Source organism: Agarivorans sp. Alg241-V36 (genome assembly GCF_900537085.1).
GTDB lineage: Bacteria > Pseudomonadota > Gammaproteobacteria > Enterobacterales > Celerinatantimonadaceae > Agarivorans.
The window spans coordinates 1-53,250 of the sequence record NZ_UNRE01000013.1; the positions used below are offsets into that span (position 1 = coordinate 1).

50 protein-coding genes, 1 tRNA gene and 1 pseudogene are annotated in these 53,250 nt (G+C 44.4%); 43 read left to right on the plus strand and 9 right to left on the minus strand.

All coding sequences use genetic code 11. The features are described 5' to 3' along the window. From tuf (G6R11_RS21275) to tuf (G6R11_RS21360), 18 genes and pseudogenes are all read left to right on the plus strand, one after another. Positions 1-356: pseudogene (gene tuf, locus G6R11_RS21275) on the plus strand (elongation factor Tu); the annotation flags it as partial. Between the two features lie 187 nt (positions 357-543). Then, positions 544-619 (plus strand) — tRNA-Trp (locus tag G6R11_RS21280). Between the two features lie 53 nt (positions 620-672). Then, positions 673-1,050 (plus strand): preprotein translocase subunit SecE, encoded by a 378-nt coding sequence (secE, locus tag G6R11_RS21285; protein ID WP_016404044.1) that lies wholly within the window; start codon positions 673-675, stop codon positions 1,048-1,050. Next, positions 1,050-1,595: a transcription termination/antitermination protein NusG gene (gene nusG / locus G6R11_RS21290; protein WP_016404043.1), complete on the plus strand. Its 546-nt coding sequence runs from the start codon at positions 1,050-1,052 to the stop codon at positions 1,593-1,595. Before secE ends, nusG begins: the two co-directional genes overlap by 1 nt. A gap of 124 nt (positions 1,596-1,719) precedes the next feature. Then, a complete protein-coding gene (rplK, locus tag G6R11_RS21295) occupies positions 1,720-2,148 on the plus strand; it encodes a 50S ribosomal protein L11 (protein ID WP_163135236.1) in 429 nt (142 codons plus the stop codon). A 4-nt stretch (positions 2,149-2,152) separates the two neighbouring features. After that, positions 2,153-2,854 carry a 50S ribosomal protein L1 gene (gene rplA, locus G6R11_RS21300; protein ID WP_016404041.1) on the plus strand — a complete coding sequence of 234 codons (702 nt, stop codon included), beginning with the start codon at positions 2,153-2,155 and terminating at the stop codon, positions 2,852-2,854. A gap of 241 nt (positions 2,855-3,095) precedes the next feature. Further along, positions 3,096-3,590: a 50S ribosomal protein L10 gene (rplJ, locus tag G6R11_RS21305; RefSeq protein WP_163135238.1), complete on the plus strand. Its 495-nt coding sequence runs from the start codon at positions 3,096-3,098 to the stop codon at positions 3,588-3,590. Between the two features lie 54 nt (positions 3,591-3,644). After that, entirely contained in the window at positions 3,645-4,010 is a 366-nt protein-coding gene (rplL, locus tag G6R11_RS21310; RefSeq protein ID WP_163135239.1) for a 50S ribosomal protein L7/L12, read from the plus strand. Positions 4,011-4,235: 225 nt separating this feature from the next. Next, positions 4,236-8,270 carry a DNA-directed RNA polymerase subunit beta gene (gene rpoB / locus G6R11_RS21315; RefSeq protein ID WP_163135241.1) on the plus strand — a complete coding sequence of 1,345 codons (4,035 nt, stop codon included), beginning with the start codon at positions 4,236-4,238 and terminating at the stop codon, positions 8,268-8,270. A gap of 82 nt (positions 8,271-8,352) precedes the next feature. After that, positions 8,353-12,558 carry a DNA-directed RNA polymerase subunit beta' gene (rpoC, locus tag G6R11_RS21320; protein ID WP_163135243.1) on the plus strand — a complete coding sequence of 1,402 codons (4,206 nt, stop codon included), beginning with the start codon at positions 8,353-8,355 and terminating at the stop codon, positions 12,556-12,558. 144 nt (positions 12,559-12,702) lie between these two features. Next, positions 12,703-13,086, plus strand: a complete 384-nt coding sequence (locus G6R11_RS21325) for a RidA family protein (protein ID WP_163135245.1) — start codon at positions 12,703-12,705, stop codon at positions 13,084-13,086. 3 nt (positions 13,087-13,089) lie between these two features. Beyond that, the gene (tusD, locus tag G6R11_RS21330) at positions 13,090-13,479 is read left to right on the plus strand and encodes a sulfurtransferase complex subunit TusD (protein ID WP_163135247.1); all 390 of its coding nucleotides are present in this window, start codon (positions 13,090-13,092) and stop codon (positions 13,477-13,479) included. Next, entirely contained in the window at positions 13,476-13,835 is a 360-nt protein-coding gene (gene tusC / locus G6R11_RS21335; protein ID WP_163135249.1) for a sulfurtransferase complex subunit TusC, read from the plus strand. The genes tusD and tusC overlap by 4 nt, the downstream gene beginning before the upstream one ends. A 1-nt stretch (position 13,836) precedes the next feature. Then, entirely contained in the window at positions 13,837-14,112 is a 276-nt protein-coding gene (gene tusB, locus G6R11_RS21340) for a sulfurtransferase complex subunit TusB (RefSeq protein WP_163135251.1), read from the plus strand. Positions 14,113-14,255: 143 nt separating this feature from the next. Further along, entirely contained in the window at positions 14,256-14,630 is a 375-nt protein-coding gene (gene rpsL, locus G6R11_RS21345; protein WP_016404065.1) for a 30S ribosomal protein S12, read from the plus strand. A 95-nt stretch (positions 14,631-14,725) separates the two neighbouring features. After that, on the plus strand, positions 14,726-15,196 hold the full coding sequence (rpsG, locus tag G6R11_RS21350; protein WP_163135253.1) for a 30S ribosomal protein S7: 471 nt from the start codon (positions 14,726-14,728) through the stop codon (positions 15,194-15,196). A 76-nt stretch (positions 15,197-15,272) separates the two neighbouring features. Beyond that, positions 15,273-17,366 (plus strand): elongation factor G, encoded by a 2,094-nt coding sequence (gene fusA / locus G6R11_RS21355; RefSeq protein ID WP_163135255.1) that lies wholly within the window; start codon positions 15,273-15,275, stop codon positions 17,364-17,366. 66 nt (positions 17,367-17,432) lie between these two features. Continuing rightward, positions 17,433-18,617: an elongation factor Tu gene (tuf, locus tag G6R11_RS21360; protein ID WP_163135314.1), complete on the plus strand. Its 1,185-nt coding sequence runs from the start codon at positions 17,433-17,435 to the stop codon at positions 18,615-18,617. A gap of 314 nt (positions 18,618-18,931) precedes the next feature. Here the strand turns inward: tuf (G6R11_RS21360) and G6R11_RS21365 are convergent, their stop codons facing one another. Further along, on the minus strand, positions 18,932-21,022 hold the full coding sequence (locus tag G6R11_RS21365; RefSeq protein ID WP_163135257.1) for a hypothetical protein: 2,091 nt from the start codon (positions 21,020-21,022) through the stop codon (positions 18,932-18,934). A gap of 256 nt (positions 21,023-21,278) precedes the next feature. Between G6R11_RS21365 and oxyR the strand changes: the two genes are divergently transcribed. Further along, a complete protein-coding gene (gene oxyR, locus G6R11_RS21370) occupies positions 21,279-22,169 on the plus strand; it encodes a DNA-binding transcriptional regulator OxyR (RefSeq protein ID WP_163135259.1) in 891 nt (296 codons plus the stop codon). On the opposite strand, the gene G6R11_RS21375 is transcribed toward oxyR, so the two are convergent. Beyond that, positions 22,166-24,742, minus strand: a complete 2,577-nt coding sequence (locus G6R11_RS21375; RefSeq protein WP_163135261.1) for a penicillin-binding protein 1A — start codon at positions 24,740-24,742, stop codon at positions 22,166-22,168. The two genes, oxyR and G6R11_RS21375, sit on opposite strands and share 4 nt — an antisense overlap. Positions 24,743-24,902: 160 nt before the next feature. Here G6R11_RS21375 and pilM point away from each other — a divergent pair, with 160 nt between their 5' ends. From pilM to G6R11_RS21420, 9 genes are all read left to right on the plus strand, one after another. Then, entirely contained in the window at positions 24,903-25,979 is a 1,077-nt protein-coding gene (pilM, locus tag G6R11_RS21380; protein ID WP_163135263.1) for a type IV pilus assembly protein PilM, read from the plus strand. Next, entirely contained in the window at positions 25,972-26,547 is a 576-nt protein-coding gene (locus tag G6R11_RS21385) for a PilN domain-containing protein (RefSeq protein ID WP_163135265.1), read from the plus strand. The genes pilM and G6R11_RS21385 overlap by 8 nt, the downstream gene beginning before the upstream one ends. Then, positions 26,547-27,143 (plus strand): type 4a pilus biogenesis protein PilO, encoded by a 597-nt coding sequence (locus G6R11_RS21390; RefSeq protein ID WP_163135266.1) that lies wholly within the window; start codon positions 26,547-26,549, stop codon positions 27,141-27,143. The genes G6R11_RS21385 and G6R11_RS21390 overlap by 1 nt, the downstream gene beginning before the upstream one ends. Further along, positions 27,143-27,667, plus strand: coding sequence for a pilus assembly protein PilP (locus G6R11_RS21395; RefSeq protein ID WP_163135268.1), 525 nt, complete (start codon positions 27,143-27,145; stop codon positions 27,665-27,667). The genes G6R11_RS21390 and G6R11_RS21395 overlap by 1 nt, the downstream gene beginning before the upstream one ends. Positions 27,668-27,677: 10 nt before the next feature. Continuing rightward, positions 27,678-29,750 (plus strand): type IV pilus secretin PilQ family protein, encoded by a 2,073-nt coding sequence (pilQ, locus tag G6R11_RS21400; protein WP_163135270.1) that lies wholly within the window; start codon positions 27,678-27,680, stop codon positions 29,748-29,750. A 170-nt stretch (positions 29,751-29,920) separates the two neighbouring features. Then, positions 29,921-30,436, plus strand: a complete 516-nt coding sequence (aroK, locus tag G6R11_RS21405; protein ID WP_040307650.1) for a shikimate kinase AroK — start codon at positions 29,921-29,923, stop codon at positions 30,434-30,436. A 7-nt stretch (positions 30,437-30,443) separates the two neighbouring features. Beyond that, on the plus strand, positions 30,444-31,520 hold the full coding sequence (aroB, locus tag G6R11_RS21410; RefSeq protein ID WP_163135272.1) for a 3-dehydroquinate synthase: 1,077 nt from the start codon (positions 30,444-30,446) through the stop codon (positions 31,518-31,520). A gap of 11 nt (positions 31,521-31,531) precedes the next feature. Continuing rightward, a complete protein-coding gene (locus tag G6R11_RS21415) occupies positions 31,532-33,010 on the plus strand; it encodes an AAA family ATPase (RefSeq protein WP_163135274.1) in 1,479 nt (492 codons plus the stop codon). Positions 33,011-33,012: 2 nt separating this feature from the next. Beyond that, positions 33,013-33,828, plus strand: a complete 816-nt coding sequence (locus G6R11_RS21420; protein ID WP_163135276.1) for a Dam family site-specific DNA-(adenine-N6)-methyltransferase — start codon at positions 33,013-33,015, stop codon at positions 33,826-33,828. 6 nt (positions 33,829-33,834) lie between these two features. On the opposite strand, the gene G6R11_RS21425 is transcribed toward G6R11_RS21420, so the two are convergent. Beyond that, a complete protein-coding gene (locus G6R11_RS21425; protein ID WP_163135278.1) occupies positions 33,835-34,002 on the minus strand; it encodes a DUF2970 domain-containing protein in 168 nt (55 codons plus the stop codon). Positions 34,003-34,134: 132 nt separating this feature from the next. Between G6R11_RS21425 and rpe the strand changes: the two genes are divergently transcribed. The 9 genes from rpe (at position 34,135) to G6R11_RS21470 (ending at position 43,239) form a co-directional block, all read left to right on the plus strand. Next, positions 34,135-34,812, plus strand: a complete 678-nt coding sequence (rpe, locus tag G6R11_RS21430; protein WP_163135279.1) for a ribulose-phosphate 3-epimerase — start codon at positions 34,135-34,137, stop codon at positions 34,810-34,812. Between the two features lie 10 nt (positions 34,813-34,822). Further along, positions 34,823-35,518: a phosphoglycolate phosphatase gene (locus G6R11_RS21435; protein ID WP_163135281.1), complete on the plus strand. Its 696-nt coding sequence runs from the start codon at positions 34,823-34,825 to the stop codon at positions 35,516-35,518. 30 nt (positions 35,519-35,548) lie between these two features. Then, on the plus strand, positions 35,549-36,553 hold the full coding sequence (gene trpS / locus G6R11_RS21440) for a tryptophan--tRNA ligase (RefSeq protein ID WP_163135283.1): 1,005 nt from the start codon (positions 35,549-35,551) through the stop codon (positions 36,551-36,553). A 126-nt stretch (positions 36,554-36,679) separates the two neighbouring features. Then, the gene (locus G6R11_RS21445; RefSeq protein WP_163135285.1) at positions 36,680-37,588 is read left to right on the plus strand and encodes a cation transporter; all 909 of its coding nucleotides are present in this window, start codon (positions 36,680-36,682) and stop codon (positions 37,586-37,588) included. Between the two features lie 101 nt (positions 37,589-37,689). Next, positions 37,690-38,274 (plus strand): aminodeoxychorismate/anthranilate synthase component II, encoded by a 585-nt coding sequence (locus tag G6R11_RS21450; RefSeq protein WP_163135316.1) that lies wholly within the window; start codon positions 37,690-37,692, stop codon positions 38,272-38,274. 290 nt (positions 38,275-38,564) lie between these two features. Beyond that, positions 38,565-39,776, plus strand: coding sequence for an aspartate aminotransferase family protein (locus tag G6R11_RS21455; protein ID WP_163135287.1), 1,212 nt, complete (start codon positions 38,565-38,567; stop codon positions 39,774-39,776). Positions 39,777-39,891: 115 nt separating this feature from the next. Next, entirely contained in the window at positions 39,892-40,923 is a 1,032-nt protein-coding gene (astA, locus tag G6R11_RS21460; RefSeq protein ID WP_163135289.1) for an arginine N-succinyltransferase, read from the plus strand. A gap of 41 nt (positions 40,924-40,964) precedes the next feature. Further along, complete coding sequence (gene astD / locus G6R11_RS21465; protein WP_163135292.1) at positions 40,965-42,434, plus strand: succinylglutamate-semialdehyde dehydrogenase; 1,470 nt, start codon at positions 40,965-40,967, stop codon at positions 42,432-42,434. A gap of 10 nt (positions 42,435-42,444) precedes the next feature. Then, positions 42,445-43,239 (plus strand): DUF1338 domain-containing protein, encoded by a 795-nt coding sequence (locus tag G6R11_RS21470; RefSeq protein WP_163135294.1) that lies wholly within the window; start codon positions 42,445-42,447, stop codon positions 43,237-43,239. Positions 43,240-43,285: 46 nt separating this feature from the next. Here G6R11_RS21470 and crp read toward each other — a convergent pair whose 3' ends face one another. Further along, the gene (gene crp, locus G6R11_RS21475) at positions 43,286-43,924 is read right to left on the minus strand and encodes a cAMP-activated global transcriptional regulator CRP (RefSeq protein ID WP_016403770.1); all 639 of its coding nucleotides are present in this window, start codon (positions 43,922-43,924) and stop codon (positions 43,286-43,288) included. A gap of 211 nt (positions 43,925-44,135) precedes the next feature. Between crp and G6R11_RS21480 the strand changes: the two genes are divergently transcribed. Next, a complete protein-coding gene (locus G6R11_RS21480; RefSeq protein ID WP_163135296.1) occupies positions 44,136-44,540 on the plus strand; it encodes an OsmC family protein in 405 nt (134 codons plus the stop codon). Position 44,541: 1 nt separating this feature from the next. Here G6R11_RS21480 and G6R11_RS21485 read toward each other — a convergent pair whose 3' ends face one another. From G6R11_RS21485 to G6R11_RS21495, 3 genes are read right to left on the minus strand one after another with little or no spacing between them, the layout of a single operon-like run. Further along, positions 44,542-45,411: a phosphoribulokinase gene (locus G6R11_RS21485; RefSeq protein ID WP_163135298.1), complete on the minus strand. Its 870-nt coding sequence runs from the start codon at positions 45,409-45,411 to the stop codon at positions 44,542-44,544. Between the two features lie 37 nt (positions 45,412-45,448). Then, positions 45,449-45,697, minus strand: coding sequence for a YheU family protein (locus tag G6R11_RS21490; RefSeq protein ID WP_163135300.1), 249 nt, complete (start codon positions 45,695-45,697; stop codon positions 45,449-45,451). Beyond that, the gene (locus G6R11_RS21495) at positions 45,694-46,740 is read right to left on the minus strand and encodes a hydrolase (RefSeq protein WP_370525681.1); all 1,047 of its coding nucleotides are present in this window, start codon (positions 46,738-46,740) and stop codon (positions 45,694-45,696) included. Before G6R11_RS21495 ends, G6R11_RS21490 begins: the two co-directional genes overlap by 4 nt. A 62-nt stretch (positions 46,741-46,802) precedes the next feature. On the opposite strand from G6R11_RS21495, the gene G6R11_RS21500 reads away from it, so the two are divergent. Together G6R11_RS21500 and G6R11_RS21505 are read left to right on the plus strand one after the other, a co-directional pair. Further along, positions 46,803-48,209 (plus strand): coniferyl aldehyde dehydrogenase, encoded by a 1,407-nt coding sequence (locus tag G6R11_RS21500; RefSeq protein ID WP_163135321.1) that lies wholly within the window; start codon positions 46,803-46,805, stop codon positions 48,207-48,209. 32 nt (positions 48,210-48,241) lie between these two features. Next, on the plus strand, positions 48,242-48,487 hold the full coding sequence (locus G6R11_RS21505) for a DUF3624 family protein (protein ID WP_163135302.1): 246 nt from the start codon (positions 48,242-48,244) through the stop codon (positions 48,485-48,487). A gap of 5 nt (positions 48,488-48,492) precedes the next feature. Here G6R11_RS21505 and miaA read toward each other — a convergent pair whose 3' ends face one another. Then, positions 48,493-49,431, minus strand: a complete 939-nt coding sequence (miaA, locus tag G6R11_RS21510; protein ID WP_163135304.1) for a tRNA (adenosine(37)-N6)-dimethylallyltransferase MiaA — start codon at positions 49,429-49,431, stop codon at positions 48,493-48,495. Between the two features lie 124 nt (positions 49,432-49,555). After that, positions 49,556-49,765 (minus strand): DUF1127 domain-containing protein, encoded by a 210-nt coding sequence (locus tag G6R11_RS21515; RefSeq protein WP_163135306.1) that lies wholly within the window; start codon positions 49,763-49,765, stop codon positions 49,556-49,558. A 751-nt stretch (positions 49,766-50,516) separates the two neighbouring features. Here G6R11_RS21515 and G6R11_RS21520 point away from each other — a divergent pair. From G6R11_RS21520 to G6R11_RS21530, 3 genes are all read left to right on the plus strand, one after another. Beyond that, positions 50,517-51,641 (plus strand): alanine--glyoxylate aminotransferase family protein, encoded by a 1,125-nt coding sequence (locus tag G6R11_RS21520; RefSeq protein WP_163135308.1) that lies wholly within the window; start codon positions 50,517-50,519, stop codon positions 51,639-51,641. Positions 51,642-51,777: 136 nt separating this feature from the next. After that, a complete protein-coding gene (locus tag G6R11_RS21525; protein ID WP_370525680.1) occupies positions 51,778-52,344 on the plus strand; it encodes a flavin reductase family protein in 567 nt (188 codons plus the stop codon). A 55-nt stretch (positions 52,345-52,399) separates the two neighbouring features. Then, positions 52,400-52,849 (plus strand): C40 family peptidase, encoded by a 450-nt coding sequence (locus tag G6R11_RS21530; RefSeq protein ID WP_163135313.1) that lies wholly within the window; start codon positions 52,400-52,402, stop codon positions 52,847-52,849. The last annotated feature ends 401 nt before the right edge of the window (positions 52,850-53,250 follow it).

The window sequence follows — 53,250 nt, forward strand, 5'->3', positions numbered from 1 at the left end:
TACTACTACGGGGTACTAAAGGTGAAGACGTACAACGTAGTCAAGTATTGGCAGCTCCAGGTTCAATTACTCCACACACCAAGTTCGAAGCTGAAGTATACGTACTAAGCAAAGACGAAGGTGGCCGTCACACGCCATTCTTCAAAGGCTACCGTCCACAGTTCTACTTCCGTACAACTGACGTAACAGGCGCAGTAGAGCTTCCTGAAGGCGTAGAAATGGTAATGCCAGGCGACAACTTGAAATTTGTTGTAGAGCTAATCTGCCCAATCGCGATGGACGAAGGTTTACGCTTCGCAATCCGTGAAGGTGGCCGTACAGTAGGTGCGGGTGTTGTAGCTAAAATCTTCGAATAAGAAGAATAGCACAGCAAGAAAAAAGGTCGCGTAAGCGGCCTTTTTTGTTTTTTAAGGTAAGATCTTTAAGTTTAGCTTTGCGGTTATAAATGTACCGATAACTTAATACTTGCCTAGTCGCGTTTTTTCGACATTGAAGGGTTACAATCTTGATACAAAGTGCCTATAATGTCGGGCTTCGTGCTATAGGGGTGTAGTTCCAATGGCAGAACGTCGGATTCCAAATCCGAATGTTGGGAGTTCGAATCTCTCCACCCCTGCCACTATCCCTATGTAAGGGATTTATGATTTTGTGGGATTATTTGTAGGTTGTTTGATGAGTACCAGTACTGAAAACCAAAGTGGGTCGTTAGATGGCCTAAAATGGGCATTAGCTGCTCTAATTTTAATTGCCGCTGTTGTAGGTAACTACCTATATACAGATATGTCGATTTTGGTTCGCGTAATCGGTGTAGTGATTGCCGTGATTGCCGCTTTAGGCATTGCCTCGCAAACCAATAAAGGTAAGCAAGCCTTCGAATTTGCTAAAGAGTCGCGTATGGAAGTGCGTAAGGTGATCTGGCCTACTCGTCAAGAAGCCATTCAAACTACCATGATTGTATTAGCTGCTACTGCATTCATGTCACTAATTTTGTGGGGCCTAGATGCGATATTGGTTCGCCTAGTTGCCTTTGTAACAGGGGTAGGTATCTAATGACTGAAGAGCGCAAATTGCGTTGGTACGTGGTTCAGGCTTTTTCTGGCTATGAAGCTCGCGTATCTAAATCATTAAAAGAGTACATTCAAATCCATTCTATGGAAGATTCTTTTGGTGAGATTCTAGTACCGACTGAAGAAGTAGTTGAAATGCGCGCCGGTCAAAAACGTAAGAGTGAGCGCAAGTTCTTCCCTGGTTACGTTTTGGTTCAAATGGATCTAAACGACGAAAGCTGGCACTTGGTTAAAAGTGTGCCGCGGGTACTAGGCTTTATTGGTGGAACGGCCGAGCGCCCAGCACCAATCTCAGATAAAGAAGCCAAAGCTATCTTGGATCGCTTGGATGAAACCAGTGATAAGCCAAGACCAAAAACTCTATTCGAACCAGGCGAAGTGGTTCGTGTTACCGATGGCCCATTCGCCGACTTCAACGGTACTATCGAAGAAGTGGATTACGAAAAAAGCCGCGTAAAAGTATCAGTATTGATTTTCGGACGAGCTACACCAGTAGAGCTAGAATTCGGACAAATCGAGAAAGGCTGATAAAAAATAAACAATCAGTTGTTTTTAGGGCAGGGGATCGACTATAATCCGCTGCCCTTTGTTCTATCGGGAAGCTAATCGCATGTGCGAAAGGCGTTTGAACCCAAAATAAGGTAAATTTAAAATGGCTAAAAAAGTCCAAGCTTATATTAAGCTTCAAGTTGCTGCGGGTGCCGCAAACCCGTCACCACCAGTTGGTCCTGCTCTAGGTCAACATGGTGTAAACATCATGGAATTCTGTAAAGCATTCAACGCGAAAACAGATTCAATTGAAAAAGGCGCGCCAGTACCAGTAGTAATTACTGTATATGCTGACCGTTCTTTCACTTTTGAAACCAAAACTCCACCTGCTTCTTACTTATTGAAGAAAGCGGCTGGCATCAAGTCTGGTTCTGGTGTTCCAAACAAAGATAAAGTTGGCAAAGTAACACGCGCTCAACTAGAAGAGATTGTTAATACTAAAGCAGTAGATATGACTGGTGCTGACGTAGACGCAATGGTACGTTCAATTGAAGGTTCTGCCCGTTCTATGGGCTTGGTTGTAGAGGGCTAATACGATGGCAAAACTTTCTAAGCGCATGCGTGCGATCAACGAAAAAGTTGATTCAACAAAAGAATACTCAGTAAACGAAGCTGTTGCTCTTCTTAAAGAACTAGCGTCAGCTAAGTTCCTAGAAAGCGTAGATGCAGCGGTTAACCTAGGCGTTGACCCACGTAAATCTGACCAAAACGTTCGTGGTGCAACTGTACTACCACACGGTACTGGTCGTAACGTTCGTGTTGCTGTATTTACTCAAGGTGCTAACGCCGAAGCCGCTACTGAAGCTGGTGCTGACGTAGTTGGTATGGACGATTTAGCTGCACAAGTTAAAGCCGGTGAGATGGACTTCGACGTAGTAATTGCTTCTCCAGATGCAATGCGCGTTGTTGGTCAACTAGGTCAAATCCTAGGTCCACGTGGTTTAATGCCAAACCCTAAAGTGGGTACAGTTACTCCTAACGTAGCTGATGCAGTTAAACTAGCTAAAGCGGGTCAGATTCGTTACCGCAACGACAAAAACGGTATTATCCATACTACTATTGGTAAAGCCGATTTTGATGCTGACAAGCTTAAAGAGAACCTTGAAGCATTGGTTGTTGCTCTTAAAAAAGCAAAACCTGCTCAATCTAAAGGTCAATTCATCAAGAAAGTTAGCCTATCAACCACTATGGGTGCTGGTCTAACTGTTGATGTAGCTACTTTAGATACTCAAGCTTAATCATTTACAAAGCGCAAAATTTATACTATCATTTTGCGCTTTGTATTTATGGGTCAGGGCTTATGCCCTCATCCAAGACCGTAGGTGCTAGTTTCTAGCTTAATCTCCTACGTAGATGGTGAGGAAACCCAAGAATAATTTTTTATTCTGGACAACCAAACCGTAAAGGCCTCTAAATCTAATGACTTAGAGGGAAGTAAACACCAGATTTATCTGGTATTGGAATCCAGGAGTAAAGCCAATGGCCTTAAGACTCGAAGACAAGAAGCAAATTGTTGCTGGCGTCAACGAAGCTGCCAAAGGTGCACTTTCTGCAGTAGTTGCTGATTCACGTGGCGTAACTGTAGATGCGATGACTTCACTTCGTGCTAAAGCACGTGAAGCTGGCGTATCTATGCAAGTGGTACGTAATACCCTTGCTCGCCGTGCAGTAGCTGGCACAGACCTAGAATGTCTTACAGATTCATTCTCTGGTCCTACTTTAATTGCCTTCTCTAACGAGCACCCAGGTGCTGCAGCGCGTCTATTTACAGACTTCGCTAAAGAGCAAGACAACTTTGAAGTACGTGCAGCAGCATTTGAAGGTGCATTAGCAGACGTAAACGTTCTTGCAAAACTACCAACTTACGACGAAGCAATTGCCAAGTTAATGGCAACTATGAAAGAAGCTTCTGCCGGCAAGCTGGTTCGCACTCTGGCCGCACTACGCGATCAAAAAGAGTCAGAAGCAGCATAATTTGCTTGTTGCTACATTATTTTATAAATTTAATTGAATTTAGGAATTTGAGTCATGTCTATCACTAAAGACCAAATTATCGAAGCTGTTGCTGAAATGTCAGTAATGGACGTTGTTGAACTAATCGAAGCTATGGAAGAGAAGTTCGGCGTATCTGCTGCTGCAGCTGTTGCTGTTGCTGGTGACGCTGGTGCTGCTGCTGAAGAGCAATCAGAATTCGACGTAATCTTAACTGCTCCAGGCGCTAACAAAGTTGCTGCTATTAAAGCGGTACGTGCGGCTACAGGTCTAGGCCTGAAAGAAGCTAAAGGTCTTGTTGATTCAGCTCCTGCTGCAATCAAAGAAGGCGTTGAGAAAGACGAAGCTGAAGCTCTTAAAGCTGCTCTTGAAGAAGCTGGTGCTTCTGTTGAGCTTAAGTAATCTACCTATAAGTAGATTGCAGCCTTTATAGGCTATGGCTGGTGGTTATTTAACCACCGGCCTTTTTGCGCTGTAGGACGCCGTCTTTTTTATCACCGTTTTAGGTGGTGCGCCTAGCAAAAAACTTAGAGAAGAAATTCTCTTCGACAATGACAAACGGTATGTAAGAACTGTCCCAGATTTTGCGGACAGAGTGGGTCACTTATCAGCGAGCTGAGGAACCATATGGTTTACTCTTATACAGAGAAAAAACGCATTCGTAAGGACTTTGGAAAACGTCCTCAAGTAGTGGACACGCCTTACCTGCTTTCAATACAGCTTGACTCTTTTGAGAAATTCATAGAGATCGATCCTGAAGGCGAGTATGGGCTGGAAGCTGCATTCCGCAGTGTATTCCCGATTGCCAGTTATTCAGGATATTCAGAGCTACAATATGTTAGCTATCGTCTTGGCGAGCCGGTTTTTGACGTTAAAGAATGTCAAATTCGTGGAGTCACCTACTCTGCTCCCTTGCGCGTTAAATTGCGTTTAGTGTTGTTTGATCGTGAAGCTCCGGCTGGCACGGTTAAAGACATCAAAGAGCAAGAAGTATACATGGGTGAAATCCCATTGATGACAGGTAACGGTACCTTTGTAATTAACGGTACCGAGCGTGTTATCGTATCTCAGTTACACCGTAGTCCTGGTGTATTCTACGATCACGACCGTGGTAAAACACACTCATCAGGTAAAGTGTTATATAACGCTCGCGTTATTCCTTACCGTGGTTCATGGTTAGACTTCGAATTCGATCCTAAGGACAACTTGTTTGTTCGTATCGACCGTCGTCGTAAACTTCCAGCATCTATTATCCTGCGCGCGTTAGAAATGACTACGCAAGAGATTCTAGAGACCTTCTTCGATACCACCGCTTTTGAGTTAAAAGACGGCAAGGTAATGATGGAGTTGGTTCCTGCGCGTTTGCGCGGTGATACTGTTTCTTTCGACGTTATGCTAAACGGCGAAGTATTAATTGAAACAGGCCGTCGTGTAACTGCCCGCCACATTCGTCAATTGGAAAAATCAGGCGTCGAGCAAATCGAAGTGCCGGTTGAGTACCTAGCGGATAAAGTTTTGGCTGAAGAGTATATTGATGAAACTACTGGTGAAGTTGTTGCTGAAGCTAACAGTGAATTAACCCTAGAGTTAATTGCTGCATTGTCTGAAGCGGGCCACAAGGTTCTAAAAACCATTTACACAAATGATTTAGACCACGGTTCATTTATTTCAGATACTTTACGTGTAGATTCTTCAACTAATCGCCTTGAAGCGCTAGTTGAAATTTACCGTATGATGCGCCCTGGCGAGCCACCAACAAAAGACGCAGCCGAAGCCTTGTTTGAGAACTTATTCTTTAACGGCGACCGCTACGACTTATCAACGGTTGGCCGCATGAAGTTCAACAGCCGCGTAGGCCGTGAAGACGGTTCGGTAGCTGGTGTGCTTGATAAGCAAGACATCGTTAAAGTTATGCAAACGCTAATCGAAATTCGTAACGGCCGTGGTGAGGTTGATGATATCGACCACCTAGGTAACCGTCGTATTCGTAGCGTAGGCGAAATGGCTGAAAACCAATTCCGCGTTGGTTTAGTGCGTGTAGAACGTGCTGTTAAAGAGCGTTTAAGCTTAGGTGACCTTGATGCATTGATGCCACAAGACTTAATTAACGCTAAGCCGATTTCGGCAGCAGTTAAAGAGTTCTTTGGTTCAAGCCAATTGTCTCAGTTCATGGACCAAAACAACCCGCTTTCTGAAGTAACACACAAGCGTCGTGTTTCTGCATTAGGCCCTGGTGGTTTGACTCGTGAACGTGCCGGCTTTGAAGTGCGAGATGTACACCCAACGCACTACGGTCGTTTATGTCCGATTGAAACTCCGGAAGGTCCAAACATTGGTTTGATTAACTCATTAGCGGTTTACTCTCGCACCAATGAGTTTGGTTTCCTAGAAACCCCTTACCGTAAAGTAATTGAAGGCCAAATCACTGACGAAGTAGATTACTTATCAGCGATAGATGAAGGCACTTACGTGATCGCTCAGGCGAATGCTGAAGCCGATGCCAACGGTAAGTTACTTGAGACTGATTTAGTACCTTGTCGCCATAAGGGCGAGTCAACTTACATGCCTACTGAACAAATTCAGTACATGGACGTAAGTCCACAACAGATTATTTCTGTTGCTGCATCGTTGATTCCGTTCCTAGAACACGATGATGCAAACCGTGCATTGATGGGTTCTAACATGCAACGTCAAGCAGTACCAACACTACGCGCTGATAAGCCATTAGTAGGTACTGGTATTGAACGTGCTGTAGCCGTTGACTCTGGTGTAACTGTTGTATCTAAACGTGGCGGTACGGTTGACTACGCAGATGCTAGCCGCATCGTAGTTAAAGTAAATGAAGAAGAGATGCTTCCTGGTGAAGCGGGTATCGACATTTACACCCTAACTAAGTACACCCGTTCTAACCAAAACACCTGTATCAACCAACGCCCGGTAGTTAAATCTGGCGAGCGTGTTGCAAAAGGCGACGTACTAGCAGATGGTCCTTCAACTGACTTAGGTGAGTTGGCATTGGGTCAAAACATGCGCGTAGCGTTTATGCCTTGGAATGGTTACAACTTTGAGGATTCAATCGGTATTTCTGAGAACGTAGTAAAAGAAGATCGCTTTACTACTATTCACATTCAAGAGTTAAGCTGTATCGCTCGTGATACTAAGCTTGGTAGTGAAGAAATCTCAGCCGATATTCCAAATGTTGGTGAATCAGCACTAAGCAAACTTGATGAATCAGGCATTGTTTACGTAGGTGCTGAAGTTAAGCCAGGTGACATCTTAGTTGGTAAAGTTACTCCTAAAGGTGAAACACAATTAACCCCTGAAGAGAAGCTATTGCGAGCTATCTTCGGTGAAAAAGCGTCTGATGTTAAAGATACATCACTACGTGTACCTAACTCTGTATTCGGTACCGTAATCGACGTTCAAGTCTTTACTCGCGATGGCGTAGAAAAAGACAAGCGTGCTCAAGAAATTGAGTCTATGCAGCTTAAAGAAGCGAAGAAAGATTTAACCGAAGAATTCAAGATTCTTGAAGAAGGTATCTTTGCTCGTGCTAAATCTGTATTGATTGCAGCGGGTAAGTCAGAAGCTGACTTAGATCGCCAGCAACCTGCAGAATGGCTAGAAGCCGCATTAAGCGATGAAGACGCGCAAACGCAGCTAGAGCAAATTGCTGCGCAATACGACGAAATTAAAGCTGAATTCGACAAGCAGTTCGACATTAAGCGCCGTAAGATCACCCAAGGTGATGACTTGGCGCCTGGCGTACTGAAGATTGTTAAAGTTTACTTAGCAGTTAAACGTCGCATTCAACCTGGTGACAAGATGGCCGGTCGTCACGGTAACAAAGGTGTAATTTCTACCATTGTTCCTCGTGAAGATATGCCTTATGACGAAACTGGTCGCCCAGTAGACATCTGCTTGAACCCACTAGGTGTACCGTCGCGGATGAACATCGGTCAGATCCTAGAAACCCACTTAGGCTTAGCGGCTAAAGGTGTAGGTGAGAAAATTGATGAAATGCTGAAAGTTCAGCGTGAAATCGAAATGGATAAACTGCGTGATTTCATCCAGAAAGTGTACAACGTAGGTGATGACGCGCTTAAAGTTGACGTTGCTAGCTTCACTGATGAAGAAGTAATGACACTGGCGAAAAACCTACGTGGTGGTGTGCCAATGGCAACACCGGCATTTGATGGTGCTAAAGAAGCTGAAATTAAAGAGCTATTACGTTTAGCCGACTTACCTGATTCAGGTCAAATCGTGTTACGTGACGGCCGTACCGGTCAAGAATTTGAGCGCCCTGTAACTGTTGGTTACATGTACATGTTGAAACTTAACCACTTGGTTGATGACAAGATGCACGCTCGTTCTACTGGTTCTTACAGCTTGGTTACTCAGCAGCCTCTAGGTGGTAAAGCACAGTTTGGTGGTCAGCGCTTCGGTGAGATGGAAGTATGGGCACTAGAAGCATATGGTGCCGCTTACACCCTACAGGAAATGCTAACGGTTAAATCTGATGACGTTAACGGTCGTACTAAAATGTACAAGAACATCGTTGACGGTAACCACCAGATGGAGCCAGGCATGCCTGAGTCGTTCAACGTGTTGCTCAAAGAGATCCGCTCTCTTGGTATCAACATTGAGTTGGATGAGCTGTAAGCACAGGACTTCACCTGAATTAAAAGCAAGGCGGGCGTTTCATTAGAAACGCCCCAGGTTTAACTCCAACCTGGAGAGAAACGTGAAAGATTTACTTAAGTTTCTTAAGCAACAAAGCAAGACCGAAGAGTTTGAAGGCATTAAAATTGGCCTAGCTTCACCAGACCAGATCCGCAGTTGGTCGTTTGGTGAGGTGAAGAAACCAGAGACGATTAACTATCGTACCTTTAAGCCTGAGCGTGACGGTTTATTCTGTGCCCGTATTTTCGGCCCAGTTAAAGATTACGAATGTTTGTGTGGTAAATACAAGCGTTTGAAACACCGTGGTGTTATCTGTGAGAAGTGTGGCGTAGAAGTTACGCAGTCTAAAGTTCGTCGTGACCGTATGGGCCACATTGAACTAGCTTCTCCTGTAGCTCACATCTGGTTCTTAAAATCACTACCATCGCGTATTGGTTTATTACTAGATATGACGTTACGTGATATTGAGCGTGTACTTTACTTCGAATCATTTGTAGTGACTGAACCTGGCATGACCAGCTTAGAGCGCGGTCAAATGCTTACCGAAGAAACCTACCTTGATTCACTTGAAGAGTACGGTGATGAGTTTGAAGCTAAAATGGGTGCAGAGGCTGTATTAGCTTTATTGCGTCATTTAGAGCTTGACCAAGAAATCGAAGTAATGCGCGAAGAGTTACAAACAACTAACTCTGAAACTAAGCGTAAGAAGACCACTAAGCGTCTTAAGCTTATGGAAGCGTTTCGCGATTCAGGTAATAAACCTGAGTGGATGATTATGACCGTATTGCCGGTTCTTCCACCAGATTTGCGTCCACTAGTACCACTAGATGGCGGCCGTTTTGCTACTTCTGATTTGAACGATTTATACCGTCGTGTAATCAACCGTAACAACCGTTTGAAGCGTCTACTAGACCTAGCTGCTCCAGACATCATTGTGCGTAACGAAAAACGTATGCTGCAAGAAGCAGTAGATGCCTTGTTAGACAATGGTCGTCGTGGTCGTGCAATTACCGGTTCTAACAAACGTCCGCTTAAATCTTTGGCCGATATGATCAAAGGTAAGCAAGGTCGTTTCCGTCAGAACTTGCTAGGTAAGCGTGTAGATTACTCAGGTCGTTCGGTAATTACCGTTGGTCCTACACTGCGTCTACACCAGTGTGGTCTACCTAAGAAAATGGCACTTGAGCTGTTCAAACCATTCATCTACGGCAAGTTAGAGCTTCGTGGTCTTGCTACTACGATTAAAGCTGCTAAGAAGATGGTTGAGCGTGAAGGCGGCGAAGTTTGGGATATTCTTGAAGAAGTTATCCGTGAACACCCAGTATTGCTTAACCGTGCACCAACCTTGCACCGTTTGGGTATTCAAGCCTTTGAGCCTGTGCTAATTGAAGGTAAAGCAATTCAATTACACCCGCTAGTGTGTGCGGCTTATAACGCCGACTTCGATGGGGACCAAATGGCGGTACACGTACCGTTGACCCTAGAAGCACAGTTAGAAGCACGTTCGTTGATGATGTCGACTAACAACGTACTTTCACCAGCTAACGGTGAGCCTATTATCGTTCCTTCGCAAGACGTTGTATTGGGTCTGTACTACATGACTCGTGAACGTGTTAACGCAGAAGGCGAAGGTATGTACCTTTCTGGCCCTAAAGAGGCAGAAAAGTTATACCGTGCTAAGCAAGCCAGTATTCACGCACGTGTAAACGTACGTATCACTGAGGTTGTAGTAGCAGAAGACGGCTCTAGAATCGAAAAAACTGAAATTAAGCAAACTACCATTGGTCGAGCCATTTTATGGTTAATCGTACCTAAAGGTTTGCCGTTTGATTTAGTTAACCAGTCAATGGGTAAGAAGCAAATCTCAGGATTGCTAAACACCTGTTACCGTAAACTAGGTCTTAAGCACTCAGTTATTTTTGCTGACCAATTAATGTACACCGGTTTCCATTATGCAACCTTGTCTGGTGCCTCTGTAGGTATTAACGACATGGTAATTCCTGATGCTAAGAAAGACATCGTGGAAGAAGCCAGTGACGAAGTAAGCGAAATTCAAGAGCAGTTCCTAGCTGGTTTGGTAACAGCAGGCGAGCGTTACAACAAAGTAATCGATATTTGGGCTTCGGCTAACGAAAAAGTATCGAAAGCGATGATGGACAACTTGTCTACCGAAACTGTTATCAACAAAGATGGCGAAGAAGAGAATCAAGACTCATTCAACAGTATCTTTATGATGGCCGATTCCGGCGCACGTGGTAGTGCTGCTCAGATTCGTCAGCTAGCTGGTATGCGTGGCTTGATGGCTAAACCGGATGGTTCGATTATCGAAACACCGATTGTGGCTAACTTCCGTGAAGGTTTGAACGTACTTCAGTACTTCATCTCAACTCACGGTGCGCGTAAAGGTTTGGCCGATACCGCATTGAAGACCGCTAACTCGGGTTACTTAACACGTCGTCTAGTAGACGTAGCTCAGGATTTGGTTGTTACCGAAACTGACTGTGGTACTCAAGAAGGCATTATCATGACTCCTCACATTGAGGGTGGTGACGTTGTTGAACCATTGCGTGAGCGTGTTCTTGGTCGTGTTCTAGTGGGCGATGTTATTAAGCCTGGTACTGAGAACGAAGTACTGCTTAAAGACAAGACTCTACTTGACGAAAAACTGTGTGACCTTCTTGAAGAAAACTCAGTGGATACCGTTAAGGTACGCTCAGTAATTAGCTGTGCTAATGACTTTGGTGTATGTGCCCTTTGTTATGGTCGTGACCTTGCTCGAGGCCACTTGGTTGGTCGCGGCGAAGCGGTTGGTGTTGTTGCAGCACAATCGATTGGTGAGCCGGGTACTCAGCTTACCATGCGTACTTTCCACATTGGTGGTGCGGCATCGCGTGCGGCAGCAGAGAACAGCATTCAAGTTAAGAACGCAGGTACTATTAAGCTACACAACGCTAAAGTAGTAACTAACAGCGAAGGCAAGTTAGTTGTAACCTCTCGTTCTACTGAATTGACCATCATTGACGAAATGGGTCAAACCAAAGAAAGCCACAAACTACAATACGGTGCAGTACTTGAAGTAGTAGACGGTGGTGCGGTTACCTCTGGCGACACAGTTGCTAACTGGGACCCACATACACACCCAATTATTACTGAAGTACCGGGTCGCGTTAAGTTCATCGACATGGTTGAAGGCGTAACTGTTAGCCGTCAAACTGATGAATTAACTGGTCTTTCTAGCATTAACGTTATGGACCCTAACGAGCGCCCTGGCGCTGGTAAAGAAATGCGTCCAATGGTTAAATTGGTAGATGGTTCTGGTAACGACGTTCTTATTGCTGGTACCGATATTCCAGCTCAGTACTTCTTGTCTGCAAAAGCGATTGTAAACTTAGAAGATAATGCTGAAGTAGGCGTTGGTGATGCAATTGCTCGTATCCCACAAGAATCAAGCGGTACTAAAGATATTACCGGTGGTCTACCTCGCGTAGCCGACTTGTTCGAAGCTCGTCAGCCTAAAGAGCCAGCTATTTTGGCAGAAATTACCGGTACTATTAGTTACGGTAAAGAAACCAAAGGTAAGCGCCGCTTGGTGATTACTCCAGCTGAAGGTGACGCTTACGAAGAAATGATTCCTAAGTGGCGTAACCTAAACGTGTTTGAAGGTGAGAAAGTAGCTAAAGGTGAAGTAATTGCCGATGGCCCAGAATCACCACATGACATTTTGCGCTTGCGTGGCATTAGCCCTGTAGCTAACTACATCGTAAACGAAGTACAAGACGTATACCGTTTACAAGGTGTGAAGATTAACGATAAGCACATCGAAACTATCGTGCGTCAAATGCTTCGTAAGTGTTTGATTCTAGATGCTGGTGATTCTAGCTTCTTGCTAGGTGAGCAAGCTGAAGTTGCCCGAGTGAATATTGAGAATCGTCAATTAGAAGCTGAAGGCAAACGCCCTGCGCTATACCGTCGTGAGTTATTAGGTATTACTAAGGCATCGCTATCAACAGAATCGTTTATTTCTGCGGCATCGTTCCAAGAAACTACTCGCGTGCTTACTGAAGCAGCTGTGGGTGGTAAACAGGACGAACTACGCGGTCTTAAAGAGAACGTTATTGTTGGTCGCTTGATTCCTGCAGGTACTGGTTATTCTTACCATGAGAATCGTCGCAATCAGTCTGAAGCTCCAGCACCAATTACTGCAGATGAAGCCGCTGATAACTTAGCTGCGTTACTAAATGCAGCACCTGGTGGCGAAGCAGAGTAATTACTTACTCTCGTTAGTTAAAAAGGCAGCCATTGGCTGCCTTTTTTAATGCCTGAGATTAACTATCTCACCGCAAAATATTTGACAAGTGTTGGCGTTCGTCACAGACTCCGTTTTTAAAAACAATAAAACGCAGAGCATTTTATGAGCAAACAAATCGTATCAACCGAAGCAGCCCCAGCCGCTATTGGCCCATATTCTCAAGCGACCAAAATTGATGAGCTAGTATTCACTTCCGGGCAAATCCCACTAGATCCTGAGTCAATGGAAATTGTATCCGGTGGTATAAGCGAGCAAACCAAACAAGTAATGGAAAACCTTATGGCTGTATTAGCCGCTGCAGGTGCAGACTCGTCGACAGTATTTAAAACTACCTGCTTTTTGAGTGATATGGCCAACTTTGTTGCCTTTAACGAAGTATACGCCAGCTACTTCCCAGAGAGCGCTCCGGCGCGCTCGTGCGTAGAAGTGGCACGTTTACCCAAAGATGTATTAGTAGAAGTAGAAGCTATCGCCCATATTAAATAGTTTATGAGCCTTACTTATACCTTAGTGGTTACTAGCCCGTTATACGGCAAGCAGGGTAGCGCCTCTGCGCTTAACTTCGCCCAAGCACTGCTAAATGCCGGCCACCAACTTAAAACGGTGTTTTTCTATTTGGATGGGGTTAGCAACGGCTTATCAACCTCCTTGCCGGCAAGTGATGAGCTTAATATTCATCAGCAGTGGCTTGATTTAAAAGCAGCGTCGACTTGTTCTTTATTGGTATGCAGCGCTGCTGCCTATCGCAGAGGGGTAATTGGCGAAGACGAAGCCGCTGCCAATCAATTACTGGCTAACATGGATAGTCAGTTTGAAATGTCCGGCTTAGCCGAAATGGCCACTGCTATGCTAACTAGCGATAGAGTGGTGCACTTATGAGTAAACCATTGGTTTTCATATTTAGTAGCGCCCCTCATGGCAGCTCTGCTGCTCGCGAGTCACTAGATGCTGCTTTGGCTGCTTCAGCGGTGTCGGAAGATATCGTGGTGTTTTTTGAAGGCGATGGAGTTTATCAACTAGTCTGTGGCCAAAACCCTAATGAGATTAAGCAGCGAGATGCATTACCTACTTATGGTCTGTTAGATCTTTATGACGTGGAAGAGATCTACGTTGATCAGCAATCCTTGCATGAACGAGGCCTTTCTTTAGAACAACTTGCTATTAGCGTTAGAGTTAAACAAGCAAAACAGTTCTATTTAGAAAGCTGTCACGCTCATGCAATATTGAGGTTTTAGCATGCTACATATTATGCGACATCCTTATGCAAGTGATAGTTATGAACGCTGCATTAGCCAGCTAGAAAACGATGGCCACCTAGTGCTCATCGAAGATGCTGTATATGCTTGGCAGCGTGATGACAGGCGTTTACAGGAGCTAGCTCAATCTGGCAGAGTCTCAGTGTTACGCGCTGATGTGAATGCTAGAGGTATCGAGGTTTGCGATAGCGTGCTAATAGATTACCAAGGTTTAGTAAAACTTACCGAGCAATATACGCCTTCATTAACTTGGTAGCCTAGCTCCCAATCATCAAAAATATCAAACTTGTGATCATTGCAAGCCTTGACTCTTCAGCTACAAGCGCATAAAATTTCGCCTCCCCAAAATTGGGGTAGATTTTTTCACATGTTTAAATGTAATTTCAGGAGCTATTTCGAATGGCAACGATTAACCAGTTGGTTCGCAAGCCACGTGCAAGTAAGGTTGCTAAAAGCAACGTACCAGCACTAGCTGCGTGTCCACAACGTCGTGGTGTATGTACTCGTGTATATACCACCACACCAAAGAAACCAAACTCAGCACTACGTAAAGTAGCTCGTGTTCGTTTAACTAACGGATTCGAAGTAACTTCTTACATCGGTGGTGAAGGTCACAACCTACAAGAGCACAGCGTAATTCTTATTCGCGGTGGTCGTGTTAAAGATTTACCAGGTGTGCGTTATCACACCGTACGCGGCGCGTTAGACTGTGCTGGCGTAAGTGATCGTCGTCAAGGACGTTCAAAGTACGGCGCTAAACGTCCTAAGTCATAACGGCTCTCCGTTAAGTAAGGCCAAACATTTAGTTATAGCGAAATTTTTTTTAAAATTCGTTTTGGGGAAACCTGAAGCAAACCGGAGATATTAAAATGCCAAGACGTCGAGTGATCGGTCAACGCAAAATCTTGCCAGATCCTAAGTTCGGATCAGAACTACTGGCTAAGTTCATCAACGTAGTAATGGTTGATGGTAAAAAATCAATTTCAGAAAAAATTGTATACGGTGCATTAGACGCTGCTGCTGAGAAATCAGGCAAGTCTCACCAAGAAGTTTTTGAAATTGCTCTTGAAAACGTGCGCCCATCGGTAGAGGTTAAATCTCGCCGTGTAGGTGGTTCTACTTACCAAGTACCTGTTGAAGTACGTCCAGTACGTCGCAACACTCTAGGTATGCGTTGGATGGTAGATGCAGCACGTAAACGTGGTGAAAAATCTATGGCTTTACGTCTAGCGGGTGAAATCCTAGACGCAGCCGAAAACAAAGGTTCTGCGGTTAAGAAACGTGAAGACGTTCACCGTATGGCCGACGCAAACAAAGCGTTTGCACATTACCGCTGGTAATTGGTTGCGCAGCTGCTTAGCAGCTGCGCTACTTTCTATGTGAGACTAAGGAAGTTTCCTTAGCAAGAGGATAACAATGGCTCGTACAACTCCAATTGAGCGCTACCGTAACATTGGTATTGTTGCTCATGTTGACGCTGGCAAAACAACAACTACAGAACGTGTCCTTTTCTACACCGGTCTATCTCACAAAATTGGTGAGGTGCATGATGGCGCAGCCACCATGGACTGGATGGAGCAAGAGCAAGAACGCGGTATTACCATCACCTCTGCGGCTACTACCACCTTTTGGCGTGGTATGAACGCCCAGTACGACGAACACCGTATTAATATCATCGATACCCCTGGACACGTTGACTTCACTATTGAAGTTGAACGTTCATTGCGCGTATTAGATGGAGCAGTTGTTGTATTTTGTGGTTCATCTGGTGTTGAACCTCAATCAGAAACAGTGTGGCGCCAAGCTGATAAATATTCTGTTCCACGAATGGTATTCGTGAACAAAATGGATAGAGCTGGTGCAGACTTTGAACGAGTAATTGATCAAATCCGTGATCGCTTAGGTGCTAACTGTGTACCTATTCAGTTGAACATAGGCGCTGAGGACGAATTTGTTGGTGTTATTGACCTGATTAAAATGAAGGCCATTAACTGGAACGAAGCCGACCAAGGTACCACCTTCAGCTACGAAGATATTCCGGCTCATCTTGTAGAACGTGCAGAAGCCTTACACGAAGAACTCGTGGAAGCAGCGGCAGAAGCTACCGATGAGTTAATGGATAAGTATCTTGAAGAAGGCGAGTTAACTGAAACCGAAATCAAGTTTGGTTTGCGTAAGCGCACGCTAAATAATGAGATCGTGCTAGCGACTTGTGGTAGCGCATTTAAAAACAAAGGTGTTCAGGCAGTGCTTGATGCCGTTGTTGAATATTTGCCTGCTCCAAACCACGTTGAAGCAATTAAAGGAACAGACGAAAAGGACAATGAAGTTGCTTGTCCGGCAGAAGACGACGCGCCGTTTGCGGCATTAGCGTTTAAAATTGCCACCGACCCTTTTGTGGGGACGCTAACCTTTATGCGTGTTTATTCGGGGACGGTAGAAACCGGCACTGCGGTGTATAACTCGGTTAAACAAAAACGTGAACGTCTAGGTCGTATGGTGCAAATGCATTCAAACGATCGTAAAGAGATCAAAGAAGTTCGTGCTGGCGATATCGCCGCGGCTATTGGTCTTAAAGACGTAACCACGGGTGACACTTTATGTGATATGAACCGTAAAGTGATTCTTGAACGTATGGAATTCCCTGAACCGGTAATTCAAATTGCCGTAGAGCCTCGTACTAAAGCTGACCAAGAAAAAATGGGTGTAGCCTTAGGCAAATTGGCCGCAGAGGATCCGTCGTTCCGCGTAGAAACTAACGAAGAATCTGGACAAACCCTTATCTCTGGTATGGGTGAGTTACACTTAGATATCATCGTAGATCGCATGAAACGCGAATTTAGCGTGGATTGTAATGTAGGTAAACCTCAAGTTGCTTATCGCGAAGCAATTCGCAAGCAAGTTGAAGTAGAAGGAAAGTTCGTTCGTCAATCAGGTGGTCGTGGTCAATACGGTCACGTTTGGTTACGTATGGAACCTCTAGAGCCAGGTGCTGGTTACGAATTTGTCAACGAAATCGTTGGTGGTGCTGTTCCTAAAGAATACATCCCAGCTGTTGATAAAGGCTGTAAAGAGCAGATGGATCAGGGTGTATTGGCAGGTTATCCGCTACTTGATGTTAAAGTTACTTTATTCGATGGTTCATTCCACGATGTTGACTCTAACGAAATGGCGTTTAAAATTGCCGGTGCAATGGGCTTTAAGAAAGGTGCATTGGACGCTGATCCAGTATTGCTCGAGCCGATGATGAAAGTAGAAGTTACAACCCCTGAAGATTGGATGGGTGATGTAGTGGGTGACTTGAATCGTCGTCGTGGCATAATTGAAGGCATGGACGATGGGGCTGCGGGCTTAAAGATTGTTAAGTCTAAAGTGCCGCTGTCTGCAATGTTCGGCTATGCTACAGATCTACGTTCGGCAACTCAGGGGCGAGCCTCTTACTCTATGGAATTCCTAGAGTACAACGAAGCGCCGAAAAATGTTGCTGATGCTATTGTTGACGCAAAGTAAACTAATTCAACTATGATTGGTCTGTCTCGGGTGAGGCAGATTGGAATGGAAAAGAAGGTACATATCGTGTCTAAAGAAAAATTTGAACGTTCAAAACCGCACGTAAACGTTGGTACAATTGGCCACGTTGACCACGGTAAAACAACTCTAACAGCGGCTATCACAAACGTACTTGCAAAAGTATACGGTGGTGAAGCTAAAGATTTCGCAGCAATCGATAACGCTCCAGAAGAGCGCGAGCGCGGTATCACAATTTCTACTTCACACGTAGAGTACGACACTCCAACTCGTCACTACGCACACGTAGATTGTCCTGGACACGCTGATTACGTTAAAAACATGATCACTGGTGCTGCTCAAATGGACGGCGCTATCTTAGTAGTAGCTTCAACTGACGGCCCAATGCCTCAGACTCGTGAGCACATCCTACTTTCTCGTCAGGTTGGTGTACCTTACATCATCGTATTCATGAACAAATGTGACATGGTAGACGACGAAGAGCTTCTAGAATTAGTAGAAATGGAAGTACGTGAACTTCTATCAGAATACGAATTCCCAGGTGATGACCTTCCAGTAATTCAAGGTTCAGCACTTAAAGCGCTAGAAGGCGAAGAAGAGTGGGAAGCTAAGATTGTAGAGCTTGCAGAAGCACTAGATTCTTACATTCCAGAGCCAGAGCGTGACATCGACAAGCCATTCCTACTACCAATTGAAGACGTATTCTCAATTTCAGGTCGTGGTACAGTAGTAACAGGTCGTGTAGAGCGCGGTATCATCAAGGTTTCAGAAGAAATTGAAATCGTAGGTGTTAAAGAGACTACTAAGACAACCTGTACAGGTGTTGAAATGTTCCGCAAGCTTCTAGACGAAGGTCGTGCTGGTGAGAACTGTGGTGTACTACTACGTGGTACTAAGCGTGAAGACGTACAACGTGGTCAAGTATTGGCAGCTCCAGGTTCAATTACTCCACACACCAAGTTCGAAGCTGAAGTATACGTACTAAGCAAAGACGAAGGTGGCCGTCACACGCCATTCTTCAAAGGCTACCGTCCACAGTTCTACTTCCGTACAACTGACGTAACAGGCGCAGTAGAGCTTCCTGAAGGCGTAGAAATGGTAATGCCAGGCGACAACTTGAAATTTGTTGTAGAGCTAATCTGCCCAATCGCGATGGACGAAGGTTTACGCTTCGCAATCCGTGAAGGTGGCCGTACAGTAGGTGCGGGTGTTGTAGCTAAAATCTTCGAATAAGAAGAATAGCACAGCAAGAAAAAAGGTCGCGTAAGCGGCCTTTTTTGTTTCTTTTGTACCGTCCTAAATAAGGTTGACACATATCAGGACGGTCAAAGCTGTTTCGGTACTTTAGTTAGAAATGACTCAAACCACAAAGTAACTATCTGGTTTACAACTAAATTTGTATGCTTCTATTCGCTTTTCGAGAATAAGCTTTATACGTCGTGTTGCATTGGTGGGATCGGAACTATTGGATAAGGCTTGAAGGAAGATATAGTAGAAAAAAAAGGCTAACCAGTTTAGTTAGCCTTTCTCAAGTTTATCGCGACTAATTAGCCTGCGTCAGTCACTGTTATTGTTCTGGAAGTTATTAATCCGTTAGGTGATTCAGTTGAAATCGTTAGTAAGCCTACAGATTTTCCATTTGGTGAGCTTTCTGGTTCGACAACTATTTGGTACATACTGCATAAACCCACTCCATCGGGAATAACAAATGCTGCGGCATCTCCTAGTTCCCCATTTGTGGTTCCAATGGATACTGTTGTTCCAGCGGGCATTTGATTACCGTTTAAGTCTTGCACGGTTAACGTAAGACTAACAGGCCCAGATGTCACGTCAATGTTTGTCACGGCACTGGTGTTGGATGAATCACTAAGTAGGATATTTGCAGCAGAGGTTGCCATTATCATTACGAGTGAATCTCGTGTTTCGACTAGGTCTCTAGTACATATCCCAGCAGCGTCATTTTCAACTGTACAAAGTAACCCATTGTATAATTCAGCTATGTTAGCAGACGGGGTATTAGAATTTTTTACTCCGGTTGTTAAATCAAACTCGAGGTTAGAGTTATAGTCACGAAACTCTTCACCTTTATTTGCATTGTTTTCAATAAGTATGCCGTTAGTATCTCGAATTCCATTCTCATTGCTATCAACCCAAGCTTCACCCAAGGCTGAGTAAGTTTCTCCACTATCAAAGATATGATTACCATTGGCATCATAGAAAGACTCCTGTCCCACGGTTACACCTAAAACTGTCAACCTACCCGCGCCAAATGCGGGAATGATTCCAGGGGCGGTACAAGCGCCTTGAGGGAGCTGGTTTGTGTGACCTTGTGGTCTAGAATTCTGGCTAGTCCATTGAACTGAGCATTGAGAGTTAGTCGTTTGTCCTGTAGTAAAGCAGCTTCCTGCTACTTGCCCACCGTCTGTTTCGAAATAAACGGCAGTACCATCTGGCACAGGGTTGCTATTCTCATCACTGATACGCATTGTCACATTCACCGCAACACCATCGACATTCCAAGCCTCTACAGCAAGAGTTTCAGCAGATAAAGACAAACCTTGCTGGCTAGGTACACCTGTATGAATGGCCAATGAGTTAGATACAGTAGATACGGTAATGTTCTCTTCATCAATAAAGCTTGCCGATACTAAAGCTACGCCTGGCATGTTTCCGCTAGTTACGCGTGTTACTACCAAGCCTTCAGCGTTGGATTCTGCAGATTCAGGGCTAAAGGTTAAACCGTGTAAATCAGAGTCACTACTAAAATCTACAGTTTGCCCAGATTTAGCTTGTCCGACCTTATCTAGAACTTTAAAGGTTAAAGTTGCAATTTTGTCGCCAACAGATTCAGCTAGGTATATCGTTGTTGGTGCGGCACTAACAAAAGCGATGCTGCTCGCAGTTGTCGTAGCAATATCTATGTCCAACTGCTCTGTATTTAGAACTGATAGCGATGGTGTTGCGGTTACAGTATCTGTACCACTACACCCTTTAGGTTCATAAATTGCCGTGGCGATACCATTAATAGTGGTTACGGTTTCAGATATCGAAGCTAAATTATTCTCAGCACAACTTGAGGTGAAAGCTACACTGACAGGTGTAGTGTAAAGCTCATTATCAGCATTGGTAATTCTAACCGTAAAGGTTGCTGTGGCATCTACAGCAAGCTCTTCGCCGGTGGGCAAGCTTGAAGACATGCTCATGACTAAGTCGGTGGCACCAACACTATAATTAGCCTTTCCTTCCGCGCCGTAGTTTGCATCGGTAGCAGTAATAGTACCTGCTGCTGCAGAGTCTACTTTTGCAAATAAAGTGGCAATTGCATAGCCGTTGGCATCTGTTAGAACTTGTGGTGAGCTAGGGGTTGCCTGCTCGCTCACAAGGTTTACGATTTCATTTGCGGCAGCTGCCCCTTCTGGGTCTAACAAGCGCATCACAACTGTGGCTGGGGAATCTAACGAAATAGAGTTCGTAGAGTTACACAGAGTTGGGATTTGGTTTTCTGGAACATTTTTACAGTCGTATAATGAAACTGTAAGCACAGCCTCACAATCGCAGGGCTCTTCACTGCCATCATTTCCGGAGCTTCCACCATTTGCAAGGTCGACACCTCCGTCGCCTCCACATGCGAATAACATTGTACTCATTAATATCAGTAAGCAGTGTTTTAACCACACCATTATTTATTCCTCCTTGACCGCTACAACCTTGTACGCGGGTTTCCTGATAATTTACTTATATATCATATATAAGCGGTAAGTTGCATTACTGTTCGTCTTATTGGGAGCCTAATTGCAAAGTTTTTTTAAAGCAGCTACTTACAATTTGTTATTGAGTCATACATAGCACTTCCAAGAGCTTCCAGTTAACATGAAAAATCAACGGGGAGTTGTTATGAATTTGAGAGATTTAGAGTATTTAGTCGCTTTACAAGAGCAGAAGCATTTTCGTAAAGCGGCTGAAAAGTGTTTTGTTAGTCAGCCCACCTTGAGTGGGCAAATAGCCAAGTTAGAAGAAGAGCTTGGTTTGTTGTTGATTGAGCGCACCTCGCGCAAAGTGATTTTCACTCATGCTGGTGATGAGCTTGCTGCTAAAGCGAGAGTTATCTTGCTTGAAGTAAAAGGCCTTAAAGACATGGCCAAGAGCTTCCAAGCACCAATGGCTGGGCCATTGCACGTTGGCCTAATTCCTACCGTCGCTCCGTACTTATTACCCAAGATCGTTCCGCACATTCGCTCAGAGTTTAGCGAAATGGAGCTTTTTCTTTATGAAGAGCAAACCAACGTATTATTGCAGCGATTAGAAGAAGGAGAGCTAGATTGCCTTCTGCTTGCTTATCTTCCTGAAATGGAGCGCTTTGGTGCGATAGATTTGTTTGACGAACCGCTAATGCTTGCTATGCCATCTAATCACAAATGGCAGCAGCAAACTGAGGTGGAGCTTTCAGAGCTCAGTGGGGAGCAAGTACTGATGCTTGAAGATGGTCACTGTCTGCGAGATCAAGCAATGGGTTATTGCTTTGCAGCAGGCGCGAAAGAAGATACCAGCTTTAAAGCGACTAGTTTGGAAACACTGCGACATATGGTGGCTGCGGGTATGGGTATTACTTTACTGCCGCAGTTAGCTATCCCTGATACTGAAGAGCAAAGCGGTATCTGTTATCGAAAATTCAGTTCGCCGGAACCAAGCCGTCGAATAAGTCTGCTATATCGCAATAACTCAGTTCGACGGCCCTGCTTTAATCAGCTAGCCAAATTGATTCAACAGCATTCTGCGCTGGTTTAGAAAAGCTCTTCTTCGCTATCAAACACTGAGTTAACAGATTGTTTTACGTATTCTGTTGGCTCGGTGCCTTCCTCGAAAAACTCAAAGCGGGTGGTATGATCACTAGCTTTGGTGAGTAAGCCAGTTGTACGGTCAATACGCACTGTAGAGACGTTTTTAGGGGCTTGCCAAGCTTGCTCTGGCACACCGTCTAAGCCGACTTGCATGAAATCTATCCAAGCAGGCTGTGCGGTACGCGCACCAAACTCTTTACCTGTCACTTGGTTTTTATCTAAGTTAGCGTTGTAAGAAGCTTCACCTAGTTTTCGATTGAAATCATCAAAGCCGATCCACGAGGTAACGACTAGATCAGGCCCAAAGCCTGAGAACCAAGCGTCTTTAGCATCATTGGTAGTACCGGTTTTTCCAGCTATATCACGACGTTTTAAGGCTTTAGCTGCACGCCAACCGGTGCCGTTCCAGCCGGTTTTATGTGCCCAACTTCCTCCGCCCCAAACAGCGCTGTTCATGGCTTGAGATACTAAAAAGGCATTTTCTGCGCTGATAATTCGCGGTGCTAAGTCGCCTTCATCGGCAAAAGATATATCACATTGCTTTAATGGGTTACCTGGTTGGTTTAACAAATCAGCGAGCTCTGGCGCTTTATCGATTGTTTCAAAACAGCTATCACAAGCGACTTTGGGAAGCTGCTGAAAAATAATGTTGCCTTCGCCATCTTCAATTCGATCAATGAAGTAGGGGCTAACTAAGTATCCACCATTGGCAAATGAACCGTAAGCGCTAGCCACTTGCATTGGAGTTAGCGATGCAGAACCCAACGACAATGATTCATTTCGCGGTAGTTCGTTTTTAGGAAAACCAAACTTAGCCAGGTGGTCAATAATGGTATCGACACCTAAGTCTCTCATTAATCGCACCGATACGACGTTCTTAGACTGTGCTAAGGCGACTCTGAGGCGTATAGGACCATCGTAAACAGGTGGTGAGTTCTTTGGTCTCCATGCTACACCCATGGCCTTATCCCAGCGGTTAATGGGGGCGTCGTTCTCTAAACTTGCTAAGGTCATGCCTTGCTCAAATGCCGCGGAATAAAGAAACGGCTTAATATTCGAGCCGACTTGGCGGCTAGCTTGAGTGACTCGGTTGAATTTACTTTGGTTAAAACTAAAGCCGCCGACTAATGCTTCAATTGCACCATCTAAAGGAGATATAGCAATTAAGGCTGCACCAGCATCCGGTAATTGTGAGAGTGAGTAGTTACTAACAGTTTGTTGTTCTGCATCGTCACTTAATGCTGCATCGGCTGTATCATTGCTAGTATCGGCTTGCGTTGCCAGTTGCTCAACCCAAATCACATCACCTACATTAAGAATCTCTTGGGCAGACTTTGGCGCTGGTCCTTGGCGAGTATCAGTTATGAAGCGGCGGGCCCATTTCATATCATCCCAAGCGATTACACCAAAAGCGCCCCCTTTTACGATAACTTTGGCTTGTTTGTCTTGTATGCTGGTCACCGCTGCTGCCCGCAGCTCGCCATAGTTAGGCAGGGTGCTAAGTTGTTTAATTATCTCATCAGCACTTAACTGAGTTTGCTCGGCTGTCCATAATTGTTTAACCGCACCACGAAAGCCATGGCGTTGGTCGTAGCTCTTTAGATTAGTTCTTAAGGCTACAGTTGCTGCATTCTGACGTTTGGCACTGATTGTGGTGTAGACATCCATGCCAGTGGTATACGCGTCTTCGCCAAACTGCTGCAAAATTTGCTGACGGACCATTTCTGCTAAGTAAGGAGCGGCTAGTGTAATCTCGGCGCCGTGGTAAGTTGCGGTCATTGGCGCTTGGCTAGCTTCATCAAAAGTCGCTTGATCAATATAGCCCGTTTCTAGCATGCGGCCTAACACCACGCGGCGGCGGTCTTTAGCCCGCTCTGGTGAGCGTATCGGGTTTAACGCCGAAGGAGCTTTAGGCAGGCCGGCAATCACTGCTATTTGCGGTAGTGTAAGTTGGTCTACGGTTTTCCCGTAGTAAACTTGTGCTGCGGCTCCTACACCAAAAGAGCGATAACCCAGTGGAATTTTATTCAGATAAAGCGCCAAGATTTCATCTTTCGAAAGCTCTTGTTCAATTTTTATCGCTAGGAAGATCTCTTTGATCTTACGGATGTAAGTTTTTTCTCGGGTTAAAAAGAAATTCCGTGCGACCTGTTGTGTAATGGTACTGGCCCCTTGGCTTTTTTCTCCCGTGGCTATTAAGTTGATCGCTGCTCGAGTAATACCGATTGGGTCAATGCCTGGATGAGAATAGAACCGAGCATCTTCGGTAGCGAGAAATGCTTGTAGCATTTGTTCAGGCACTTCTTCAATTTGTAAGGGAATTCGTCTTTTTTCACCAAATTGAGAAATCAATTCGCCATCAGCACTAAACACACGCATCGGTGTTTGCAGTTGAACATCACGTAAAGTTGAGACGTCTGGTAGTTGGGGCGCAAAATAAAAATATAGTGCGGTGATGGCTGCTAAGCCTAAGCTTGTTCCCAAGAAAACTAAAAATAACAGTCTTTTAAGCCATTTCATTCCGAATTTTGCACTCTGTATCTAAAGAATCGCCGATTATATCGTCAAATTGTGACCTGTTTCGACAACTTTCTTAATTACTATTAGCACCCAAATCAATAACCCGTTATTCTGCAACCACAGGTAACTGTTTAAATTTAAAAAAGATAGTTGGCGAGTCATGGTACTAGGGATAGGTAAAAAAACATCGACTGCTCTGCTAGGTATCGACTTTGGTTCCTCCACCATTAAAGGACTTTTACTTTCTAGATCTTCAAAAGGTTTAAAAGTTGAGTCGGTGGCTGAAGTCGAAACACCGGTAGGCGCATTAGTCGATAACCAAGTTGTTTCTCCGGAAGAGATTACTGAATCTTTACGTGAATTAAGGCGAAAGCTGCCCTCACGTAACCGTCAGGTAGCGACCGCAGTCGCAGGTAGCCATGTAATTACAAAAGTAATCTACATGGACAGTAGTTTGTCAGAATTAGAATTAGAGACTCAAGTTGAACTTGAAGCTGAAAATTCGATTCCATTTCCTATTGATGAAATTAGTCTTGATTTTGAAGTGTTAGGGATTAACGAAAGTGAGCCTAACCGTAACAATGTATTGCTGAGTGCTGCGCGCACTGAAGCAGTTAGCATTCGTGCAGAAGTATTAGCAAACGCAGATTTTGAGCCTAAGATTGTTGACGTTGAGTCGCATGCACTTGGGCGCGCTTGGAACTTCGTGTTGAATCAACAAGACGAAGAACTTGATGAAAACAAAATCATAGGTTTGGTTGATATTGGTGAAACCACCTTAAACTTCGCGATTTTAGATAAAGGCGAAGTGGTATATAACCGAGCGCAAAACTTTGGTGGAGCGCAATATACCCAGCAAATTGCTAGCTTCTATAGTTTGAGTATTGAAGAAGCCAAAGAGATGAAGGTGAGCGGTCGCTTACCTGAAAACTACGAAATAGACGTATTTGCCCAGTTTGTAAGTGGTGTTATCCAAAACGTACGTCGACAGGTTTCCTTGTTCCTAAGCTCAAGCGGTTATAAGTCGTTAGATGCGATTGCCGTAAGCGGCGGTAGTGCTTTGTCAGATGAGCTGGTTTTTCAAATGCAGACTGACTTAGAAATGCCGGTGATAAAGGCGCAGCCGTTTAATGAGTGCTTATTCGACCGTTCTATAGACCGAGAGCAGCTTCGCCAGGAAGGCGGAAAATATATGGTTGCCCTTGGCTTGGCCTTAAGGAGTTTTGATAATGTCTAACATTAACTTACTTCCTTGGCGTGAAGAGGTCAAAACCAAACAAAAACGTGATTTTTGGATGGCCTTAGCCTCTTCTGCTGGTCTCACAGTGTTAGCGCTATTACTGGTGCAAAATTACTACACTGGCTTACAAGATAAACAAACCGCTCGTAATCAGTTCTTAGAAAAAGAAATCGCTATTTTGGATCATCAAATTGGCGAAATCCGAAAAATTAAAGAGCAGAAGAAAAGCCTCAAAGAACGTATCGCTCTTATTCAAACGCTTCAAGAAAGTCGAAACATTCCAACAAGAATTTTCAATAACTTACCGTTGATTGCTCCTACTGGTGTTTACCTAGACAGTTTAGCCTTTAGAGACTCAGCAATTAACTTAGATGGTAAGAGCGAAGCTAACTACCGCGTAGCAAGCCTAATGCGTAACATTGAGCAACGTGTGTGGCTAGGAACGCCAAGCATTCGCTCTATTGTTGCCTTACCGGGTAAGCAAGCGGATATGGAGTTGAGTAAATTCCAACTAAACTTCGCGGTTAATCTAGGCCTTCCTAGCGATAAAAAGGAGGCTAAGTAATGGATTTACAAGAGCTTAACGAACTCGACTTAGAGAGCATTGGCACTTGGCCAAAACTCGCTAAAATCGTTTTTGTGGTTGTAGTTTGTGGCCTAATTACGGCTGGTTATTATTACTACCAAATCGCCGATGAGAAAACCAAGCTGGTTCAGCTTGAAGCGAAAGAGCAAGAGTTGCGACAAAAGTTTGAAGTTAAAGCTGCTCTAGCTGGCAATTTACCAGAGTACCAAAAGCAAGTAGAAGAAATGAAACAGGCTTTTGCTTCTTTGCTAAAACAGCTTCCAGAAAAACATGAAATCCCCGGCCTGCTAGACGAGCTTAGCTTTATCGGTATTGATAATGGCCTAGAGTTCCGCCGTATTAACTGGGAGCCGGAAGTTGAGCATGAGTTTTCTACAGAACTACCAATCAAATTGGAAGTGAGTGGTAGCTATCATCAGCTTGGTGCCTTTGTTAGTGCTGTTGCAGCCTTACCACGGATTGTGATTTTGGATAACATCACCATGAAAAAACAAGGTGATGGCGGGACATTAAGTATGGCGATGTTAGCCAAGACCTACCGCTATAAAGAAAAACCGGCGGCGAAGGGGAAATGATGAGAGCACTAGCAATTGGATTAACCCTGCTTGCATTGTTTGGCTGTGAAGGTTCTAAAGATGATCTGCAGCAATACGTAATGGAAGTGAAGGCGCGTAAAGTTCCGGTTAAAGAAGATGTACCTGAAATTAAGCCTTTTGAACACCTTGCTTATCAGGCCAGTGAACGGAGAAATCCTTTTACTAGCCCAGCTCCAGAAGCTGCCGATACCGCATTGAGCACCGAGAAAGAGTGTTCTATAGCACCTAACGCAGAACGAACTAAGCAAGCTTTAGAAGAGTTTTCGCTATCTAGTTTGACCATGCGTGGTGTGTTAGGTGACGGGCCGAGCTTATGGGCGCTGATTGAAGCCCCTGGTGGTGAGCTGTATCGCGTTAAGGAAGGCTACTACTTAGGTTTACACCACGGTGTAATCTCTAAAGTAAGTGACCAAGGTTTAGATATTCAAGAAGTTGTTTCAGACGGCGAAGGCTGCTGGAACGAAAGAACTACTCAGCTTTCGCTCTCGAAAGCTGATCAATAGGGAAATAGGCATGAAGGGAAAGATGCTGCAAGGAGTATACAAAAGCGGCTTGGTGTTGGCTGGTGTGTTTTGTTGCATAACGCAGGCTTGGGCAAATGCTCAACTTATTCAGTTAAATACCAACCCGATGGTTAAAGGCGCAGTGGAAATCGAACTTCTGTTTGATGGACCCATTGAAAACGTCAGTGACCATCTCGAGTACTCTCCAAACCAACTCGTCATTGATGTGGCCAACGCAAGTTCGGCACTGAAAATTAACCCATTACCAATTGATGGCGGCGGTGTTAAACAAGTTCAGAGTTTGCAAACCGAGTCTGGCTTACAATTGGTACTTGCGCTTGAGCGCTTGGTTCCATACCAAGTAAGCAAAGAGTCGCAACGCGTTCTAGTCAAACTAGGTGCTTTACCTGTAGCTGCTGCGGCGGCACAAAGTACTGTAGATGATGCATTCGAGAATGCCAGCCGTATAGAGCATGCCACCATTAATACCGTGCAAGGCATTGACTTTAGGCGTGGTAAAGGCGGATCCGGCCAGATTATGGTAGATCTTAATAACAGCTCAATTGCCGCTGATATTAAACGCCGCGACAACAGCCTGATTGTTGATTTTTACAATACAGATATTGCTGAAGAAAACGTTTATGTCATGGATGTAAACGACTTTGCTACTCCAGTAGAGAGTGTTGAAGTATTTAGACACGATGCAAAAGTGCAGTTGAAAATTGCTATAGATGGCGAGTTTGATTACCGCTACGACCAATCGGGTGAATTGTTCTTAGTTGAAGTTAAAAAGCTTGAAGCAGAAGAAGGCACTAAAGTTGAGTATCAAGGAAAACCGATTTCCCTGAACTTCCAAGATATTCCAGTGCGCACAGTCCTGCAGTTGATTGCTGATTTTAACAAGCTGAATTTGGTGACTACCGATTCAGTGCGCGGCAACATTACTTTGCGAATGGATGATGTGCCTTGGGAGCAAGCGCTAGATATTATTCTTAAAGTTAAAGGCTTGGATAAGCGTTTAGATAACAACGTGCTGTTAATTGCCCCTGCTGCAGAGCTAGCAGAGCAAGAGCGACAGCAATTAGAAAGTGCCCAGCAAGTGGCTGATTTAGCACCTCTTTACTCTGAATATATTGAAGTAAATTACGCTAAAGCTGCAGATTTATCTGCACTGCTTAAGAGTGAGCAAACTTCTATGTTGTCTGAACGAGGTTCTGTAGCGGTTGATGAACGTACCAATACTTTGCTTATTAAAGATACTGAAGAGTCTTTAAATAACATTAAGATCATGGTTAAGAAGCTCGATATTGCTGTTAAGCAAGTTGTTATCGAAGCGCGCATGGTTACAGTAACCGATGATGTTAGCGAAGAGCTAGGTATTCGTTGGGGCGTAACTAATTCAGGTTCTGTGGGCAGTAGTACTGGTATTACATCGGGTACTCTAGAGGGAGCAGATGATGTTCTTGCTGGCAATATTCCTGATTTAGATGATCGCTTAAACGTTAATTTACCAGTTGCAGACCCTGCAGGTTCGATTGCTTTCCAAGTGGCAAAATTGGCTAATGGTCAGATTCTTGATTTAGAGCTATCAGCGTTAGAACAAGAGAACAAAGGTGAAGTGATAGCCAGTCCGCGTATCACAACGGCTAATCAAAAGGCTGCTTACATTGAGCAAGGTCGTGAGATCCCTTATGTAGAAAATGCTTCAAGTGGTGCTACTTCGGTTACCTTCAAAAAAGCCGTGTTAAGCTTACGTGTAACCCCACAAATTACCCCAGATGGTAACGTGATTCTTGATTTAGTTATTACCCAAGACTCGGAAGGTGAAGCGGTGCTTACACCAACAGGGCCAGCGGTGGCGATTAACAAACAAGAAATTGGTACTCAGGTATTAGTTAAAAACGGCGAAACTATTGTGCTTGGCGGTATTTACCAACAGCAAAATGTTGACCGTGTGAAGAAAGTGCCAATTTTGGGTGACGTACCTGGCTTGGGCTACTTCTTTAGAACAACCTCAGAAAGTGTTAAAAAGAACGAGTTGTTAATCTTTGTAACTCCTCGAATCTTGCTAGACGCACTATAAACGCCCACCTCTTATCACTCCTATATCGAGTCATTCGGTATAGGAGTGATTTTGCTGTTGCCAAACTCCCGCTCAAACGAGATAATCGCGCCCTGATCTTTTTACTAAGGTTGGTACATCAGGTGCCCGCATTGCGGGGAGAAAATAGACAAAGACAAATTTGAAGAAGCATGGCTGAGAAACGAAATATCTTCCTTGTAGGACCAATGGGTGCTGGGAAAAGCACAATTGGTCGTCATTTAGCACAGCAGTTACATTTGCAATTTTACGATACAGATCAAGAGATTGAACGCCGCACTGGTGCCGATATCGCTTGGGTATTTGACGTAGAAGGTGAAGCCGGATTTAGAGTTCGTGAAGAGGGTGTTATTGATGACCTTTCACAACTGCAAGGCATTGTATTAGCAACGGGTGGTGGCTCTGTAATTAGTAAAGAGAACCGAAATCACCTTTCTGCTCGCGGTATTGTTGTGTACCTTGAAACCACAATCGACAAACAGTTTGCTCGAACGCAACGCGATAAACGTCGCCCATTGCTACAAACTGATGAGCCTCGCGAAGTACTTGAAAACTTGGCCGAAGAGCGCAATCCAATGTACTCAGATGTTGCTGATTACACAGTGAAAACTGACGATCAAAGCGCAAAAGCAGTGGCTAACCAAATCATCGAATTACTAGGATTCTAAAATAACAATGGAATGTTTGACCGTTGCTCTAGGCGAGCGCAGCTACCCAATTAGTATTGGCCAAGGTTTATTAAACCAAGTTGATTTATTTAGTTCAGCGATTACCAGTAAAAAGGTAATGGTAGTAACAAATACTAAGGTTGCACCGCTTTATTTGGAGCAATTGTTGGCTTGTTTAAGTCAGTACCAAGTGGATGTAGTGACGCTGCCAGATGGTGAGCAATACAAAAACTTGGATACCTTAAACCAAATATTTTCAGAGTTATTAGCCCAGCAACATAGCCGTGATACTACTATTGTAGCGCTGGGCGGTGGCGTTATTGGTGACATGGCCGGCTTTGCGGCTGCCTGTTATCAACGCGCAGTACCCTTTGTACAAGTGCCTACCACCTTGTTATCACAGGTTGATTCATCAGTGGGCGGTAAAACAGCAGTTAATCATCCTTTAGGCAAGAATATGATAGGCGCGTTCTATCAGCCAAAAGCGGTGGTAATTGATATTAATTGCTTAGCCACATTGGACAAGCGAGAGCTCGCTGCTGGCATGGCAGAAGTGATTAAGTATGGCATTATCTACGATGCTGAGTTCTTCGCATGGTTAGAAACTCACCTTGATAAACTTATGGCGCTCGACCCAGAGTTAATGACACGAGCTATAGCCCGTTGTTGTGAAATTAAGGCTGAAGTGGTGGCTAAAGACGAAACCGAACAGGGTATTCGCGCTTTACTAAACCTTGGTCATACTTTTGGTCATGCTATTGAAGCCGAGCAAGGTTACGGCGTTTGGTTACATGGTGAAGCCGTAGGCGCTGGTATGGTTATGGCTGCTGAAACAGCTGAACTAGCAGGTATGATTAATCAAGCTGAAGTAACGCGTATGCGCACTTTGATTGAACGTGCTGGCTTACCCGTTCTGCCACCACAAGGTATGGGTTTAGCCGAGTTTATTCCGCATATGATGCGTGATAAGAAAGTATTGGATGGAAAACTCCGTTTAGTTCTACCTAGCTCTATTGGTACAGCAGAAGTAGTTGATACAATTACTGAAAGTGATATAAAAACAGTTATCAATCGATTTCAATAAGGCAAATTTGAATGGTGGAAGTGCGGCGTGATGCCGAGTTTGCACAATTGCAAAGTCAATTGCGCTTACGCGATAGGCTTATCACTCAAATTCGCTTTAGCGCAAAGCTGATTTGCGTGAACGGAGAGGCTGGGTCTGGCAAGTCGTCTATGGCCAACTCGCTTCTTGAAAGTGCCCCTTTTGCTAATCACGCCTTGGTAAGTGCAGCCAGTGAGCAAGATGGTCGTTTACGTCGAGACTTGTTGCAGCAATTATTGAAAGACCCTCTGTTTAATCAAGACGATCCACTGTTCGACAGTTTTCAACGCAACGTAAAAGAAACCTCTGCTCCACTCATCATCATCATCGATGCAGCCCATAACGTTAGCGTCGACTTGCTAAATGAGTTGGTGGAGTTCTATCAGCATTACAATCAGCTATATCAGCATGATCTATCGTTAATCCTGTTTGCTGAATCAAGCAGTAGTTTTAATGCGCAATTGGATGCGCTAAGCAATCAAGTTCTCTATTTTGATGTCCCCCCATTAAATAGTACTGAATCCTTCGAGTTAGCTTCATTACTATTTAACCGTGCTGAGTACGTGGCGGAATTTGAGAACCAACAAGCAATTGAGCAACACATCGCCTCGGCGAAAGGAAATCCTCGTTTAATTTATCAATTTGTCGATCAAATCGTTACCGGAGATATTCCCATGGCGGAAGCAAGTGCACCAAATCGAAGTAAGTTATACATAGTTATTGCAGTGGTGTTATGTGCAGCGGTAGCTGGTTTATTAGTGCAAGTTATCAACGACTGGGGCGGCAATGACCAAGGTGATGACAGCCGTATTGCTTTAGCTTTAATGGAAGAGCCTACCTTAGCTAACGGTAGTTCTCCAAGCCAAAGCGCCGCTAATGCATCACAACAAAATAGTCCAGATTTTGCGGCTTCAAGTAGCGAAGCAGAAACAGCAGAACTGCCGTCGCAAGATTTACCCAAAGAACTAGATATAGCCACTCAAAGCTCTGAGTCAGAATTGCGCGTAGTGGTTGAGGATGACGTAGTTAATAAGCTACTGGCGGAACAAAGCCAGCCGGCGGAAGACACTGAACTGGTCGCACAAATTCAAGACAGCGGTAATTTGCTGGCCGAGCCGGAAGCTGAACTTAGCGCTGATAAAGCGCCAAAAGAAATTAGCCAAGAAGAAGTGCCAATTAAAGTTACCAACGTTAAAGCACTGTTGGATGCTAAGCCAAGCAAGCGTTATACCTTACAGTTAATGGCTTTAAATAATCGTGAAAAAGCCCAGCAGTTTGTGTCGGCTCGTCAATGGGCGCATGATGTGTGGGTATATCGTTCAAGCGCAAACCCTAATGTTCCTTATAAAATCATTTATGGTGACTTCGCCACACGCGAAGAAGCTCAAGCCGCTCGTAATAGTTTAAAACAGCAAAATCTTGATTCTTTGATTAAGCAATTTAAACAGGTTCAGTTTGAATTGACTCAATAGTAATGAAGAAAACACGTGCTTTTTTAAAATGGGCTGGTGGTAAATACGGCTTAATTGAAGACATCCAGCAACAATTACCCGAGGGTGATTTGTTGGTGGAGCCTTTTGTGGGTGCGGCTTCGGTATTTTTGAATACCGACTACCCGCGTTACTTGTTGAGCGACATTAATCCCGATTTGATCAACATGTATCAACTATTGCAGCAACGCCCGCAGCAATTCATTGATGATGCCAAGCACTACTTCACTCAAGAGTGTAATCAAAGCGAATATTACTACCAGGTGCGTAAACGCTTTAATGCCACCAAAGACAGCTACCAGCGCTCATTGATGTTTTTGTATATGAATCGTCATGGCTACAACGGCTTATGTCGCTATAACCGCGGTGGTGGCTTTAATGTGCCTTTTGGCTCCTACAAGCGCCCTTATTTTCCAGAACAAGAGCTAGAGTTTTTTGCAGAAAAGTCGCATAAGGCCGAGTTTCGTTGTTGTAGTTACGTGGAAACCTTTGCTGAGGTGAAGGCGGGTGACATTGTATATTGTGATCCACCTTATGCTCCGCTTAGTCCTACGGCTAGTTTTACTAACTATGCGAGTAAAGGTTTTAATCGAAGTGATCAAGAGCGCTTGGGGGATTTGGCGATAGAAGCTCAGCAACGGGGCGCTTCGGTATTAATTAGTAACCACGACTTACCGCTTACTCGAAGTATTTATCAGCATAGTGAGTTGAGCAAACTAAGTGTGCGCAGAACTATTAGCCGTAAAGGTCAACAGCGAATGAAAGTTGCCGAGCTACTGGCTTACTATCAGGCCAATTAAACGCTCTTAGGTAATCACCGACACCAGCGCTGCAACCGCTAATACAAACAAGGTCACCATAATGATGCCAACAAGGATGAACTTCCACGCTTTGCCTTGGCTAAAGTCGTGTTGGCGTTGTTTGTCAGATTGAACACCAAACAATGCACCAAGAACACTTTTCAACACAGACATGATATTTCTGCCATTTATTGCCCCTTTTGCTGAATAAGTTCAGCATGACATAAAAACAATCTTTGTACAGAGATTGGATCACAACACAAGCTGCGCTAAAATTGCGCACTTTCAAATCCAATGGTTACCCCAATGAGCAAACCTTTTTTAATTGCCCCTTCAATTTTAGCCGCAGATTTTGCCCGTTTGGGTGAAGAAGTCGATAACGTACTTGCTGCTGGTGCAGATGTGGTTCACTTCGATGTTATGGACAATCACTACGTGCCTAATCTAACCGTTGGTCCAATGGTGTGTAAGGCACTACGTGATTACGGAATTACTGCGCCAATTGACGTTCATTTAATGGTTAAGCCTGTGGATGCCATTATTCCTGAGTTCGCTAAAGCGGGTGCAAGCATGATTACTTTCCATGCTGAAGCCTCAGAACACATTGATCGCAGTTTGCAGTTGATCAAAGAGCAAGGCTGTAAAGCCGGCTTGGTGTTAAACCCGGCTACTCCTCTACATTGCCTTGACTACGTAATGGATAAACTCGACATGATTTTGCTGATGTCGGTTAACCCAGGTTTTGGTGGTCAAAAATTCATTCCAAATACCTTAGACAAATTACGCGCAGTGCGTAAAAAGATTGATGAGAGTGGCTATGACATCCGCTTAGAGATCGACGGTGGGGTAACCCCAGATAATATTGCAGAAGTAGCCCAAGCGGGTGCAGATATGTTTGTGGCGGGTTCTGCCATCTTCAATCAACCCGACTACAAAGCGGTAATCGATAAAATGCGCGCCGAACTGGCAAAAGTTGCTAATTAAGGTTAAACAAATGAGCCAATTACAAGCGGTGAAGCTAATTGCTTTTGATTTAGACGGTACCTTGGTAGACAGTGCACCAGATTTAGCCTTGGCTATTAATGACATGCTGATGGATTTAGGACGTGAGCCATTTCCAGAACAAACCGTTCGCCACTGGGTAGGTAATGGTGCTGAAGTGTTAATTAAACGCGCTTTGTCTGGTTCGGATACTATCGCCAGCGATATTGAAGAGAGCCTGTACTTACAAGCGAAAGATTTGTTTGTTCAGCATTATTCAGAAAAACTGTGTGTCGCCAGTAAGCTGTATGATGGAGTAGCAGAGAGTTTAGAAGAGCTTTCTAAACTTAATATGCCAATGGCGATTGTAACCAATAAACCTGGCGTGTTTACCCAGCCGCTATTGGAAGCTTTAAATTTGGCGCAATACTTCGACGTCGTATTGTCAGGTGATTCGCTGCCACGTAAAAAGCCCGATCCGCTGCCACTGCAGCACTTAATTGAGCATTGCCAAGTTGAAATGGCAGATCTATTGATGGTGGGTGACTCAAAAAATGATATTCAAGCTGCAAAAGCGGCGGGATGTCGCTCGCTAGGCTTGACCTATGGTTACAACTACGGTGAAGATATCGCACTTAGTGGCCCCGATTTTGTGGCAGACAGCCTAGTAACACTGGTTGAGCTAATTAAAGGCTCGGTTACAGCTTAAGCCCATAGTAATAGTTTTTATAGGAAGAACATGAGTAAACCGATTGTATTAAGTGGCATTCAGCCTTCTGGTTCATTAACCATTGGTAACTATATTGGGGCGATTAACCAGTGGATCGATATGCAAAATGACTACGATTGTTATTTTATGCTGGTTGATCTTCACGCCATTACGGTTCGACAGCAGCCTGAAGAGTTTAAAAAGCTCGTATTAGATGGTTTAGCAACTTACTTAGCCTGCGGTTTAGATCCAGATAAAAGCACCATTTTTATTCAGTCGCAAGTACCAGAGCATGCTCAGTTAGCTTGGGTTCTCAACTGTTATACTCAAATGGGCGAGCTGAATCGCATGACTCAGTTTAAAGATAAATCTGCTACCCATGCCAATAACATTAATGCTGGATTGTTTACCTACCCAGCGTTGATGGCTGCCGATATCTTGTTGTATCAGGCAAATGCGGTACCGGTTGGAGATGACCAAAAACAACATCTTGAGTTGACCCGAGATGTGGCTAATCGCTTTAATGCCATTTATGGCGATATATTTCAGGTTCCAGAGCCGTATATTCCTGAGTTTGGCGCGCGGGTGATGTCTCTTCAAGAGCCAACTAAGAAGATGTCTAAGTCTGATGCTAACCCTAAAGCTTTCATCTTACTGAATGATACGCCAAAGCAAATCGCTAAGAAGATTAAAGCTTCGGTGACTGACTCTGATGAGCAGGCGCGTATCTACTTTGATCGTAACGAAAAGCCAGGTGTATCTAACTTACTTACTTTGCAATCGGTGGCAACCGGTAAGTCAATTGATGACTTAGTCGCTAGTTATGAAGGTAAAATGTACGGCCATCTGAAGGTTGATACTGCAGATGCCGTAGTTGCGATGATGGAGCCTATTCAGGCGCGTTATAAGGCCTTGCGTGAAGATGAGTCTGCTTTGCAAGCGGTTATGGCTAAAGGTGCTGCTCGTGCCAGTGAGAAGGCCAGTAAAACCCTTCGTGCCGTTTATGATGCGGTAGGCTTTATTAGTCCAAACTAATAGTAGGTTAAGTACCTAATAAGCCCAGCCAATTGCTGGGCTTTTTTATGTCTAGTAGCCTAGCCAAGTGCTTGCTAGTATCTAGTTATATATCAATGTGTTGATAATTGGCTCTGTGAGGAATAGATGGATCTTGAACGTAAAACCTTAGTTGTATCGGCAATTATTGCCTTGCTGCTGGCTATTTGGGGCATTGCCATGGGCGTTTACACAGAGTCTGGCGCAATTATGCTAGATGGTGTGTTCAATCTATTGTCCTCAATTATGGCGTTCACTGGTATTCGCATCGCTTATCTAACCAGCCAAAACTATAACGAGCGCTTTCCCATGGGCTATTTTGCCTTCGAGCCCTTAATGGTGATGGTAAAAGGCATTTCTATTTTAGTATTGGTGGCCTTTGCTTTGTCTGCCAATTTACAAACCATGCTGGCGGGCGGACGCGAGCCACAAATAGGCATGATGTTAGTCTATGTTGTACCGGCTGTAGCTGGGTGTTTATTGGCGTGGTATGTGTGCTTGCGTAGCAATCAAAAACAAGCCTCAAACTTGCTTCAAGCAGAGCAACAAGGCTGGTTAATAAACTCCGTTATTTCTGGGGCCATTGGCGTTGCGTTGATTATTGTATTGCTGATTCAAGATAGTAGCATTGGTTGGATAGCCCGCTATGTGGATCAAATTCTGGTAATAGTTTTCTCACTGATTTTTCTGAAAGACCCGTATTTGCTAGTTAAAAACGGTTTTAAAGAACTATTGCTAAGCGCCCCCGATGAAGAGCACACCAAGCCATTTGTCACTGCGCTCAATAGCCAAAGTCTAATTAATGGATTTAGCCTTGCCGATACCATGGTAATGAAAACCGGACGCAGGATATGGATTACTCTTGAATTAGAGTGTCAACAGCCTCAACTTGCCCTTAGCGACATGGTGCAGCAACGCAAACAATTGCGAGCACTAGCCAACCAGTTTTATGAGAATAACTACACCGAGATAGTATTTGTTGAGCCTAAAGCTTCGAGCGAGCAAGCCGCAAGTTGAATTAAACTAAACTGAATTGAATAGTCGCTGTGTCGCTGTTTAAAATCGGCTACTATAGCGACTTTCTTGGTTTTGACTTATACACGGTTTGCTCAAGCTACATGTTACTTATCATCGACAATTACGACTCATTTACCTACAACCTATATCAATACTTTTCACAGTTAGATATTCAGGTTGAAGTGCGCCGTAATGATCAAATCACCTTAGAGCAAATTGAACAATTAGCCCCCAGCCATTTAGTGATATCACCCGGTCCCTGTTCGCCTAACGAGGCAGGTATATCCTTAGCCGTTATTGCTCACTTTGCTCAGCGCTTGCCTATTCTTGGTGTGTGTTTAGGGCATCAGTGCATTGCCCAACATTTTGGTGCAAAGGTAGTGCGTGCCGCTCAACCTATGCATGGCAAGGTAAGGCCTATTTATCATCAGCAGCGGTCAGTTTTTAAAGACTTGGCAAATCCGCAAATGGTGACGCGTTACCATTCATTGGTGGTAGAGAAAAATAGCTTACCAGAATGCCTAGAGGTAACCGCTTGGAGCCAAAATAGTAAAGGCGAATCGGCCGAAATAATGGGGCTAAAACACCGCAGCTTGCCGATCCATGCGGTGCAGTTTCACCCCGAAAGTATACTTACACAACAAGGTTTACAGCTATTGGCTAACTTTGTTGATTCTACAAAGTAGAACGTTTTAGTTTCTATAGGTGCTTATTTGGTTATTTTATAGAATGAATAGATTGTGCATATTTATGCTGTAGTGGCTAAGTCTTAGGCTGTTTACCCTCAGCTTGGCAATAATTGATTTAGAACTATGCACTGAATATGCGTAAAAATGGCCATATTTTGTATGGCTTAATGGTGCAATGCTCAGACAAGGCTCTTGAGATTTGCCATAATCGCCAAACTGTTTACAAACTATTAACCTTTCAGGCTCTGTATAACGGAATAGCCAGAAAGCTAAAAGGAGAACACTACATGTCACACGCTGTTACTCGCGCACTATTCGATGAAGTTATGGTTCCAAACTATGCGCCTGCGGCCATTATTCCAGTTAAGGGAGAAGGTTCGCGTTTATGGGATCAAGACGGTCGTGAGTATATCGACTTTGCTGGTGGTATCGCGGTTAATTGTTTGGGCCACTGCCATCCTGCTTTGGTTAAAAGCTTAACCGAGCAAGGCAACTCACTGTGGCACTTAAGTAATGTGCTAACCAACGAACCCGCATTACGTTTAGCTAAAAAATTGGTAGACAGTACCTTCTCTGAGAAAGTGTTCTTTTGTAACTCTGGCGCAGAAGCAAACGAAGCAGCATTAAAGCTAGCGCGTCGTTATGCCATTGAGCATGGCTCTGCCGATAAAACCAAAATCATCGCTTTTGAACAAGGCTTCCATGGTCGTACTTTCTTTACGGTAACTGTAGGTGGTCAAGCGACTTATTCAGACGGTTTTGGACCAAAACCAGGCGATGTAGAACATATTCCTTACAACGATCTTGCCGCCTTAGAAGCCATTATTGATGATCAAACCTGTGCGGTAATGATGGAGCCACTGCAAGGTGAGGGCGGCATTATTAGTCCTGACTTAGAGTTTGCCCAAAAAGTTCGTGAGCTTTGTGATAAACACCAAGCACTGCTAATTTTTGATGAAGTGCAAACCGGTGTTGGCCGCACTGGTGAACTCTACGCCTACATGGGTTTAGGAGTTACGCCAGATATTTTAACCTCGGCTAAAGCCCTGGGCGGCGGTTTCCCAATTGGCGCAATGTTAACTACCACTGCTATTGCAGCATCAATGAAAGTTGGCACCCATGGTAGCACTTATGGCGGTAACCCACTGGGCTGTGCAGTAGCCGAAACCGCTTTTGATATTGTTAACACTGAAGAAGTGCTAAGTGGCGTTAAGCAGCGCGAGCAATGGTTTAGAGAAGCACTTAATCGCATCAACGAAAAATACCAAGTATTTGCAGAAGTTCGTGGTAAAGGTTTGCTATTAGGCGCGGTATTAAATGATCAATACCAAGGCCGAGCCAGAGACTTCCTAGTAGCAGCTGCGGCCGAGGGCCTAATGGTTCTAGTTGCTGGCGCTAATGTTGTGCGTTTCACTCCATCTCTGATCGTTCCTCAAGCAGACGTTGAATTAGGCATGCAGCGTTTTGAACAAGCTGTTGCCAACGTGGTTAACGGCTAAACAAAGTGGGCTGATACCCTTAAAGGTTTCAGCCCAAGCAATATTTTTAATAAACACACATAGTGGCTAATACTTAGCTACGGCTCCGTGCTATTTAATAAAGGGAGAAATAGCCATGTTAGTTATCCGTCCTATTAAGGAAACGGATTACCCTGCCTTGTTACAAATGGCAGTGGGTTCGGGGATAGGCTTTACTTCTTTACCAGTAGACGAACCTTTATTGCGTGAAAAACTGGCGCATTCAATTCGCTCGTTTGCCAGTGACATTGACCACCCAGGTGATCTGCATTACCTAATGGTTGCCGAAGATACCGAAACCGGTGAAGTAGTGGGTACCAGTGCTATTGATGCCGCAGTAGGCATGGCCAGCCCATTTTATACTTATCATCTGGGTAAAGTTGTACATGCTTCGCGTAGCCTAAATGTATACAACGTGGTTGAAACCCTCACCTTAACCAATGACTACACCGGAGTTACCGAGTTATGTACCTTGTTTTTGCAAGAGTCTCACCGACAGGGCCAAAACGGTCGTTTGTTGTCGAAGTGCCGCTTTTTGTTGATGGCCGAGCATCCGCAGCGCTTTAATGATTCGGTGATTGCTGAGATGCGGGGTGTATCCGATGAGCAAGGTCGTTCTCCATTCTGGCAATGGCTGCAAGACAACTTCTTTAGTGTTGATTTTCCTACTGCTGACTACTTAACGGGCGTAGGTAAGAAAGAGTTTATTGCCGAACTCATGCCGAAGTACCCAATCTACGTTAATTTGCTGAGCAAAGAAGCCCAAGCAGTGATTGGTGAAGTACATGAAAAAACCCGGCCGGCTCTGCGTTTGCTAGAGGCTGAAGGTTTTTGCAAGCATGGTTATGTCGACATCTTTGATGCAGGCCCCACAGTAGAATGCCCACTTAAGCTGATTGAGAGTGTTAAGCACTCCTTTAAAGTCACAATCAGCATCGGTACGCCTAAAGACGGCAGTCCAGAAATGTTGCTTACCAATGCGCGCTTACAAAAATTTCGCGCCTGTGTATCACATATCGAATTAGATAGTAGTAACCAACAAGCAGTGATATCTGAACAAGCTGCCAAAGCATTAGAAGTAAGTGCTGGTGACAGTATCCGTATTGGCGCTTTGCGCTTCGAACAATAAATACATGCCCACGGGCAGTGCTAAAGGATTTGAGGTTGTAGATGGAACATTTAAATCAGTTTATTAATGGTCAATGGTTGGCTGGTGAAGGCGAGGCTTTTGATTCGATTGATCCGGCTAAAAATGTGTCAGTGTGGCAAGGTAACTCTGCAGCTGCGAGCCAAGTTGATAAAGCTGTAGCAGCTGCGCGCGATAGCCAATTTGCTTGGTATATGAGCGGGGTTGAAGCACGCCTTGCCATCATCAAAAAATTTGCAGCCTTGCTGGAAGAAAATAAAGAAGCCTTAGCCTTGGTTATCGCCCAAGAAACCGGTAAACCTTTGTGGGAAACGCGCACCGAAATTGCCGCCATGATGGGCAAAGCAGCTATTTCAGAAAAAGCCTATTTTGAGCGCACTGGCGAGTCAAGCTCAGAGCTGCCCATTGCTACGGCGGTATTACGTCATAAACCCCATGGTGTGGTAGCAGTATTCGGCCCCTATAACTTTCCAGGCCATTTACCTAATGGTCATATTATACCGGCATTAATCGCGGGTAATACCGTGGTATTAAAACCCTCCGAACTCACCCCATATACTTCCGAAAAAGTAGTGCAGTTATGGCAACAAGCAGGTTTACCAGAGGGTGTGCTTAACCTTGTTCAAGGTGAAGTAGAAACGGGTAAAGCCTTAGCCTCACATCCGGGAATAGACGGTTTGTTCTTTACCGGTAGCTCCAATACCGGTCATGTATTGCATCAGCAGTTCGCTAGCCAGCCAGATAAAATCTTAGCCTTGGAAATGGGCGGCAATAATCCCTTAGTTGTGGCTGAAGTGGATGATGTAGATGCGGCTGTTCACGATATTGTGCAATCTGCATTTATCTCTGCAGGCCAACGCTGTACTTGCGCTCGTCGTTTATACCTGCCTAAATCCGATCAAGCAGAGCAAATTCTTAGTCGTTTAGTTACGGTAACTAAGGCTATAGAAGTAGGCGACTACGATGCCGAGCAGCAGCCATTTATCGGCGCTATGATCAGTGCCAAAGCCGCTGCGGGTATGGTAGCCGCTCAAGACAAGTTAAAAGCGCTGGGTGGTGAGTCTTTAGTAGAACTTGAGCAAGCCGATGTGAACAAAGGCTTTGTTAGCCCAGGTATCATTGAAGTGAGCGAAGTGGGGGAGCTGCCCGATGAAGAATACTTTGGTCCTTTGCTTCAAGTTGTTCGTTATGACGATTGGGACAGTGCCATTGCTCAAGCCAATAACACCCGATACGGCTTATCAGCGGGTTTGCTAAGCAACGAGCCAGCAAAGTGGGAAAACTTCCGTCATCGTATTCGCGCAGGCATTGTTAATTGGAACCGCTCAATTACTGGCGCGTCGAGCGCTGCACCTTTTGGTGGGGTTGGCGCTTCAGGTAATCACCGTGCTAGCGCCAAGTACGCTGCCGACTATTGTGCTTACCCGGTTGCTTCTATGGAAGGCGAAGCTAGCGTAATGCCAGCAACATTAAGCCCTGGCTTACACTTTTAAGGAATGAGTAATGACCCTAGACTTATTTTTTGATCGTTTATGGCAGCAATACTTGGCAGTAACGCCCAGTGCGCAATCCATTCATAGTTTATTGGGTGGTGGCGCGCCAATCGTTAATGACCATATTGCGGTGCGTAGCTTCAATTTTCCCAATAGCGGGGTAGAGGCTTTTGCTAAACACCTCTTAGCGATGGGTTATGAAAAAGGCGGCAGTTACCACTTTGCCAAAAAACATCTTGATGCAGCGCATTATGAGCATAGTGATCCAACGGTACCTAAGGTGTTCATTAGCGAGCTACAAGTAGCAAGCCTTTCGCCGCAAGCACAAGACATTGTGCAGCGCTTGACGGGGCAAGTTAGTGATGAGCTCTACCAACGTCCAGAAGTCTTCTTTTCTGGGCGACCTTGGCAGCTTAGCTATAGCGACTACCAAGCACTATTGGCAGAAAGTGAATATGCAGCATGGTTAGCAGCCTATGGTTATCGGGCTAACCACTTCACCGTGTCGGTAAATCAACTGGCGGGCTATGACAGCTTACAAGCGGTTAATCAAAAGCTCATTGCTGCCGGTTTTACCTTAAATAGCGTGGGAGGCGAGATTAAAGGTTCTCCCGAAGTATTGCTGGAGCAATCGGCGACAATGGCCGACCAAACAGAAGTGGTGTTTAGCGATAGCAAACACAGCATTCCCAGTTGTTTTTATGAGTTTGCTTTGCGTTATGCCAAATCTGATGGAGAGTTGTATTCTGGCTTTGTAGAGGCATCGGCAGATAAGATATTTAGTAGCACCGATAATCTTTCTTAAATAAAAAAAGCCGCTTAAAGCGGCTTTTTTACTAGAGCAATAGGGTTTAGCGAGTACCGTAAACCACTATAGTTTTACCGTGTGCGGTAATTAACTCTTGCTCTTCTAGCATCTTAAGAATACGACCCACTGTTTCGCGTGAACAACCAACAATTTGGCCGATCTCTTGGCGAGTGATCTTAATTTGCATGCCATCTGGATGTGTCATCGCATCTGGCTGCTTAGCTAGGTTTAGTAGCGTTTGAGCGATTCGACCAGTAACGTCTAAGAATGCTAAGTCACCTACTTTTTGGCTGGTGATTTGCAAACGGTTCGCCATTTGGCCTGAAAGGCGCATTAAGATTTCAGGGTTAACCTGGATTAGCTGGCGGAATTTCTTGTAAGAAATTTCCGCTACCTCACAAGGGCTTTTTGCGCGGATCCAAGCAGTACGAATTGGATTTTCAGTGTCTTCGAAAAGACCCAATTCACCCATGAAATCACCTTGATTCAAGTAAGACAAGATCATTTCCTTGCCTTCTTCGTCTTTAATCAATACTGCCACTGAACCTTTTACAATGTAGTAAAGTGTTTCAGCTTTTTCGCCAGCATGAATCAAAGTACTTTTTGATGGGTACTTATGAATGTGACAGTGAGAAAGAAACCACTCCATCACCGGATCAGCTTGAGGTTTGCCAATTACCATATTAAAGAAATCCTCTGTCTTTATAATTGTTTGCTAGCTTTATAACACGCAAACTGTATTTATTTTAATAGTCGTCCATTCCGCCTCTAGCATAAAAGGCTTCGGGCTTTGCTGCAAGGCATTTATACGCCTTTAGTATGAGTCAAACGCTGGTCTTGAACCTTGACCTAGATTAAGCTGGTCGACGAAATATTCCCTAGGAGAATCTAACATGAAAGCGACCGTTTCGTGGTCTAAAGAACTACAATTTATTGGAAAAAGTAGCTCAGGTCACCAAATTGAGATGGATGGTGATGGAGCAAAGGCTGCAGCAAGCCCTATGGAGTACGTTCTAATGGCGGCTGGTGGCTGTAGTTCGGTAGATATTATTTCTATATTGAGTAAAGCCCGGCAGCAAGTGACTGATTGTACTGTTAATCTTGACTCTGAGCGGGCAGAAGGTACGCCGCGAGTATTTACTAAAATTCACCTCGAATTTGTGGTTGCTGGGGTAGATTTAAGTGAGAAGCATGTAGCTCGCGCGGTGCAATTAAGCATGGAGAAGTACTGTTCTGTGTCGCTAATGTTGAGTAAAAGCTGTGATGTAAGCCACAGCTATCGTATTGAATCTGCGTAACTTAGCGAATTTTTCCTGTCTCTAATAGCTGTTGAATCATTGGTGACAGGATTAGCTCCATGGCAAAACCCATTTTACCGCCAGGTACCACAATGGTGTTTTGCCGAGACATATAGGCTCCGTCGATCATTTGCAGCAAGAACGGGAAGTCGACATTTTTTAGTCCGCGAAAACGAATCACCAACATGCTTTCGTCGAGAGTAGGAATACTTTTAGCACTAAAGGGGTTAGAAGTATCTACCGTTGGAACCCGCTGAAAGTTAATATGAGTGCGAGAGAACTGAGGGGTGATGTAATTAATGTAGTCGTCCATCGAGCGCACAATAGATTCTTGCACTGCTTCTCGAGAGTGACCGCGTTCAGTAGTATCGCGTACTAATTTTTGAATCCACTCTAAGTTGACGATGGGCACCATGCCAATGAGTAAATCAACTTTAGACGCGACATTCTTGTCGTCGTAAGCCACTCCGCCGTGCAGGCCTTCATAAAACAGCACGTCTGTTTCTTCAGGTAAGTCTTGCCAAGGGGTAAAGGTGCCGGGCATTTGATTATAAGGCACGGCTTCATCAAAGGTATGTAAATAACGGCGGTATTGGCCAGTGCCTGTTTCGCCATATTGTTTGAAGAAGTCGTACAACAAATTAAAGTCGTTAGCTTCTGGGCCAAAGTAGCTAATGTGTTTGCCATGTTCACGAGCTTTGCGGATCGCCACATCCATTTCTGGGCGGGTGTAACGGTGAAAACTGTCCCCTTCGATAAAGGCGGCATTTAGCTTGTGCTGCCTAAACAGATGAGCGAATACTTCGCTGGTGGTAGATGTTCCAGCGCCCGAAGAACCGGTAACCGCAATAACGGGATGCTTAGCTGACATAGTGGCCTTATTGTTTAATGATGATTATAAACTGGGTTTACCCATCATCCTGCTGCCCTTCCATGGCAGAGGCATCAAATTGCTCTTTGGCAATTAAGTTTACTGTTTCATGAAGTTCAGAGTATACGATTAAAACCGAGCCGTTAATAACTTGTTGTTTAATTTGTTCTAGTTTGTCACTAAGACTTAACTCTTGATCACCGTAGTCGGTGCCTTCACGAAGCACATAGCTTTCTAGTAAAGCATCTAAGGTGGCCGATTCTAATTGCTGCCAAGGAATGATCATTTTACTACTTGCTCAAGTTGTTGCTTAAACCAAGCGGGAATACTTGATTCTAGCCAAAATTGTGGGCGCAGCAGGCTACCACCAACAAATCCTACATGTCCACCGGTATTGCTTAAACGGTATTCGACAGCCTGGCTTAATTGCTCTGCCTTAGGGATAACTCGCTGGTCCATGAAGGGGTCATCGGCCGCATGAATCAGCAAGGTTGGGTGGCGAATATCTTTTAACAGAGGTAAGCCACTGCAGCGATGGTAGTAGTCTGCCGCGCCTTTAAAGCCATGTGCTTGTGCGGTGTAGTGCTCGTCAAACTGCACGAAGTTACGCCAGCTTTGCACTTGTTGAGTATTAAGCGGCGCTTGTTGAGTCTTGTTAATTTTTTTGCATAGGTTGCGCTTCATTCGTGATAACAAATGGTGCTGATAAATTTTAGAAAAGCCCCGCTGTAATCGCTCGGAGCAAGCCGCCAAATTGAGTGGCGGAGAGACAACCGCCGCAGCGACAATAGGTGAGTTGGGCGTTTTAGCTAAATAGTTCACTAACATGTTACCACCCAGTGAGTAACCTAGGGCGAGCAGAGGTGCCTTTGGATATTGTTGCTGCAAATAGTTAATACAGGCTTTGGCATCTTCTATTTCACCGCTGTGGTAGCCACGCCAAAGTCTATTGGGTTTACCGCTGCAACCACGAAAGTGCATGACCACTGCGCGCCAACCTTGCTGGTGGCAGGCTTGCAGAATTCCTTTTGCGTAGGGGGATTCAACACTGCCTTCTAAGCCATGAAATACCACCACAATGGGCTGCTCTGGTGAACGCGCTTCATCACTTTCTATCCAGGCCAAGTCAACAAAGTCGCCATCGGCTAAATCCAGTTTTTGCCAAGCCAGTTTTAAGCGCTTATTACGCCGTAAAAAAGTAGGTAATAAGGTTTGAATATGACTGTTTCTGGCCCACCAAGGAGCGGTAAATTGGCTTGGACTGATAATTGTTCTCCCGATGTTTGATGCGACTAAACTATGCGACCTGTCATAAATTTGTTCAAGTATCTTGATTTACATTTTACAAGTTACCATGGGTAACATATTTTAATTGTGATGATAAAGTGTTTATGGTGACAGATGTGAATCAACAGCAATTTTCTCAAGACTTAACCAGCTTAAAGCAAGCCTTTGCTCTGCAAAGTTACCCGAGCTTGCAACAACGCAAACATAACCTACAACAGGTACTAAAGTTATTGTTGGAAAACCAAAGCGCCATTATTGAGGCAATTAGCCAAGACTTTGGTCACCGTAGCTCACATGAAACCCAGTTGATCGAACTATTTCCCTCTGTAGAGGGAGTGCGCCATGCATTAAAGCATCTTAAGAAGTGGTTAAAGCCCCAACGACGCGGCATCAGCATTTGGCACTTTGGTGCAAGCAATCAAGTGCTAGCAAAACCCTTGGGTGTGCTCGGCGTTATTGTTCCTTGGAACTATCCTCTTTATTTAGCTATAGGGCCGCTTACTGATGCCTTAGCTGCAGGTAATAAAGTGATGATAAAAATGTCTGAACTTAGCCCTGCGCTCGCAGCATTGCTGATTGAGTTGATGCCTCAGTACCTTCCAGAGGATTTGGTAAAGGTTTACGCTGATGAAGATGGTAGCCGCGGCGCCCAATTCTCTAGCCTTGCTTTTGATCATCTGGTGTTTACTGGCTCAACCAATACAGGCCGAAAAGTGATGCAAGCAGCCGCTGCTAATCTTACCCCGGTCACTTTAGAGCTTGGCGGTAAATCTCCAGTGATTATTGCAGAAGACTACCCGGTTGAGTTGGCAGCCGAACGCATCATGATGGGTAAGCTGTTTAATGCCGGGCAAACCTGTGTCGCGCCAGATTATGTGTTACTGCACCACTCACAACGGCAAGCTTTTGTGAATGCTTGTGTGGCTTATGGTAAAAAGCATTATCAATCGCTGAGCGATCAGGCATTCACCAGTATCATTTCTGAAGGCTTTTTAGATAGGCTAAATAAGCTAAATCAGCAGGCGATAGAGCAGGGCGCCGAGAGTATTACTTTGCTCCCCGGCGAGAGCAGCCAAAAGTTAGCACCGAGTTTATTGCTAAATGTGGCTGAAGACGCCGATGTAATGCAGCAAGAGATCTTTGGCCCAATATTACCTGTGATTGAATATCAACAATTAGAAGAAGCTATCGCTTACGTTCAGCAACACGCTCACCCGCTTGCTTTGTATGTGTTTTCTAATAAGGTCGCTACTCAGCAGCAAGTTATTCAGCAAACTCAGGCTGGTGGCTTGTGTATCAATGATGTGCTGTTGCATGTGGCTCAGCATGAACTACCTTTTGGTGGTGTTGGAGCGAGCGGAATGGGGCACTATCACGGCTATGACGGCTTTGTGCAGTTCTCTAAAATGCTGCCAGTGTTTAAGCAAGGGCGCTTTCCGGCAATAAAACTGATGCGCCCACCCTACACAAAATTCAGTGAGTTATTGATCAAACTGATGACTCGTGGATAATTTGTCTGGATTATTTCCAATAGGTGTTAGCCGTGAGTTGTCAGTTTTGCCAAAAGGCATGGTTTGTTGAGAAGCTAGGCCGTTGCCAGCAGTGTATGTGGCAAGCCAACTTAGGCAGTTTGATTTTGTTGGCATGCTGCTTTAGCTATGGTGGTGAGGTTGCAGTTTATGCTGTGGCTTTGTGGCTGGCTTTTGCGGCATTTGCAGGCTTAAGTTTGGCACATTGGATCATGTTTTTTTATTATCGGTGGTCGACTCAGCAACCACCAAGTAAGTAGTCGGTTTATGTAAGCTTGGCACTTAAGCTTTCTAGTTGTGATTCTACTAAGCTTGCGGCTTGCTCTATTAGGTTTTGCTGGGGATCTAGCCAATGAATAACATCACCACGGCGCTCCATCTTCCTAAACCAAGTATCCTGGCGTTTGGCAAACTGATGGATCTGAGAATTAAGCTTTTGAAACATGCCGTTGTAGCTAAGTTGCTCTTGCAAATGTTGAGCAACTAAGCGGTACTCCAAACCATAAAACTCTAGCTTGCTGTAACTCACGCCATCTCTATGAAGTTTTTGTACTTCTTCAATTAGGCCTTCTTCTAAACGCTGCTTTAAGCGCAGAGTGATGCGCTCTCTTAGTACCGAGCGCTCCCAACGAATTCCGATATAAAGTGGATTTATCTTTGGATGCTTAGGCGTGTTCTGCGGTTCAATTACTTTGTCCGACTCTGCTATCTCTATCGCCCTCACTAGGCGTGGGCGAACCGTTAAATCTGTACTATTGTGCTGTTCCGGCTTTAGTGCCAATAAGCGTTGTTGTAGTTCACTTAGGCTCAACTCAGCCAGTTGATCCCGCAAGGCCTTATTTACCGGCGCTTCGTGTAGTTGATAGTTTTGTGTTACAGCGTCTATATACAAGCCAGTTCCGCCCACCATGATTGGCAATTTATTGGCTTGTTTTATCTGCTGGTAAGCGGCAAAAAAGTCTCGTTGAAAGTGGAACACGCTGTACTCAGTATCGGGCTCAACTATATCAATAAGATGGTAGGGGATCTCTTGGTATTCCGCTAAGTCTTTGCCCGAGCCAATATCTAAACCTTTATACACTTGGCGCGAATCTGCCGATAGCACTTCACCCCCATAGCGACGCGCTAGTTCAACACCTAGTTGGGTTTTTCCAGAGGCGGTGGGGCCTAATACAACAATAAGGTTAGCGGCTTGAGTTTGCATAGTGGTTTTAATTGCGTGGTAATTGAAAAGCGAATGGTAACAAGAAAAAACAAAAACGGCATGTGCAAAGCAGCATGCCGTTTCTAATGAGCCTGAGGTCCTTGGCGAAAAGCGTTGTTGTGCTTTAGTTTTCCCAGAAGTGTTTGCGTGATTCTTGGTAGCGATCTGCTTCGCTTAAGCCAATATCACGTAATAAGTAAGCTGGAAGCTGAGCTAATTGGCGGCGCGTTTTCTGGCGCAAAATCCATGCATTACAAAGGTGGTAAACCTCAACAATATGTTGGAAGAAAGAAGTGTTTTTGTTGTTACCAATGGTATTTACGTTAGTGCTCATAATTTAAGACCTCATCTCAGTTGATGGGCTCATCATAGATCCGAAAAGGCGCCATCTCAAACAAGTAAAACTGCAAATTGTTCATTAGAAAAACTAATCTTATGTTGGTTTATTTTTAAGTGAATTTGGGCGTTAATTTATGATGAATATATATTCATTATTTATGTTTTGTTAGTATCGGCGATGCCAGGGTTTTAACCCGTTTTGCTGATTTATTAATCTGTGCACCCTTGTTTAAAGGGATCTTATAGCTAAGGCCTTTCTTAGCTTGTTTTATTTTATGTTTGAGTAATTATTCTACAGCGGTTTTATCTACCAGGATTTGGGCTTAATCCTTTACCTTAAAGGCTTGATGGCTTGTTATTGATTTCGAGTGATTTGTTGTCTTGGATCAATTTACTCAGCCTTCAAACTCTTGGTTATCACGGTTTTAACTGTTAATTCATTGTGAATTTTGTTGTGTTTTGATGTCTTTGTGGTTGCGCTAAAGATCTTATTCATTTTGGGGTTTTATGATGAGTGTCTTTTAGGAATTTTTTATTAAGGTTTGCAAGGTGTTTTTATTAGTTATATTTGTCTTTTTTCTTTTCGGTTGCTTTGATCTTTTCACTTAATATACCTTGAATAAAACTCGCTTTGGCATTCAGCTGGTTGTGTGTTTTATGTTCAGTTTTTGTAGCGTCAATGTTAGAGTAATTACGTAACACTCATAACTACAATAAATAATTAGATTAAACATAAGGACATAACAATGAACATCAGTTCCTTTAACCCTCCTCGTAGAACTTTAATGGGGCCTGGACCCTCAGATATTTCCCCTCAAGTATTACAGGCACAAAGTCGCCCCATTATTGGTCACCTAGATCCTTTGTTCGTTAATATGATGGACGAGATAAAGAGTTTGCTGCAGTACGCCTTTCAAACTCAAAACCCGCATACCTTCGCAGTGTCTGCCCCAGGTTCAGCTGGTATGGAAACCTGTTTTGTTAACTTAGTAGAACCTGGCGATAAGGTAATAGTTTGCATTAATGGCGTATTTGGTCAGCGCATGTTGGAAAACGTAGAGCGATGCGGAGGGGAAGCTGTTGTCGTGGAAGATAGCTGGGGCACTGCGGTATCTATCGATAAAGTCAGTCAAGCCCTTGAGCAACATGCAGATGCAAAAATCCTTGCCTTCGTGCACGCAGAAACCTCTACCGGCGTTGCATCTGACGCCCAGGCACTTTGTGCTTTAGCAAAACAACACAACTGCCTCACTATTGTTGATGCAGTGACTTCTCTAGCTGGGATCCCAGTTAAAGTAGATGAGTGGGGCATTGACGCAATCTATTCTGGTAGCCAAAAGTGCCTTTCTTGTGTGCCAGGTTTATCGCCAGTCAGCTTTAGTCAGGCAGTGGTGAATAAATTAACTAAGCGTAAAACCAAGGTTCAAAGTTGGTTTTTAGATCAAAGCCTAGTAATGGGTTATTGGTCGGGAGAGCAAAAGCGTTCTTATCATCATACTGCGCCGGTTACCGCTTTGTATGCACTGCATGAATCACTGCTTGCACTATATAAAGAAGGTTTGGAGCAATCATGGCGGCGTCATGCTGATTTGCACCAACTCTTAGCAGATGGCTTAGCTAAACTAGGTTTAGATTTAATGGTGGAAGCTGATTGTCGATTACCCCAACTCAATTTAGTGGCAATCCCTGATGGGATAGATGAAGCTGCAGTTCGCGCTAAGCTACTAAATAACTATAACTTGGAGATTGGTGCTGGTTTAGGTCAGTTTGCCGGCAAAGCATGGCGAATAGGCTTAATGGGCTACGCTGCTCGCAAAGAGAATGTGAGTTTGTGCTTAGCGGCATTAGCTGAAGTTCTTGGCGAAAGCTGATATTTTCTTTCTATACTTTGCCGAGAAGCCCGCATTGGCGGGTTTCTTTTTATTTGTCAGGCCGTAATTGCAAATAGTGAGAGCGTAGATGTACATTGATTTTTCAAGCATGAGTACGAATAAGGTTTATCATTGCATGACCCAAACCGTAGTGCCTCGCCCTATTGCATGGGTACTTAGCGACAACGGTGAACAGGCTTCTTATAACTTAGCCCCTTTTTCTTATTTCACTGCTGTTAGTTCTAATCCACCGCTAATGATGCTCTCTATTGGTAAAAAGCCTGATGGCAGTGACAAGGATACCAAGGTCAACATTGAAAAGCGGCGCCACTGCGTAGTGCACATCGCCAGTGCCGAGCAGGCCGAACAAGTGACCGAATCAGCCAAAACTCTGCCGCATGGAGAGTCAGAAATAGATCTCCAACAACTTGCTTTAAGCCAGTTCGATAGCTTTTCGCTACCAAGGCTTACTCATGCCCCCGTTGCTATGGCCTGCGAGCTTTATGAAATGCATGCAGTGGGTAATACACCACAGGCAATGATTTTGCTTAAAGTGCTCCACCTATATATAGATGAGCAGTTTGCCACACAGGCTGAAGGGCGAATCACCGTAGATACTAACCTGCTTAACCCTTTAGGGCGTTTAGGCGGGGGAGAGTATTGGGCAAACGGCAATAGCTTTTCTATACAGCGCCCAAAGTAAAAAGGGGTAAGGTTTGATAGTTAAGGTTGGGGCGAAATTTCAAAGCTGCTGCTTAATGGCTTTAGTTTGTTGTTTACTGGCCGCTTGTAGTAGCCAGCCAGAAAACAACTCCGTAGACCTTGAGCTTGCTAAAGACGCAAATAGCGTCCAACAACAAATGTTGCAGGTTCACCAGCAATGGCAAGGTACACCTTATCGCTTGGGTGGAACTAATAAAGCAGGTGTAGATTGCTCGGCATTTGTTCAACACCTTTATTTAGATGTTTACAGTAAAACCTTGCCGCGCACTACAGAACTGCAGTTAAACCAAGGAACAGCCGTTCTGCTAAGTCAGGTTAAAACCGGCGACCTTATTTTCTTTAAAACCAGTTATAAAGTGCGGCATGTCGGAGTGGTGTATGATCAAAATCACTTTCTCCATGCATCAACATCTAAAGGTGTGATCTTCTCGCGGATCGATAATGTTTATTGGGCACCAAGGATCATCGCGATAAAACGCCTTTAAACGCGGATAAAATCGCCAACAAAAGCCCCTCCTGATTACTATCTGAACACTTAAACGTGTTTCTGTGATTTTCTTCAAAAAACGCTTGCACCTGAAACGCGCATCCCTATAATGCACCTCCACTGACACGGCACGCAGCGCACTAAAGCGAGGTAAGGCTAAGTCAGGGTTGGTAAGGCCTGAGGCTTTATTAGCGGCTCAAAAACTTCTTTTTAAAATCTTTTAAAAAGCGGTTGACAGCCACAGAGGAAAGCGTAGAATGCGCACCTCGCTTCGACAAGAAGCAACGCTCTTTAACAATTTATCAAGCAATCTGTGTGAGCACTCACAGGGCCTTAAGCGAAAAAATTAAGCTTAAGTGAACTGGAGTCTTGCACTGTAACAACAGTAATAATTTCAGT

Coding starts and splice junctions, on each gene's coding strand:
- secE (WP_016404044.1), top strand. CDS start 673: ATGAGTACCAGTACTGAAAACCAAAGTGGGTCGTTAGATGGCCTAAAA.
- nusG (WP_016404043.1), top strand. CDS start 1,050: ATGACTGAAGAGCGCAAATTGCGTTGGTACGTGGTTCAGGCTTTTTCT.
- rplK (WP_163135236.1), top strand. CDS start 1,720: ATGGCTAAAAAAGTCCAAGCTTATATTAAGCTTCAAGTTGCTGCGGGT.
- rplA (WP_016404041.1), top strand. CDS start 2,153: ATGGCAAAACTTTCTAAGCGCATGCGTGCGATCAACGAAAAAGTTGAT.
- rplJ (WP_163135238.1), top strand. CDS start 3,096: ATGGCCTTAAGACTCGAAGACAAGAAGCAAATTGTTGCTGGCGTCAAC.
- rplL (WP_163135239.1), top strand. CDS start 3,645: ATGTCTATCACTAAAGACCAAATTATCGAAGCTGTTGCTGAAATGTCA.
- rpoB (WP_163135241.1), top strand. CDS start 4,236: ATGGTTTACTCTTATACAGAGAAAAAACGCATTCGTAAGGACTTTGGA.
- G6R11_RS21325 (WP_163135245.1), top strand. CDS start 12,703: ATGAGCAAACAAATCGTATCAACCGAAGCAGCCCCAGCCGCTATTGGC.
- tusD (WP_163135247.1), top strand. CDS start 13,090: ATGAGCCTTACTTATACCTTAGTGGTTACTAGCCCGTTATACGGCAAG.
- tusC (WP_163135249.1), top strand. CDS start 13,476: ATGAGTAAACCATTGGTTTTCATATTTAGTAGCGCCCCTCATGGCAGC.
- tusB (WP_163135251.1), top strand. CDS start 13,837: ATGCTACATATTATGCGACATCCTTATGCAAGTGATAGTTATGAACGC.
- rpsL (WP_016404065.1), top strand. CDS start 14,256: ATGGCAACGATTAACCAGTTGGTTCGCAAGCCACGTGCAAGTAAGGTT.
- rpsG (WP_163135253.1), top strand. CDS start 14,726: ATGCCAAGACGTCGAGTGATCGGTCAACGCAAAATCTTGCCAGATCCT.
- fusA (WP_163135255.1), top strand. CDS start 15,273: ATGGCTCGTACAACTCCAATTGAGCGCTACCGTAACATTGGTATTGTT.
- G6R11_RS21365 (WP_163135257.1), bottom strand. CDS start 21,022: ATGTTATTCGCATGTGGAGGCGACGGAGGTGTCGACCTTGCAAATGGT.
- oxyR (WP_163135259.1), top strand. CDS start 21,279: ATGAATTTGAGAGATTTAGAGTATTTAGTCGCTTTACAAGAGCAGAAG.
- G6R11_RS21375 (WP_163135261.1), bottom strand. CDS start 24,742: ATGAAATGGCTTAAAAGACTGTTATTTTTAGTTTTCTTGGGAACAAGC.
- pilM (WP_163135263.1), top strand. CDS start 24,903: ATGGTACTAGGGATAGGTAAAAAAACATCGACTGCTCTGCTAGGTATC.
- G6R11_RS21385 (WP_163135265.1), top strand. CDS start 25,972: ATGTCTAACATTAACTTACTTCCTTGGCGTGAAGAGGTCAAAACCAAA.
- G6R11_RS21390 (WP_163135266.1), top strand. CDS start 26,547: ATGGATTTACAAGAGCTTAACGAACTCGACTTAGAGAGCATTGGCACT.
- G6R11_RS21395 (WP_163135268.1), top strand. CDS start 27,143: ATGAGAGCACTAGCAATTGGATTAACCCTGCTTGCATTGTTTGGCTGT.
- pilQ (WP_163135270.1), top strand. CDS start 27,678: ATGAAGGGAAAGATGCTGCAAGGAGTATACAAAAGCGGCTTGGTGTTG.
- aroK (WP_040307650.1), top strand. CDS start 29,921: ATGGCTGAGAAACGAAATATCTTCCTTGTAGGACCAATGGGTGCTGGG.
- aroB (WP_163135272.1), top strand. CDS start 30,444: ATGGAATGTTTGACCGTTGCTCTAGGCGAGCGCAGCTACCCAATTAGT.
- G6R11_RS21415 (WP_163135274.1), top strand. CDS start 31,532: ATGGTGGAAGTGCGGCGTGATGCCGAGTTTGCACAATTGCAAAGTCAA.
- G6R11_RS21420 (WP_163135276.1), top strand. CDS start 33,013: ATGAAGAAAACACGTGCTTTTTTAAAATGGGCTGGTGGTAAATACGGC.
- G6R11_RS21425 (WP_163135278.1), bottom strand. CDS start 34,002: ATGTCTGTGTTGAAAAGTGTTCTTGGTGCATTGTTTGGTGTTCAATCT.
- rpe (WP_163135279.1), top strand. CDS start 34,135: ATGAGCAAACCTTTTTTAATTGCCCCTTCAATTTTAGCCGCAGATTTT.
- G6R11_RS21435 (WP_163135281.1), top strand. CDS start 34,823: ATGAGCCAATTACAAGCGGTGAAGCTAATTGCTTTTGATTTAGACGGT.
- trpS (WP_163135283.1), top strand. CDS start 35,549: ATGAGTAAACCGATTGTATTAAGTGGCATTCAGCCTTCTGGTTCATTA.
- G6R11_RS21445 (WP_163135285.1), top strand. CDS start 36,680: ATGGATCTTGAACGTAAAACCTTAGTTGTATCGGCAATTATTGCCTTG.
- G6R11_RS21450 (WP_163135316.1), top strand. CDS start 37,690: ATGTTACTTATCATCGACAATTACGACTCATTTACCTACAACCTATAT.
- G6R11_RS21455 (WP_163135287.1), top strand. CDS start 38,565: ATGTCACACGCTGTTACTCGCGCACTATTCGATGAAGTTATGGTTCCA.
- astA (WP_163135289.1), top strand. CDS start 39,892: ATGTTAGTTATCCGTCCTATTAAGGAAACGGATTACCCTGCCTTGTTA.
- astD (WP_163135292.1), top strand. CDS start 40,965: ATGGAACATTTAAATCAGTTTATTAATGGTCAATGGTTGGCTGGTGAA.
- G6R11_RS21470 (WP_163135294.1), top strand. CDS start 42,445: ATGACCCTAGACTTATTTTTTGATCGTTTATGGCAGCAATACTTGGCA.
- crp (WP_016403770.1), bottom strand. CDS start 43,924: ATGGTAATTGGCAAACCTCAAGCTGATCCGGTGATGGAGTGGTTTCTT.
- G6R11_RS21480 (WP_163135296.1), top strand. CDS start 44,136: ATGAAAGCGACCGTTTCGTGGTCTAAAGAACTACAATTTATTGGAAAA.
- G6R11_RS21485 (WP_163135298.1), bottom strand. CDS start 45,411: ATGTCAGCTAAGCATCCCGTTATTGCGGTTACCGGTTCTTCGGGCGCT.
- G6R11_RS21490 (WP_163135300.1), bottom strand. CDS start 45,697: ATGATCATTCCTTGGCAGCAATTAGAATCGGCCACCTTAGATGCTTTA.
- G6R11_RS21500 (WP_163135321.1), top strand. CDS start 46,803: ATGGTGACAGATGTGAATCAACAGCAATTTTCTCAAGACTTAACCAGC.
- miaA (WP_163135304.1), bottom strand. CDS start 49,431: ATGCAAACTCAAGCCGCTAACCTTATTGTTGTATTAGGCCCCACCGCC.
- G6R11_RS21515 (WP_163135306.1), bottom strand. CDS start 49,765: ATGAGCACTAACGTAAATACCATTGGTAACAACAAAAACACTTCTTTC.
- G6R11_RS21520 (WP_163135308.1), top strand. CDS start 50,517: ATGAACATCAGTTCCTTTAACCCTCCTCGTAGAACTTTAATGGGGCCT.
- G6R11_RS21525 (WP_370525680.1), top strand. CDS start 51,778: ATGACCCAAACCGTAGTGCCTCGCCCTATTGCATGGGTACTTAGCGAC.
- G6R11_RS21530 (WP_163135313.1), top strand. CDS start 52,400: ATGGCTTTAGTTTGTTGTTTACTGGCCGCTTGTAGTAGCCAGCCAGAA.